This is a genomic window from Paenirhodobacter populi (genome assembly GCF_004022215.1).
GTDB classification, from domain to species: domain Bacteria; phylum Pseudomonadota; class Alphaproteobacteria; order Rhodobacterales; family Rhodobacteraceae; genus Rhodobacter; species Rhodobacter populi.
The window spans coordinates 115,344-173,014 of record NZ_SAUZ01000009.1; the positions used below are offsets into that span (position 1 = coordinate 115,344).

The 57,671-nt window shown below is 64.8% G+C and carries 47 protein-coding genes and 6 pseudogenes; 28 read left to right on the plus strand and 25 right to left on the minus strand.

Going from position 1 to position 57,671, the window contains the following annotated elements:
- Positions 1–43: 43 nt before the first annotated feature.
- From D2T30_RS08990 to D2T30_RS09000, 3 genes are all read right to left on the minus strand, one after another.
- Positions 44–1,138: an Acg family FMN-binding oxidoreductase gene (locus D2T30_RS08990; protein ID WP_128208596.1), complete on the minus strand. Its 1,095-nt coding sequence runs from the start codon at positions 1,136–1,138 to the stop codon at positions 44–46.
- Positions 1,139–2,040: 902 nt separating this feature from the next.
- On the minus strand, positions 2,041–3,483 hold the full coding sequence (locus D2T30_RS08995; RefSeq protein WP_128208597.1) for a GntP family permease: 1,443 nt from the start codon (positions 3,481–3,483) through the stop codon (positions 2,041–2,043).
- Position 3,484: 1 nt separating this feature from the next.
- A complete protein-coding gene (locus D2T30_RS09000) occupies positions 3,485–4,528 on the minus strand; it encodes a patatin-like phospholipase family protein (protein WP_128208598.1) in 1,044 nt (347 codons plus the stop codon).
- A gap of 115 nt (positions 4,529–4,643) precedes the next feature.
- Here D2T30_RS09000 and D2T30_RS09005 point away from each other — a divergent pair.
- Together D2T30_RS09005 and D2T30_RS09010 are read left to right on the plus strand one after the other, a co-directional pair.
- A pseudogene (locus tag D2T30_RS09005) lies at positions 4,644–4,793 on the plus strand (IS256 family transposase); the annotation flags it as partial.
- 960 nt (positions 4,794–5,753) lie between these two features.
- Positions 5,754–6,418: pseudogene (locus D2T30_RS09010) on the plus strand (transposase); the annotation flags it as partial.
- A gap of 164 nt (positions 6,419–6,582) precedes the next feature.
- On the opposite strand, the pseudogene D2T30_RS09015 reads toward D2T30_RS09010, so the two are convergent.
- A pseudogene (locus D2T30_RS09015) lies at positions 6,583–7,587 on the minus strand (IS5 family transposase).
- Positions 7,588–8,023: 436 nt separating this feature from the next.
- Here D2T30_RS09015 and D2T30_RS09020 point away from each other — a divergent pair.
- Genes D2T30_RS09020 through D2T30_RS09035 form a run of 4 tightly spaced genes read left to right on the plus strand, consistent with a single transcriptional unit; the run spans position 8,024 to position 10,843 of the window.
- Positions 8,024–8,539 carry a hypothetical protein gene (locus D2T30_RS09020; RefSeq protein ID WP_241649164.1) on the plus strand — a complete coding sequence of 172 codons (516 nt, stop codon included), beginning with the start codon at positions 8,024–8,026 and terminating at the stop codon, positions 8,537–8,539.
- A 30-nt stretch (positions 8,540–8,569) separates the two neighbouring features.
- The gene (locus D2T30_RS09025) at positions 8,570–9,337 is read left to right on the plus strand and encodes an ATP-binding cassette domain-containing protein (protein WP_128208599.1); all 768 of its coding nucleotides are present in this window, start codon (positions 8,570–8,572) and stop codon (positions 9,335–9,337) included.
- The gene (locus D2T30_RS09030) at positions 9,330–10,022 is read left to right on the plus strand and encodes a methionine ABC transporter permease (protein WP_128208600.1); all 693 of its coding nucleotides are present in this window, start codon (positions 9,330–9,332) and stop codon (positions 10,020–10,022) included. Before D2T30_RS09025 ends, D2T30_RS09030 begins: the two co-directional genes overlap by 8 nt.
- Positions 10,019–10,843 (plus strand): MetQ/NlpA family ABC transporter substrate-binding protein, encoded by an 825-nt coding sequence (locus D2T30_RS09035; protein ID WP_128208601.1) that lies wholly within the window; start codon positions 10,019–10,021, stop codon positions 10,841–10,843. Before D2T30_RS09030 ends, D2T30_RS09035 begins: the two co-directional genes overlap by 4 nt.
- A gap of 627 nt (positions 10,844–11,470) precedes the next feature.
- On the opposite strand, the gene D2T30_RS09040 is transcribed toward D2T30_RS09035, so the two are convergent.
- From D2T30_RS09040 to D2T30_RS09055, 4 genes are read right to left on the minus strand one after another with little or no spacing between them, the layout of a single operon-like run.
- Positions 11,471–12,952: an ABC transporter ATP-binding protein gene (locus D2T30_RS09040; protein ID WP_128208602.1), complete on the minus strand. Its 1,482-nt coding sequence runs from the start codon at positions 12,950–12,952 to the stop codon at positions 11,471–11,473.
- The gene (locus D2T30_RS09045; protein ID WP_128208603.1) at positions 12,949–13,773 is read right to left on the minus strand and encodes an ABC transporter permease; all 825 of its coding nucleotides are present in this window, start codon (positions 13,771–13,773) and stop codon (positions 12,949–12,951) included. The genes D2T30_RS09040 and D2T30_RS09045 overlap by 4 nt, the downstream gene beginning before the upstream one ends.
- Positions 13,770–14,720 (minus strand): ABC transporter permease, encoded by a 951-nt coding sequence (locus D2T30_RS09050; protein ID WP_128208604.1) that lies wholly within the window; start codon positions 14,718–14,720, stop codon positions 13,770–13,772. Before D2T30_RS09050 ends, D2T30_RS09045 begins: the two co-directional genes overlap by 4 nt.
- A complete protein-coding gene (locus D2T30_RS09055; protein WP_128208605.1) occupies positions 14,717–16,219 on the minus strand; it encodes an ABC transporter substrate-binding protein in 1,503 nt (500 codons plus the stop codon). Before D2T30_RS09055 ends, D2T30_RS09050 begins: the two co-directional genes overlap by 4 nt.
- Positions 16,220–16,516: 297 nt before the next feature.
- Here D2T30_RS09055 and D2T30_RS24315 point away from each other — a divergent pair.
- Positions 16,517–16,694 (plus strand): annotated as a pseudogene (locus D2T30_RS24315) (transposase domain-containing protein); the annotation flags it as partial.
- 325 nt (positions 16,695–17,019) lie between these two features.
- On the opposite strand, the gene D2T30_RS09065 reads toward D2T30_RS24315, so the two are convergent.
- Positions 17,020–17,727 carry a GntR family transcriptional regulator gene (locus tag D2T30_RS09065; protein WP_206612896.1) on the minus strand — a complete coding sequence of 236 codons (708 nt, stop codon included), beginning with the start codon at positions 17,725–17,727 and terminating at the stop codon, positions 17,020–17,022.
- A gap of 25 nt (positions 17,728–17,752) precedes the next feature.
- Here D2T30_RS09065 and D2T30_RS09070 point away from each other — a divergent pair, with 25 nt between their 5' ends.
- Entirely contained in the window at positions 17,753–18,415 is a 663-nt protein-coding gene (locus tag D2T30_RS09070; RefSeq protein ID WP_164884261.1) for a GntR family transcriptional regulator, read from the plus strand.
- A gap of 3 nt (positions 18,416–18,418) precedes the next feature.
- Here D2T30_RS09070 and D2T30_RS09075 read toward each other — a convergent pair whose 3' ends face one another.
- From D2T30_RS09075 to D2T30_RS09105, 7 genes are all read right to left on the minus strand, one after another.
- On the minus strand, positions 18,419–18,829 hold the full coding sequence (locus D2T30_RS09075; protein ID WP_128186004.1) for a DUF3830 family protein: 411 nt from the start codon (positions 18,827–18,829) through the stop codon (positions 18,419–18,421).
- A gap of 45 nt (positions 18,830–18,874) precedes the next feature.
- Positions 18,875–20,272, minus strand: coding sequence for a dihydropyrimidinase (hydA, locus tag D2T30_RS09080; RefSeq protein ID WP_128208607.1), 1,398 nt, complete (start codon positions 20,270–20,272; stop codon positions 18,875–18,877).
- Positions 20,273–20,283: 11 nt separating this feature from the next.
- Positions 20,284–21,012: an amino acid ABC transporter ATP-binding protein gene (locus D2T30_RS09085; protein WP_128208608.1), complete on the minus strand. Its 729-nt coding sequence runs from the start codon at positions 21,010–21,012 to the stop codon at positions 20,284–20,286.
- A gap of 2 nt (positions 21,013–21,014) precedes the next feature.
- A complete protein-coding gene (locus D2T30_RS09090) occupies positions 21,015–23,894 on the minus strand; it encodes an FAD-dependent oxidoreductase (RefSeq protein WP_128208609.1) in 2,880 nt (959 codons plus the stop codon).
- Complete coding sequence (dapA, locus tag D2T30_RS09095) at positions 23,887–24,777, minus strand: 4-hydroxy-tetrahydrodipicolinate synthase (RefSeq protein WP_128208610.1); 891 nt, start codon at positions 24,775–24,777, stop codon at positions 23,887–23,889. Before dapA ends, D2T30_RS09090 begins: the two co-directional genes overlap by 8 nt.
- Positions 24,778–24,788: 11 nt before the next feature.
- Positions 24,789–25,475, minus strand: coding sequence for an amino acid ABC transporter permease (locus D2T30_RS09100; RefSeq protein ID WP_128185994.1), 687 nt, complete (start codon positions 25,473–25,475; stop codon positions 24,789–24,791).
- A gap of 67 nt (positions 25,476–25,542) precedes the next feature.
- Positions 25,543–26,247, minus strand: a complete 705-nt coding sequence (locus tag D2T30_RS09105) for an ABC transporter substrate-binding protein (RefSeq protein WP_241560773.1) — start codon at positions 26,245–26,247, stop codon at positions 25,543–25,545.
- On the opposite strand from D2T30_RS09105, the gene D2T30_RS23585 reads away from it, so the two are divergent.
- Positions 26,246–26,503 (plus strand): hypothetical protein, encoded by a 258-nt coding sequence (locus D2T30_RS23585; protein WP_241651228.1) that lies wholly within the window; start codon positions 26,246–26,248, stop codon positions 26,501–26,503. The genes D2T30_RS09105 and D2T30_RS23585 overlap by 2 nt on opposite strands.
- A 282-nt stretch (positions 26,504–26,785) precedes the next feature.
- On the opposite strand, the gene D2T30_RS09110 is transcribed toward D2T30_RS23585, so the two are convergent.
- The 4 genes from D2T30_RS09110 to D2T30_RS09125 form a co-directional block, all read right to left on the minus strand.
- Positions 26,786–27,826, minus strand: a complete 1,041-nt coding sequence (locus D2T30_RS09110) for a FecCD family ABC transporter permease (protein ID WP_241651229.1) — start codon at positions 27,824–27,826, stop codon at positions 26,786–26,788.
- Positions 27,823–28,794 carry a FecCD family ABC transporter permease gene (locus D2T30_RS09115; protein ID WP_241651230.1) on the minus strand — a complete coding sequence of 324 codons (972 nt, stop codon included), beginning with the start codon at positions 28,792–28,794 and terminating at the stop codon, positions 27,823–27,825. Before D2T30_RS09115 ends, D2T30_RS09110 begins: the two co-directional genes overlap by 4 nt.
- A gap of 62 nt (positions 28,795–28,856) precedes the next feature.
- Positions 28,857–29,798, minus strand: coding sequence for a Fe2+-enterobactin ABC transporter substrate-binding protein (fepB, locus tag D2T30_RS09120; RefSeq protein ID WP_128208612.1), 942 nt, complete (start codon positions 29,796–29,798; stop codon positions 28,857–28,859).
- Positions 29,799–29,812: 14 nt separating this feature from the next.
- On the minus strand, positions 29,813–30,706 hold the full coding sequence (locus tag D2T30_RS09125; RefSeq protein ID WP_206612897.1) for a siderophore-interacting protein: 894 nt from the start codon (positions 30,704–30,706) through the stop codon (positions 29,813–29,815).
- Positions 30,707–30,877: 171 nt separating this feature from the next.
- Between D2T30_RS09125 and D2T30_RS09130 the strand changes: the two genes are divergently transcribed.
- A complete protein-coding gene (locus tag D2T30_RS09130; protein WP_128208613.1) occupies positions 30,878–31,693 on the plus strand; it encodes an ABC transporter ATP-binding protein in 816 nt (271 codons plus the stop codon).
- Here D2T30_RS09130 and D2T30_RS09135 read toward each other — a convergent pair.
- Positions 31,675–32,472 (minus strand): IclR family transcriptional regulator, encoded by a 798-nt coding sequence (locus tag D2T30_RS09135; protein WP_128185986.1) that lies wholly within the window; start codon positions 32,470–32,472, stop codon positions 31,675–31,677. The genes D2T30_RS09130 and D2T30_RS09135 overlap by 19 nt on opposite strands.
- A gap of 194 nt (positions 32,473–32,666) precedes the next feature.
- Between D2T30_RS09135 and D2T30_RS09140 the strand changes: the two genes are divergently transcribed.
- From D2T30_RS09140 to D2T30_RS09195, 12 genes and pseudogenes are all read left to right on the plus strand, one after another.
- Entirely contained in the window at positions 32,667–34,754 is a 2,088-nt protein-coding gene (locus D2T30_RS09140) for a TonB-dependent receptor (protein WP_128208614.1), read from the plus strand.
- A gap of 119 nt (positions 34,755–34,873) precedes the next feature.
- Positions 34,874–36,190, plus strand: coding sequence for an NtaA/DmoA family FMN-dependent monooxygenase (locus tag D2T30_RS09145; RefSeq protein ID WP_241651231.1), 1,317 nt, complete (start codon positions 34,874–34,876; stop codon positions 36,188–36,190).
- A gap of 96 nt (positions 36,191–36,286) precedes the next feature.
- Positions 36,287–36,994, plus strand: coding sequence for a hypothetical protein (locus tag D2T30_RS09150; RefSeq protein WP_128208616.1), 708 nt, complete (start codon positions 36,287–36,289; stop codon positions 36,992–36,994).
- A 573-nt stretch (positions 36,995–37,567) separates the two neighbouring features.
- Positions 37,568–39,289, plus strand: a complete 1,722-nt coding sequence (locus D2T30_RS09155) for a SulP family inorganic anion transporter (RefSeq protein ID WP_128208617.1) — start codon at positions 37,568–37,570, stop codon at positions 39,287–39,289.
- Between the two features lie 771 nt (positions 39,290–40,060).
- Positions 40,061–40,603 (plus strand): annotated as a pseudogene (locus tag D2T30_RS09160) (integrase core domain-containing protein); the annotation flags it as partial.
- Positions 40,604–40,932: 329 nt separating this feature from the next.
- Positions 40,933–41,172: pseudogene (locus tag D2T30_RS09165) on the plus strand (integrase core domain-containing protein); the annotation flags it as partial.
- A gap of 323 nt (positions 41,173–41,495) precedes the next feature.
- The gene (locus D2T30_RS09170) at positions 41,496–42,473 is read left to right on the plus strand and encodes an ABC transporter permease (protein WP_164884263.1); all 978 of its coding nucleotides are present in this window, start codon (positions 41,496–41,498) and stop codon (positions 42,471–42,473) included.
- Positions 42,474–42,548: 75 nt separating this feature from the next.
- Positions 42,549–43,610 (plus strand): ABC transporter substrate-binding protein, encoded by a 1,062-nt coding sequence (locus D2T30_RS09175; protein ID WP_128185972.1) that lies wholly within the window; start codon positions 42,549–42,551, stop codon positions 43,608–43,610.
- Positions 43,611–43,625: 15 nt separating this feature from the next.
- Entirely contained in the window at positions 43,626–45,110 is a 1,485-nt protein-coding gene (locus D2T30_RS09180) for a sugar ABC transporter ATP-binding protein (RefSeq protein WP_128208620.1), read from the plus strand.
- On the plus strand, positions 45,107–46,042 hold the full coding sequence (locus tag D2T30_RS09185; RefSeq protein WP_206612898.1) for an ABC transporter permease: 936 nt from the start codon (positions 45,107–45,109) through the stop codon (positions 46,040–46,042). The genes D2T30_RS09180 and D2T30_RS09185 overlap by 4 nt, the downstream gene beginning before the upstream one ends.
- 32 nt (positions 46,043–46,074) lie before the next feature.
- Complete coding sequence (locus D2T30_RS09190) at positions 46,075–46,947, plus strand: SMP-30/gluconolactonase/LRE family protein (RefSeq protein WP_128208621.1); 873 nt, start codon at positions 46,075–46,077, stop codon at positions 46,945–46,947.
- 90 nt (positions 46,948–47,037) lie between these two features.
- Entirely contained in the window at positions 47,038–47,724 is a 687-nt protein-coding gene (locus D2T30_RS09195) for a GntR family transcriptional regulator (RefSeq protein ID WP_128185966.1), read from the plus strand.
- 47 nt (positions 47,725–47,771) lie between these two features.
- Here D2T30_RS09195 and D2T30_RS09200 read toward each other — a convergent pair whose 3' ends face one another.
- From D2T30_RS09200 to D2T30_RS09215, 4 genes are read right to left on the minus strand one after another with little or no spacing between them, the layout of a single operon-like run.
- Positions 47,772–48,461, minus strand: a complete 690-nt coding sequence (locus D2T30_RS09200; protein WP_128208622.1) for an SDR family NAD(P)-dependent oxidoreductase — start codon at positions 48,459–48,461, stop codon at positions 47,772–47,774.
- A gap of 14 nt (positions 48,462–48,475) precedes the next feature.
- The gene (locus D2T30_RS09205; protein ID WP_128208623.1) at positions 48,476–49,462 is read right to left on the minus strand and encodes a transketolase family protein; all 987 of its coding nucleotides are present in this window, start codon (positions 49,460–49,462) and stop codon (positions 48,476–48,478) included.
- A gap of 1 nt (position 49,463) precedes the next feature.
- The gene (locus tag D2T30_RS09210) at positions 49,464–50,351 is read right to left on the minus strand and encodes a transketolase (RefSeq protein WP_128185960.1); all 888 of its coding nucleotides are present in this window, start codon (positions 50,349–50,351) and stop codon (positions 49,464–49,466) included.
- A gap of 56 nt (positions 50,352–50,407) precedes the next feature.
- Positions 50,408–50,629 carry a hypothetical protein gene (locus D2T30_RS09215; RefSeq protein ID WP_128208624.1) on the minus strand — a complete coding sequence of 74 codons (222 nt, stop codon included), beginning with the start codon at positions 50,627–50,629 and terminating at the stop codon, positions 50,408–50,410.
- A gap of 197 nt (positions 50,630–50,826) precedes the next feature.
- Here D2T30_RS09215 and D2T30_RS09220 point away from each other — a divergent pair, with 197 nt between their 5' ends.
- The 6 genes from D2T30_RS09220 (at position 50,827) to D2T30_RS09245 (ending at position 57,627) form a co-directional block, all read left to right on the plus strand.
- Positions 50,827–51,909 carry a glycerol dehydrogenase gene (locus tag D2T30_RS09220; RefSeq protein ID WP_206612899.1) on the plus strand — a complete coding sequence of 361 codons (1,083 nt, stop codon included), beginning with the start codon at positions 50,827–50,829 and terminating at the stop codon, positions 51,907–51,909.
- Positions 51,910–51,993: 84 nt separating this feature from the next.
- Positions 51,994–53,121 (plus strand): ABC transporter substrate-binding protein, encoded by a 1,128-nt coding sequence (locus D2T30_RS09225; protein WP_128208625.1) that lies wholly within the window; start codon positions 51,994–51,996, stop codon positions 53,119–53,121.
- Positions 53,122–53,199: 78 nt separating this feature from the next.
- Positions 53,200–54,684, plus strand: coding sequence for an ATP-binding cassette domain-containing protein (locus D2T30_RS09230; RefSeq protein ID WP_128208626.1), 1,485 nt, complete (start codon positions 53,200–53,202; stop codon positions 54,682–54,684).
- Positions 54,681–55,670, plus strand: coding sequence for an ABC transporter permease (locus D2T30_RS09235; protein ID WP_128208627.1), 990 nt, complete (start codon positions 54,681–54,683; stop codon positions 55,668–55,670). Before D2T30_RS09230 ends, D2T30_RS09235 begins: the two co-directional genes overlap by 4 nt.
- A complete protein-coding gene (locus D2T30_RS09240) occupies positions 55,667–56,635 on the plus strand; it encodes an ABC transporter permease (protein ID WP_128208628.1) in 969 nt (322 codons plus the stop codon). The genes D2T30_RS09235 and D2T30_RS09240 overlap by 4 nt, the downstream gene beginning before the upstream one ends.
- A 17-nt stretch (positions 56,636–56,652) precedes the next feature.
- The gene (locus tag D2T30_RS09245; protein WP_128186026.1) at positions 56,653–57,627 is read left to right on the plus strand and encodes a cyclase family protein; all 975 of its coding nucleotides are present in this window, start codon (positions 56,653–56,655) and stop codon (positions 57,625–57,627) included.
- Positions 57,628–57,671 lie beyond the last annotated feature (44 nt).

A 57,671-nucleotide genomic window follows, 5' to 3' on the forward strand; every position in this document is an offset into this window, starting at 1 on the left:
CGCCACGTCGCGGCGCGCGACCACCTCGGGGCGAAAGCGCGGATCAGCGGAGGATCATCGCCTCTGTCGGCCGGCGTGGCGAGAAGGGCAGCGTCGGCCCGTAGCCGAAGCGCATCACGATATCGGGCCGCATGCCGGCCTCGCCGATCAGCGCGGCAAGCTCCGGGCGCAGATGCGCCACCTCGACGGGCTGGTTGACGAAGGCGTGTTTCAGCCCGAGCGCGGTCGCGGTCAGGGCGAACCGTTGGCAGGCGCGGCCGACCGCGATCCAATGCGCCCTGTCCTCGCGCTCGGCGGTGAAAACGACGATCCCGGCCGAGGAGGCGATCTGGCGCGCGACTTTCCCGTTCTCTCCCGCGGCCGTGACGAACAGATCGAACACCGGGCCGCCGAGAAACCCGGGCAGCGCCGGGTTGCCGGTCGCCGCGGAGAGCAGCCCGTCGCCAGACGTCATGGCCTGACGCGGATTGAACCGGATCCAATGCTTCAGCTCGGCCCTGAAGGCGGGATCGGTCATCTGTGCCTCGTTGCCCGTGACAACCAGATCGCGCAGCCGGCCCATCTGCGCCCTGTCGGTGACGACCACCATCCGGACGCCCGGCAGTTCCGCCGCCTGCCGCAGGGCCTCGATCCCGGCGGCGGGCACGGGGCGCCCGTCATAATCGGCGCGCGTCGATTGCCGCAGCGCGATGGCCGCAAGCAGCGGATGCGGACGGGCCGTGCCCGCCGAGAAGGCATAGCGCACGCGCTCACCCCCGGGGTCGATCTCCACCTCCCCCGGCCGTCCCGTCGCCATCGCGGCGACAGACAGATTTTCGGCCGCGCAGCCGAGGCTGATGAAGAGGTGGTGATCGTCGGGGTCAACGGCAGGCGTCGCGCGCGCGAGATCGGGCAGGATGTCGATCATGCCGTCCCCGATCCGGAACCGCCACGGCTGGGTGTTGTGGCTGTTGGCGGCAAGCGTCGCAAAGCGGATCAGATCGGCGGTGCCCGGATCGACAGGCAGTGGCGCACGCAGCCGGGTCGCATAGCGGTCGTAACCCGCCATCGAGCCGACCGATGCCCGCCAGCCAAGAACGCCGGCCCCCGCCAGCAGCAGCGCACCACCCGCACCGAAGATCATGTGACACCTGTTCATGCGATCTCCTTACCTGGTCCTTATACACCGATGGCGGCGGGCCTGTATCTGATCGAGGTCAAGGGCCACCCGGTTGCGAATATCCCCGGCCCTATGTTGCGGAGGCCGTCCGCGATGCTCCCGTCGCTGTCGTGGATCAGGACGGCTCATCGGCCAGCCGGGACCTGATCCGTCGCATCGATGCGACGGACAGCGCGGCCGTCGTTGCAGCGCTTCTGACGCTACCCGATGCACAGGCCCTCTTTTCGCGCTGTTGACCGGCGTGGAATAATGACCCCGCTTCTGGAGTGATCGGCGTCCCAAAGGGACGCGACCGACCGGGGGTTGGGTCCATTGTGCTTCCGATGCTTATCGGAGGCCAGGCACAGGATGCTGATCGTGGAGAGTGAGCCAGTGAGGCGCCACTGGTTCGAGCCCACTGGCGAACGCAAAGTCAGACAGCTGCATTTTACCGATGGCAGGGGGATCAAGACGATCTGCCGTGACCTGATGCTGCCCAAGAGTGAGGCGTGCGCCGCCAAGGCCACGCCGAACCGTGCGCAAGGTGATCCGCACCGGGATGACGGAGTTCACCTACAGCCGCGCCCGAGGCTGGGTGCGTGACTGGGAGACCTCCCCCGGCTGCTTGAGGTCAACGCCGCGCGGGCCAGCCGGGAACGGCAGTCCCCCAACCATTGCGACATCGTCGAAACCGGCAACGACAGCTGGCGCATCAAAACCCGCGCCTGAACGCGATCCGAAACGCAGGCCCGCGCCGGCTGCGCCAGCTGGAAAGCTACGCCGCCACGGGCCTGCTCACCCTATCGCCAGAGGGTTCACTTTTGGACACCGATCGACAGTTTGTCGGTTGCGCGCTCTGAGCTTCCAGCATCCCGTGAAAACCGCCGCTTGAATGCCCCCGGCTAGAAGCTCCCCACCAGCACTCCGAGCGCAATCACCACCACGAGGGCCAGCAGCGCCCCCACGATCGCCACCATCACGATGTCGAGGTAACTCTGTCGCGCCGATACGCCGCAAACCGACAGCAGCGTCACCACCGCGCCGCTGTGGGGCAGGCTGTCCAGCGTGCCCGCGCTCATCACCGCGACGCGATGCAGCAGTTGCGGGTCAATTCCCACCTCGGTCGCGCGCTGAAGATAGGTCGCGCCAAGCGCATCGAGCGCGATGGTCAGCCCGCCGGAGGCCGAGCCGGTCAGCGCCGCGAGAATGTTGGTTGCGACCGCCAGGGAAACCAGCGGCCCGCCTCCGATCGAAAGCACCCAGTCCCGCACGACTGCGAACGCAGGCAGGGCCGCGACCACAGCGCCGAAGCCCACAAGGCTGGCGACGGCAAAGATCGGCAGGACCGAGGCATTGGCCCCTGCATCCAGCGTTTCGCGCAACCGCGGCAGGCGCGAACGGTTCAGCACCACGGCCGTCACGATGGCCGCGGTCAGCGCCACGGCGACAGACCAGACCCCGCTGACCGAGCCGATGCCCGCCACGCCCCAGCGGGGTTCGGCCAGCCATGCGAAATCCAGCCGCGGCAGGATCACCAGCGACATCGCCAGATTGACCGCGATCACCACGAACAGCGGCAACGCCGCAATCGCCAGCGGCGGCAGTTCCGCGCTCTGGTGCCCGTGGGCCGTCTCGGCCGGATCGAATTCCCGCGCCGTCACCGCACGTTCGCGCAGGATCGTGTCGTCGACGCCCTGTATGCGGTCGTCCGAGAACCTCTCGTTCCGCGCGCGGGCGATCCGGCTCGCGCGGCCCAGCCACCACAGGCCGAAGCCCAGCATGATGACCGAGGCGATGATCCCCAGACCCGGCGCGGCAAAAGGCGTGGTGCCGAAGAAGGGCATCGGGATCGCGTTCTGGATTGCCGGGGTGCCGGGCAGCGCCATCATGGTGAAGGTGAAGGTGCCAAGCGCGATGGCGGGCGGCATCAGGCGGCGCGGAATGTCAGCGCGCTGAAACAGCGCCTCGGCCATCGGGGCCAGCACGAAAAGCGCGACGAACAGGCTCACCCCGCCATAGGTCAGCGCCGCTCCCGCAAGGACCACGGCCAGTATCGCATGTCCGGCTCCCAGCCGCCGGGTCAGCCATTCGGCAATGGCGCGGACGGATCCGCTGTCCTCCATCACCTTGCCGAAAACCGCGCCAAGCAGAAACAGCGGGAAGAACTGACCGATGAAATCCGCCCCGGCCCCCATGAACGTTTGCGTCCAATGGGCCAGCAGCGGCTCGCCCGAGATCAGCGCGGCGAGCAAGGCGGCGACGGGCGCCAGCAGCAGGACACTCCAGCCGCGATAAGCCAGCCAGATCAGGAACGCCAGCGCCAGAAGAATGCCGAGCAGCCCCATTTCAGACCCCGTCAAGCAATGTGTCGATGTCCACCGAGGACCGGTGGCCGATGTTTCCCCCGTTGTCGCGCAGGAAGCTCTCGGCGGCGCGGCGGCCTTCGTCGCGCAGCCAGTGCAGGAAAGTCCGGTCCGCATTCATCTTGGACGAATGGTCGAGCCCGGTCATGACGCCGTTGCCCACCATATGCACCCGCATCCGGGCCCATCGCGCCCCCTCGCCATTGCCGGGGTCGGCGACCTGTCTGAGCAGCGCCATCATCCGCAGCTCCTTCAGCGTGGCCGCATTGAAGGAGACTTCATTCAACCGGTTCAGGATCGCTGCGGCCGTCCGCGGCACGCCGGGGCGTTCGATCGGGTTGATCGGGATCAGGATGGTGTCGTCGCTGTCCACCTCGCGCACGAGGGGCGTGAGCGTCGGGTTTCCGGTATAGCCGCCGTCCCAATAGCTCTCGCCGTCGATCTCGACCGCCTGGAAAAGCGTCGGCAGGCAGGCCGAGGCCAGCAGCACCTCGGGCGAAATCTCGGCATTGCGAAATACCCGGCCGCGGCCGGTGCGGACGTTGGTCGCGGTGATGAACAGCTTGATCGGTGCGGCGCGCAGCCGGTCGAAGTCGATCACCTGATCCAGCACACGGGTCAGCGGATTGAGCCCTGTCGGGTTCAGCACATAGGGCGAGGTCAGCCGTGACAGCATGTCCATGGCAACGAAGGCCGGGGAATGGGCCAACGACCAGTTCCCCAGAGCCATATCGACGGGGCTGGGCTGGAACGGGCTGAAGCGGGCGGCATCGGCGACAAAGTCCCAGAAGGCGGTCAGCGCCTTGCGCGCGCCCTCGGCCCCGCCTGCCGCAAAGCCATCGACCAGAACGGCGGCGTTCATGGCCCCCGCCGAGGTTCCCGAAACCCCGACGATCCTGAGCCGGTCTTCCTCCAGCAGGCGATCCAGAACGCCCCAGGTGAAGGCGCCATGCGAACCTCCGCCCTGCAAGGCCAGATCGATCGGCACCTGCGCGGGTCCGCCGCGACTGGAAGAGGATTCTGCCATGGTCCACCGACTTCCTGTTTCGGAGGATGCTAGCACGGGGTGGACGGTTCTCAATCACCTGTTATGGCGCAACCGGTTCCCGCCTTTATCGGTCCCCTTCAGGCCCGCGGAAACCAACCGCAAGGCCAGCTTCCGCCTCGTCGGCGCACTGCTTCCGGCACGGAACGACGAATAAGCCGTCCAGCGCGCTCGTTACATGACACCGGAAACCATCGCACCGGTGGGCGAAGATGCCGTTGTCAGCCTTCCCGCCGTGGCATCCTGATCACGCAGGCCCGCGCATCACGGTGGAGATCAGCGCCAGCTATACCACTCCACGGGACAGCATCCCGCCCCATGCGGCTTCTTTCCATTCTATCGAAAGGATCACACCATCAAACCGGGGATCAAACACCTTATGTGTCTCAGCCCCGTTATAGATACCCCGCCACCGATCCCGGCCAGGACCGACGACGGGGTGGGATACAGCGCTGAACAGCTTGTGGCCTGACCACGATCGCCCGCAGGCTGATCCCGCCTCTCTTCACCGTCTCGAACAGTTGACGGCGGCCCGTTTTGCGGAACCGCGCAACATAAGGAAGAGAGGGTGATATGAGACCAGCGACCACCGTGATCGGTATGGATGTTTCCCGTGATTGGCTCGACGGTTTTGTGCGTCGAGCGGTCGGCATTTCCGCCTGCCCAACACCGCTGCAGGCGATGCCCAACTTCTCGCGCAGATCCGGAATTTGCCGGGGCCGGTGCGGATCGGGTTCGAGGCGACAGGTGGCCAGCAATGGGGGCGGCCAGGAATGGGTGCTCTGGGCCACGCTCGTCACGGCAGAGATTGAGGCCGTGCAACTGCCCCCGGCACAGATCAAACCCTTTGCCCTTTCCCGGGGCACGCGGGCAAAGACAGACTAGATCGATGCCGGGCGCATCGCCCGGTTCATGCTGTTCACGCCAGAGGCCGGACGGAGGTTGCGGAGCGAGAGCCCGCGTATTCTCAGAACTTTGACAACACGGAGGGCCCAGATCGCCGACATGCGCAAACGGCTTTTGGCGCGAAGCGCACACGCAGGAAGCAAGACGTCCCCGCCGGGATCGAGGGCATGGATGATGATCCGAAGGCCATGCTGGACACCCAGGTCGGTGACGTCGAACGACGGGTCAAAAACGTCATCGCACAGTGAACTTGCCCCCGTTTCGAGCGGACACTTGGGCATAACGATGGAGGCTCAGGCATATGCCTGAGCATGTGCTTATGTCCGAGATAGAGATCATCACCGATGGTGGGCTTCGCCGCCGTTGGACCGCTGCCAAGAAGCTGCGGATCGTAGAGGAGGCGCTGGACGACCGCGCCAGCATCTCGGTCGTTGCGCGCCGGAATGGTGTCGCGCCGAACCTGTTGTATCGTTGGCGACGGCTCATGCGCGAGGGGGGAGTGTCGCCGTGTCCGAGGATGATGACGTCACCAGCAACAAGGTCGTCCCGCAGGTGAAGGATCGCACCCGCGAACTCGGACGCAAGACGCTGGAATGAGCATGGCTGCGCCATGGGTTCGAGCGGCCAAGCGAATGAGATCCTGCGCGAGGCGCTGGACAAGTCACGGTCAAAAAAACCGACCTTGCTCGCGCGCTCGCCGTTGAAGGACGATTTCCGGTGCAGGCCGTGGCGGAAACCCTGTGCGTGGCCCGCTCCAACCTGATCGACCGGCGGGACGGCAGGACGGCAGGACGGCAGGACGAAGCTGCGGCGACGCTATCATAAAGCGCAAGACGCGGCGGTGATGCCGTTGATCACGACGCGCTGGCGGCGACGCGCCCGACCTATGGCTACCGACGGATCACGACGATCCTGAACCGCCAATTGCGCTCTGAAGGCCTGGCGCCGGTCAATCACAAGCGGGTTTAACGGATCATGCAGACCGGCTTTGTTGCGCTATTCTGGTTGAGGCCGCACGTCTCCCTTTCCCAGATATCTTCAGCGCATGCGAACGGTCTCGGGCGTGCCGAGTGATGTGAAGCGGTTCATGACTGAGCAGGTGAACGGTTGCCCATCGAGGCGCCATCGGTTCAAGCCCGATGGGCGACGGTTCGAGAGAACCTGCGAAGGATGCGGATCTGGACCTCTGCATCCTGCCTGTCGAAGTCTCTGGCCACGATGGGTTCGCCCAGGAGCTTGAGGCGTCTCATCTTGGCTTCCACACGACTTCGTCGGTGATATCCAGACCATTTCTTCCATTTGACCCGGCCAAAGCGTTTGCAGGCGCGCAGCGCCTCGTCTCGCGCCTGCAGACCAGGATCGTGCCCCTTCCAGTCCGGGCATTCCGGCGGGGTGGGATGATCGCATCGGCGCCTCGGGCCGCGATGGCGGCATGGCAGCCCTTGGTGTCGTAGAACCCATCGGCGGTGACACTGCCGATGGGTTCTTCAGCAGGGATCTGGGCCAACAGATCGGGCAATACCGGCGCATCGCCGATGCGGTTGCTGGTCATCTCTACAGCCCGCACCTCCAGCGTTTCAGCATCGATACCGATATGGATCTTGCGTCGCACGCTATGGTTGCTCGAACCAGTGGCGCAACCTGGCGCGCCCTGCGGCGGCTGGCCCCATGCTTACGAACTTGCCACTCGCCTTCGCCCGAGAACTTGATGCCCCCTCGCCGGTTCTCTCGAACCGGTGGCGTTCACCGGCTCGATGTCCACCAACAGATGCAGCGGGCCGGACACCGCACGATACGCGATCTGAACCTTCAGGTTCTGCTGCCTGCGGCAGAGCGTTGTGTACTGAGAAGGATCGCCCGACGAAGGGCACCGGCCAGCCGAGCCCGGACAGGGCCAGAAGGCTCTCCACAAACCCCGTCGTTTGACGGAGCGGCAGCCCGAACAGCACCTTGATTGAGAGGCAGAATTGGATGGCCGCTGCCGAAAACCTCTCGGAATGACCCACCTTGCCGCTTGGGGCTACGAACCACGACATCTGCGGGTCAAACCACACCATCAAAGAACCACGGCGCTTCAGGGCCTGATTGTAGCTGGACCAGTTCGTCGTTCGGAAAACCGGGACAGGCTTGCTCATGGGGATAACCTAACCCGCTGACTCAAAAACATGAATCCGTGAACCGACGGGGTAGTGCAACAAAACCTTACAGATGTGTCGTGTGCCTGCATCGGGCAATGACTTCATGCAATATCCGCTCGGTTCCCGTCATCGCGGATATGCCGGTCATGACCAATCTCGTTGACGAATGACTGACGGTTGACAGATCATTTCGGACCTTTGTTCGGCCGCCATTGTGAGTGCCTGCCCCCGTTGCGCCATGCTTCCGAATGCCGGAACGCCCCCTTTTCCACTGGCGCGATGGTAACCGGTCAAAGCCTGCCATGATCCATTGATGCCGCACCCGGTTTCGGGCTAGAAAACACCTGACGCAGTACAGATGCCAAGCTTTCGTGTCTGCGGCGGTGGCCGCTTCGTTCGCCAGGTCAGGAGATCCCCGAAACCGGAGCCAACCATGCAGCGAGACCACGGCCCCCATCCTGATCCCGACCATGCCGAACTGCTGCCCCTGCATGTCATCGGCTGCGATGCCTTTGAACGTGCCCTTCTGCCCCTTTTGCGGGACCTGATGGAGACCTGTCGCAATCCAGACGGACGGTCATGGAATGCGGTCTACGGCGCCGCCGCTTCCCGTTGGGGTGCGCGAACGGGCCTGCCGCTGGCCTATGGCCTTGCCCGGATTTCCGAGGCGCTTTTGCGGGTGAAAGGCGAAAGGCTCCAGATGCTGGACGCGGCCGACACCGCGCACGCCGCCGAGGTGACGCGGGACGAAAGGCTGCTGTTGCTCCTCCTGCACCTGTTGCGCCGGAACCATGTTCTGGCCGGGCAGGATTTCCTCTTCGATCTGACCGAGGGCAAGATGGACAAGGAGCTGATGGCACTTGCACTGGATTTCGCCCGGCGGCATTCCTGCGGCACCCCGCGCGAGGTCCGGCACGATACGACCGGCCCGCATCTGCGTATCGTCTGACGGACGCCGCGCGTGTCCGAAACAGGCAAGATGTCGAAAGAATACCCGGTGATCGAAGTCGAAAACATCAGCAAGACATTCCGCGCCCCCGACGGGGGCGGCCGGATCGCCGCGCTCAGGGACATCAGTTTCAAGGTTGCCCCGCGTGAAGTTCTGGGTGTCGTCGGCAAAAGCGGCGCGGGGAAAACGACGCTCCTGCGCGTGCTCAGCCTGCAGATGCCGCCGGACAGCGGCAGGCTGAATTTCGGCACGACCCGGATCGATGAAGGCACACCCGGCTCCGTCGTGCGTGACGTGATGCGCCGGACCTCGACCGTCTTTCAGGGGTTCAGCCTGCTCTACAACCGCTCCGTTCTTGAAAACGTCGCCCTGCCGCTGAAACTGCGCAATGTGGCGCGGGCGGAACGCACAGGCAGGGCACGCGAGATGCTGGATTTCGTCGGTCTCGGGACCCATGCGGATGTCTACCCCATCACCCTGTCCGGGGGCGAGGCGCAGCGTGTCGCCATTGCCCGCGCCCTCGTCACCGACCCGGAGGTGCTGTTTCTGGATGAGCCGACCTCGGCCCTCGATGCCCGGACCAGCGGGGAGATTCTGGATCTCCTGAAGAAGGTGCAGGGCCGCTATCCCATGGCGATGATCCTTGTGGCCCATCACATGGACGTCGTGCGCTACATGTGCGACCGGGTGTTGCACCTCGACGGCGGCACGGTCCGGCGGCTGGGGCCGATCAGGAATACCGCGCAGTTCCGCGTGGATCCGATAGAGGCGCTCTGGGACGCACCGCAAGATGTTTGACTGGTTCACGCAGACATGGACCCGGTTCGGCGGTCAGATCGTCACGGGGTTCCTTGAGACCTGCTACATGGTCGCGGTGTCCTTCGGGATTTCGGCGGTGATCGGCACGGCCGCGGGCATCGCCCTGTCGCTGTGCCGGCGTGGCGGCGTCTGGGAAAGCCCGCTCCTTGCGGCGCCATTGTCCGTCGCGGTCAACCTGATCCGCTCGGTCCCGTTCATCCTGTTGCTGATCATCGTGGCGCCGCTGGCCCGGATGCTGGTCGGCACGGCTTATGGGATCTATGCGTCGATGGTGTCGCTCTCGATCGTGGGGGTCGCCATCGTCACCCGGCTGGTCGAGCAGGCCATCGCCGATATCAACCCGCAGCTTTTCCAGACCGCGCATTCCCTTTCCGCCAGCCGCAGGCAGGTGATCACCGAGTTCATCCTCGTCGAGGCGCGCGGTGCCCTGATCCTCGGCTACACCTCCGCGATCATCAGCCTGATCGCCTATTCGACGGTGGTCGGCGTCATCGCCGGCGGCGGAATCGGCTATCTTGCGCTGCAGGAAGGGTTCTACATGTGGAACCAGCCGCTGATGTGGGTCATCATCATCCTGATGACCATCTTCGTGCAACTCATCCAGCTTGCGGGCTCCGCCCTTGCCAGAACATTCGACAGAAAAGGGAAAGGCCGTAATTCATGAAAAACATGGCAAAACTCGCGGCGGTGCTGGCCACGGCGTTCCTCTTTGCCGGCGCCGCCGAGGCGCAGGAGACGATCCGGCTGGGCGTGTCCTTCTACCCGTTCCATTCGGCCGACGACACGAAGCCCGACATTCTGGACACGATCGCCCCGGAACTCTCCGCAGAGGGCTACAGGGTCGAGAAGACCGTCTTCCTCAACTACGCCGAGGCCAACCCGGCGCTGGCACATGGCGAGATCGACGGGAACCTGATCCAGCACGAACTCTACATGGACATCTTCAACGACCGCGCAGGCGCGGAGCTGGCGATTGCCCAGCCGGTCTATCACGCGACCTTCGCGCTCTATTCCGGCACCTATTCCGATCTGAACGCCATCCCGGACGGCGAGACGGTCTTCATCCCCAATGACGGGGTGAACACGGCCCGGGCCCTGCTTTTGCTGCAAAGCGCGGGTCTTGTCACGCTGCGCGAGGGCGCGACCTATAGGGCCTCTCTCGCCGATATCACCGGCAATCCCCGGAACCTGAAATTCGTGCAGTTGCCCCTGACCGCAACCGCCGGCGCCTATGACGAGGCGGGGCGGACGCTCGCAGTCATGTATCCGACCTTTGCCCGTTCGCTTGAACTGGAAGGCGATGCCGAACGCCTTTATGTCGAGGAGCGCAACGACATCACCGATCGCTATGCGATCAGCTTTGTGGTGAATGCGAAGGATCTGGACGATCCGAAGACCAAGGCCGTGGCGCAGGCGCTGCGCTCGGACGCGGTCGCCGAGTTCCTGAAGGAAGACTACGGCTGGGCTTCGACGCCGGCGCGGTAAATTCCGCCACCTCAGGAGAAACCTCCGAACTGCCCGGGCCCAGGGCCCGGGCGGCCTTCTGGCAATCGGCCCTTCAATTGCGCAGTCGGGTCAAGCCTGTTTCCGTCCGCGCCGGGGTCATGGTCCCTTTCGAAGTCATGGCCTCATGACGATGTTCGGGCTGGGTGCCTCAACATGCGCAACGACGGTCCCGTCGACGTCAGCCGATTGAACGAGGTCACCGCAACCATCGTCCCGACGGGACATCACAGGTCTGGTTTCAGCCCTGCAATCTCGGGGTTGGACTTTTGTCGATCACGCCGCGGTCTCTCTCCCCATTCAGCCTGTGTTCGATCCCGTTTGCTTCGCAGATCATGCCGAAGCGCATCGGCCGGGAGTAGTGTCGCAGGCACCGTCGGCGGTAACGGGAATGCCCTGAAGTCTGTGTATCTGTCCCGGCCCATGCAGTTTCAGATACTCAAGCGGATGGGCATCTCCCCGCGCTGCCCCGAAGCTCAGGGGCACGATCAAAGCGGTAAGCAAATGCCGCGGCGCATGACGGGAAGATAACCAACCTTCCGCCGGGCGGCCAGAGCGCCGGCGCGGCGCCCGACGCAAAGGCGGACCGCGCCATCCGTTCCGGCAAGATCATACCAATGCCACCCGGTCGCGGAGGCGTTCACCCCCGCCAGCCCGCGGCACGCCCCGAGGCGTGCCCGCGTCGCCTTCCGGCGCGGTGCCCAGAGAGATGACCCGATCCGCGGTCCTGTCCAGCAGATCGGGATCGTGGCTGACGATCAGCAGGGCCATGCCGGTTTCACGCGCGGCCTCGGAGAGCAGTTCCGTCACCTCGGCCTGGGTGATGAGGTCCAGCCGCGAGGTGGGTTCGTCCGCGAACAGGAACACCGGGTCCAGCAACAGCACGCGCAGCAGCGCAAGGCGCTGCAGCTCGCCGCCCGAAACCCCGGTGGGGCGACGCGACAGCAGGATGGGCGACAGGCGCAGTCGCTCCATCAGGCCGGGAATGCGGGCGGCGTTCAGCCCGTGCAGCCGCACCAGATCATCGAGGGCCTGCCCGAGCCGGATATGGCGGGGGAAGGCGCTCGGCGGATCCTGATAGAGCTTCTGGAACCTGACCGGCGCAATGCCCGCGCATCGCGTGACGGTCCCGCGATCGGGATGCGCAAGGCCCAGAAGGATATCGCCCAGAGTGGACTTGCCGCATCCGCTCGGCCCCCAGATGCCGACGATCTCACCGGGATGCAGATCGATGTCCAGCCCCTCGAACAGGCGTTTGCCGCCGCGCGTGACCGACAGGTCCCTTGCGCTCAGCACCGGGGCGCCCTTCGGCGGGCGGCGGAGGCCCTGCGGCCAGCTCGACGGATCGGCGGCGATCAGGCGCCGGGTATAGTCGTGCTGCGGATTCGTCAGGACCTGATCGGCGGGGCCGCGCTCGACCACCCTGCCCTTCAGCACCACGGCCAGATCGCCGCCCATGCGCCGCGCCAGCGCGAGATCATGGGTGATGGTCAGGAGCGCGCCGCCTTCCCGCACCTCGCGCATCAGCAGTTCGATCACATCGTCACGCCGCGCGACGTCAAGGCCCTTGGTCGGCTCGTCCGCCACCACGATCCGCGCCCCGGCGGCGCGGGCGGCGGCAAAGGCCACGCGCTGCGCCATGCCGCCCGAAAGCTGATCGGGGCGGCGGTCCCCCGCGCCGTCCAGCCCCAGTTCGGCCAGATCGCGGTCGGCGGCCGTCCCGGCATCCTCCCATGACAGGCCGCGAACCAGCGCATGGCCCTCGGCCACCTGCGCCCGGGCCTTCATCAGCGGATCGAGCGACAGCCACGGTTCCTGCGGCAGCACCCCGATCACCCGCCCCCACAGCGCCCGGTGTCCGCCGGGGCGCGCAAGGTCGAGCGCATGACCGTCCAGCGTCACCTGCCCGGATGCCCGCAACCCGTCGGGCAGCGTGCCGACGATCGCCTGCGCGAGCAGGCTTTTGCCAGATCCCGTCTCGCCCAGAATGGTGAAGGGCCGACCGGCCCGCAATGCAAGCGAGACGGGTTCGACCAGTTGCTCCGCCCCGGCATGGACCGAGACGTTCTCGGCGTTCAGCAGAATGGTCATGCGCGACGGCCTCCGGCGATCAGGTTCAGCCCAAGCAGGGTCAGGAAGGTGGCAAGCACCGGGGTCAGCAGCGCCATCGGCGCCTCGCGGTAATAGGGCAGCATCTCGACCATCATCAGGCCCAGCTCCGGCGTCGGCGGGCGCATGCCCACGCTGACGAAGCCGAGCGCTGCGATCGTCATGATCGCCGTCGCCGCGCCGAAGGCCGCGACCGTGAGCAGCATCGGCGCGAGTTCCGGCCACAGATGGCGGCGGAAGATATAGACCGGCCCGAAGCCCAGCAGGCGCGAGGCCTGCACCCCCGGCGCCACGATCAGGCGGCTGACGGTGGCGCGGGTCAGGCGGAAATACTCGATCCACAGCACCAGCGTCAGCCCGATCCAGAAGGCGAGCGGCGTGCTCGGCACGATGGCCGAGACGATCAGCACCATCAGCAGCCCCGGCAGCGCAAGGAAGCTGTCGGCCAGCAGCGCCGCCAGCCGGTCCACCCAGCCACCGCGCCACGCCGCCAGCACCCCCACCGCCATGCCCAGAACGGCCGAGGTCACGACCGCCGCCGCCGCGATCCACAGCGACAGCCGCAGCGCCGCCGCCAGCCGCGCCGTCAGCGAGCGGCCCAGATGATCGTAGCCAAGCGGCGATGCCGCATCCGGCCCGCCAAGGATGTTGCGCAGGCTTTGCCGCAACGGGTCCGCCGGAAACAGGATCGGCGCGAGCAGCGCGAAAGCCACGATCAGCATCAGGATCGCCGTGCCCGCCCATTGCGTCCTCGTCCAGCCGCTTCTGGCGGTGACGGGAATATCGGTGGTGATCGCGCTCATGCCTTTGCTCCCGCCTTTTCCGTGCCCCGGGGGTCGATCCAGTGCGCGGCCAGATCCACCGCCGCGTTCAGCGCGACGAAGCCCAGCCCCAGCAGCAACGCCGTGCCCTGCACCATCGGCACGTCACGGCCGAAGATCGCATGGACCAGCGCATGGCCGATGCCCGGCCAGCCGAAGATCGCCTCGATCACCACCACGCCCTCGACCAGCATGGCGAATTGCAGGCCAAGAAAGGTGACCAGCGCCACGCCGATGTTGCGCAGCCCGTGGCGGCGGAAAAGCTGGCCCTCGCCCAACCCCTTCCAGCGCCCGAAGGCATAAAAGGGCGTTCCCGCCACCCCCGCCATCGCATCGCGCGTGATCCGGGCGGAGGCCGCCGCAAGCCCGAGCGCCAGCGTCAGCGCAGGCAGGATGAAATGCGCGGGCCGCCCGTAGCCCGCCGCCGGCAGCCAGCCGAGCTGGATGGAAAACAGCACGATCAGGATCAGCCCCATCAGGAACTGCGGCACCGAGCGCAGCGCGGTCGAGACCACCAAGAGCCCCCGGTCGAGCCAGCCACCCGCCCGCAATCCCGCCATCACTCCAACGGGCGGGCCGATCAGCAGCGACAGCGCCAGCGCCGCGCCCGCGAGTTGCAGGCTCGCACCAAGCTGGTGTCGGATCTCCTCGATCACCGGCGCGCCCGAGATCACCGAGGTGCCGAAGTCGAGCCGGAGCAGATCCATGAACCAGCGGCCGAATGCCTCGATCGCCGGACGGTCGAGGCCGAGTTCCTGCCGCACGGCCTCGGCCGCGGCGGCGTTCACCGAATCGTAGCCATAGCGCCCGGCGGCGATGCGAAAGGCCATGTCGCCCGGCAGGGCCTGCATCATCAGGAAGGTCAGCACACCGACCAGAAGCGCCACCATCACCGCCTGCGCCAGACGGTATCCAACGGCCCGGATCATTCCGCCCACCGGATGTCTTTCAGCCCGATGGTGCGTTCGTAGGGGTCGATCACCGCGCCGGTGATGCCTTTGGAAACCGCCGCCGATTGCTGATACCAGGCGATCGGGATGACCGGGAGATCGTCTTGCAGGATGGCGACGGCGCGGTCTCGTTCGGCCTGCCCTCCTTCGCCCCGTGCCAGCGCGCGGATCAGCGCGGTGAAGGCGGGATTATCCCAATTCATCGCGCCCCAGTCGCCGCCCGGCGCGTAATCCGTCAGAAGCGTGCCGACCGGATCCGGAACCAGCGCGAAGTTGCGGTTCAGCAGCGCCAGATCAAGTGTGCCATCGGCATGGCGCACCGGGATCTCGGACGAGTTGGTGGAATCGATCGTCATTTCCACCCCGATATCGGCGAACATCTGTTGCAGCACCGCCGCCGACAGCGGCAATTCCGGCCGGTCCGGGAAGGTCGTCAGCGTCAAACTGAAACGCTCGCCGTTCCGGACCAGAATGCCATCCGGCCCCGGTTGCCAGCCCAGCTCGGCCAGCAGCGCCCTCGCCTTTTCAGGGTCATAGGCCAGCGGCGCGACACCTTCGGCATGCCATTCGCCGAGCGAGGGCGGGAAAAGCTGCGTACCGCCCGCAGGGAAGCGCAGGATCGCCTCGGCCAGACCCTCGCGGTCGATCGCCATGCTCAGCGCCTGACGGGCGCGCGGATCGGACAGGGCCGGATGCCCCGCATTGACTTTGAGCAGCAGCGTGCGCGGCACCGAGACCGTCAGGATGTCCACACTGTCCACCGACGACAGCCGCGTGGTCGAGGCCGGGTCGAGGTTGAACACATAATCCGCATCGCCGCTTTCGGCCAGCAGGGCGCGGGTCTCGGCCCGGCCCACGGCCTGATAGCTCGCCCGGCCGATCGCCGGGGCCGCGCCCCAGTAATCCGCGAAGGCCTCGGCCTCCAGCCGCAGGGGCGCCTCCAGCTTCGTCACGCGATAGGCCCCGGTGCCGATCACCTGCGTCACGCTGCCGTCGGCGGCATAGGCCGAGGGCGCGTAGATCAGCGAGCGGTATTCCGAGAAGAAGGCCGGCAGCGGCGCGAAAGGCTCCGTGAGGCGCACGACGACTTCGCCGCCCTCCGCCGAGATCCCTGCAATCGGCGCGGTTTCCAGCAGGCCGGGTTTCGCCCGCGCGATGTTCAGCGCATTGGCGGCGGCCTCGGCCGTGAAGGGGCTGCCGTCATGGAACAGCACGCCGTCGCGCAGGTGGAAGCGCCATTCGAGCCCATCCCCCGACACCTGCCATTCCGTCGCCAGACCCGGTGTCAGATGCCCCTCGGCATCGGCATTCAGCAGCGTTTCCGCCACATCCATCTTGATGAAGACATTGCCCGAGGTGGTGGGATCCGGGCTCTTGATCTCAAACGGCGCGACGACATCGATCACCCCGTCATTGGCAAGGGCTGCGGAAGACAGGGCCGAAATCATGGCCGCGGAGGCAAGCAGTCTGAAAATCATGAGTCATATCCTCGGGAATTACGCGTTATGTTATTCTATATCAAATCCGGAAACGCAAGAGGCCGGTCTTCCATCAGGACAGGTCTGGCAGGACGTCCGGCTCCCTCCCCACCCGTTGCCCCGCCCGCCTTGTTGCGATCCTCATGGCTGCGCGACATGCCGAGGTCCATGCCCGCGCAGGACGAACTGTCCGGACTTGCGTCGGTCAACGCGCTCGACCCGAAAAGCGCATGACGGCGATGATGCACCTCAACAAATTGCCCAGCATGGGCAGAATGAACGGGTGATTGGCCTGAACAGGAAAACGCATTGTTCGCCGGCCACGACGAAGACGGCCGCGCCCAGGGCCGCGTTGCATCGCTTATAGAGACCGCAAAGATCAACGGCGTCAAAGCCTTCGCCTATCTCGAGGCCACCCGCGAAGTCATCTCCGCCGGTCACCCACAAAGCAGGATCGACGATCCTCCTGCCCTGAAACTTCAAGCCGTCAAGCCAAACCCTCAAGGGGCGCAGCCGTCGCTTACAACGCGATCCATGCGTCGAACACAGATCAGGATGTGCAGCTCCGCAGGTAACCCCATGGGGCCGGCGCGATGCTGTGCTTCATTGAGTGCTGACGGGAATGGCCTGATCCTACGGAGCGATCTGCCCCGGACCGATGGCCGGGCCGCTCTCGATATGATCCACCGGCATTGGCCTGACGGCTGATGCCGGTGGCCGACAGGGGGGGACGACGCGGGGGAGTGTTGGCGATCGCGGGCAGGCATGCGTCTCCCTTGGTCATCCCCGGAAGGCAGATCTCAGGAAGGGAACAAAGTGAAGACGAAGTTGATCAGACTTCCAAGGTGGCGCTTCATCTCCTCGCTGGCGCGTTCCGCGTCTCCGGCGCGAAGTGCCTCGACAATCGCCAGATGTTCGCTGCAATCATTGCTGAGACGACTGCGCAACATCTCGACCTCGAAAAGACGTGTGGTCGAACGCAGTTGCTGAATGACTCTGGCCGTCACCTCATTCCCGCAATATTCCAGTATCGTGCCATGCAACCGGTCGTCTGACAGCCAGTGCGCCTCGGTATGATGTGCGGTTCCGGTCTGCAACGAGACAAGCTCGCTGTGGATTTCTTCCAACCGTTCAGGCGGAATGACCGGGGCTGCGTTCCGGGTGGCATCCGGTTCGATCAGCATGCGCAGCCGTAGCGATTGCAGATATTCGCGGATCTCGACACGCCGGACCATGAAATTGCGGCTGTCGCGTTTGGTCAGCAACCCCTCGCCTTCGAGCCGTTGCAGGGCCTCGCGCAGCGGCGTGCGCGAAATACCAAGCTCGGCGGCCAGCGGCGCCTCGACGATGACTTCGCCGCTGCGCAGCCTGTGGCTGAGGATCATGTAACTGATCGCGCCATGAGCCTGATCCACCAGAGATCGTGTCGCCAGTGGGGAGCCATTGCCGCCGGAAAAGGTCTGGCTTCCGGGAGCGGCTTTCAATTTCGGCTGTTTCAACATAAGCATGCCCTTATTCTTTGGGGATTTTCACGTGACTCTGGCACAAGATCAAACGAAACCGGCAGGGACGGGTACCGAAAGGCTTGCCGACAAGGCCTATGCCGAAATCCTGGGACGCATCCTTTCCGGTGTGCTGCCCGCGGGCATGGTCGTGCCGGAACGGCGCCTGACCGAGGATGTCGGCCTCTCCCGCTCGCGGATCCGCGAGGCCCTTGCGCGCCTTGAGGGAGAGGGCCTGCTCCGCCGTGACCGGACCGGCGCCCTGTCGATACGGAATGTGACGCTCAGCGATGCGCTCCACGCGGCACAGCTTGCCCAGATGCTTGAGCCCCCCCTCGCCTGTGTCGCCACCGATCCCGACAGCATTGCCGCGCTTGACGCGCTTGAGGCCCGGATCGCGCAGACAGGGCCCTACGGCACGGTCGCCGAGAACGGCTTTCTGCGCGCCGTGCTCGAACTGCATGGCGTCCTCGCATCCGGCATCCGCAATCCTTTCGCCGAGCCCTTCGTCACCATGCTCTGGCGCGGCATCGCCATCTATCAGGTGACAGTCGGCCACCGCGCGTCACGCGCCGAGCTCGACGCGGCGATCGCCCTGACGCGGGCGCTGCGCGGATTGCCCGGCGCGACGCCCGAACAGGCAACCGCCGCGCATCTGTCGCAGGTGCGCGCAGGCCTTCTGGCGGGGATCTGAGCCTCAGACCTTCTCGATCCGCAGCGGCGTCGCGCCGTTCCACAGCACATGGTTGCCCATCTTCGGAAGGCTTTCGAGGTTCGAGGTGATCGTCAGGAAATGATTGCCCGCAAGCTGGCCGAGCTTCGACGAAAAATCCACCCCGCCATAGGCAAGCAGCACTTCGGTTTCACTATAGCCGCCGGGATAGAAGATCATATGGCCGGGCGCCGGATGCGAGGTGTGATTTTCATAGCCAAGACCGAATTCCTGATCGCCAAGCGGAATCCAGACGCCTTCGCCCGACCAGCGGACATGCACCACCTGGCTGTCGTAGGGCAGGAGCTTTTCGAAGGCGGCGACGGTCATCGGCGCCTTTTCCGTTTCGAAAACCGCGTCGAAGATATGTTCGCCGATAGTGACCCTGAGTTTCATATGGGATTCCTGATTGATGTGGATGTCAGTCGTGATGGGTGGGGATCAGCGCGCCGGATGCGGGATCGCGGGCTGATAGTGGCCGTCGCCCCTGTCTCCGACAAGCGCGCCGCGTTCGATCATCACCTTGCCGCGCAGGACGACGGTCTCGGGCCGCCCCTTCAGCCGAAGTCCCTCATAGGGGGTGTAGTCGGCATTGTCGTGCAGGTCGGCATGGGTGACGGTATATTCCGCCTCGGGATCCCAGATCGTTATATCGGCATCCGAGCCGATCGCGATCGTGCCCTTGCGCGGGTAAAGACCGAAGGCGCGGGCATGGTTCGTCGCCGTCAGGGCAACAAATCGCGGAAGATCGATCCTGCCCTTCAGCACCCCTTCCGAGAACAGGATCGGCATCCGCAATTCGACCCCTGGAATTCCGTTGGGAATATGGCGGAAGCTCGTCTTCGCCTTCGGGGCCTGCTTGCCGCTGACGTCATTGTAGCGGAAGGGGCAGTGATCCGAGGAAAACAGATCGAAGGTGCCATTCTCGATCCCGCGCCAGCAGGCCTCCTGCGAGGCCTTGTCGCGCGGCGGCGGCGAACAGACGAGCTTCGCCCCTTCCCAATCCATGTCCCGCAGATCCTCGGCGGTCAGCAGCAGATATTGCGGGCAGGTCTCGCCGATGACCTTCACGCCCCGCGCGCGCGCGGCGCTGATCTCGCCGATCGCCTCGGCGTTCGAGACATGGACGATGACGATGGGCGACTCGCTGACCTCGGCGAGGGTCAGCGCGCGATGGGTCGCCTCGCGCTCGGCGGCGATGGGGCGGACCTGGGTGTGGAAGAAGGGGGTGATGTTGCCCTCGCGCTCGGCGCGTTCGATCAGATATTTGATCGCGTCCTCGTTTTCGCAATGAACCTGCACGGTGCCGCCATGCGCCCGCGCGGTATCGAGCGTCCTCAGGATATCGCCGTCCGAGATCTTCAGGTCGTCATAGGTCATGAAGACCTTGACCGAAGTATAGCCCTTGGCGATCAGCGCGGGCAGGTCCTGACCGAAAAGCTGCGGCGTCGGATCGTTGAGGATGATGTGGAAGCTGACATCGGTGTAGCAGTTGCCCTCGGCAAGGGCGTGGTAATCGGCCAGAGCCTCGCGCAGCGGTGCGCCCTTTTCCGGCAGGCAGAAGGGCATCACGGTGGTGTTGCCGCCAAAAAGCGCGGAACGGGTGCCGCTTTCGAAATCATCCGCCATGGTGATTCCCGCGCCCGAGGGCTGGGAAATATGGACATGGCTGTCGATGCCGCCGGGCAGGACGTATTTGCCCGCCGCGTCGATTTCGCGCCGCGCGGGGCCGAGATCGCGGCCGATCTGCGCGATGCGCCCGTCGATGATGCCGATGTCGGCTTCGAACACGTCCGCCGCGGTGGCGACGGTGCCGTTGCGTATGATCAGGTCGAACATGGGTCGTCCTCTCAGTGGTTCAGGATCTTGCCGAGAAAGGCCTCGGTGCGGGGATTGCGGGTGCCGCCGAAGAATTCCTCGGTCGGGCAGTTCTCGATGATCTCGCCGCGATCGATGAACACCATCCGCGTCGCCACCCGGCGCGCAAAGCCCATCTCGTGCGTCACGACCATCATCGTCATGCCCTCTTTCGCCAGCGAGGTCATGACATCAAGAACCTCGGACACCATTTCGGGATCAAGCGCCGAGGTCGGTTCATCGAACAGAATCGCCATCGGGTCCATCGCAAGGGCGCGGGCGATAGCCACGCGCTGCTGTTGCCCGCCCGACAGCTGCGCGGGATATTTGTGCGCGTGATCGGCCATGCCGACACGGTCGAGCAGCCGGCGCGCCTGTGCCTCGGCATCCGAGGAAGAGCGCGACAGCACGACCCGCTGGCCGATCATCACATTCTGCAGGATCGTCATATGCGGGAACAACTCGAAGCTCTGGAACACCATGCCGACCCGCGCACGAAGCGCGGGCAGATCGGTATCGGGGGCGCCCACCTCCATTCCGTGAACGCGGATAGAGCCTTCCTGAAAAGGTTCGAGCGCGTTCACCGTCTTGATCAGCGTCGATTTTCCCGATCCCGAAGGACCGCAGATCACCACGATTTCGCCGCGTTCGACGGTCAGGGTGCAGTCCTTCAGCACCTGATAATCGTTATACCACTTGGAGACGTTGTTCAGTTCGATCATGGTCAGGCTTTCCCGAAACGGTCGATGGAGAATGGGGAGATCCCCGGCACGTCGCGCCCCGATACGAGGGCGGCGGTGATCCGGCCCACGATCGGGCCGAGCGTGTAACCGTTCGAGGTCACCGCGTTGAAGAAACCGGGCATCGCAGGATGGGCACCCAGGATCGGCGCGCCGTCGATGTTGATGTTCATGGCGGCCCAGGTGCGGATCACTTTCAGCCGGCGCAGGGCGGGCACCACATGCTGGGCGACCCAGAGGTTCCCCTCGATGCTGGCGAGCAACGGGCGGGGATGCTGCCTCACCGGGTCAAGCCCCGCCGTCCAGCCGCCGCCGATCAGCAGATTGCCGTTCGACGCCTGCTTGAGCGTCAGATGACGGTCGGCATGGGCAAGCAGGTGGCTGACCACCGGTGCCACCGGCTCGGTCACGATCATCTGGAGCGGGGCGCCGAAGACGGGCACGTCAAGGCCAAGCATCGCCCCCACGCGCGAGGCGAACGCCCCGGCCGCATTGACCACGGCACGGGCGCGGATCTCTCCGCGGGTCGTGATGACAACGAAACCGGTGCCCTCACGCCGTATCGCGACAACCGCCGTCCGGGTCAGGATCGTGGCGCCCTTCGCTTCGGCTTCGCGCCGCACCGCCTGCGTCGCGATAAGGGGATTGATCTTGCCCTCCTGCGGGCACCATGCCGCCCCGATAAACCCCTGCCCCAGCTTGGGCTCCAGCCGGTAGAGACAATCGCGGGAGATCACCTCGCAGTCGATCCCCATCTGCCGCTCGAGTGCGCTTTTGCGTTCCATGGCGGCAAGATGGGCTTCGGTTTCTGCGACCATCAGGCCGCCGGTGATCCGGGCGTCGAAATCCGTGCCGAGTTCGTCCTGCAATGCGCGCCACAGCGCGATCGAATCGCGTTGCAGCGGCAATGTCTGAAGCGCGGCGGAGCCATCGCCTTCGGCTTTTGCCCCGTGATCGAAAGACAGAAGCTGGGCATGCAGGCTGCCCGCGTTGCCGCCCGAGGCCAGCGCGTTCGGTTCGCCGCGATCCACGACGGCGACCTCGCGCCCGTCGCGGGCAAGGAACATCGCCGTCGAGAGACCGGCGATCCCCGCGCCGATCACCAGACAGTCCGTCTCGGTCAGCGGCAGGGGACGGGCATCCTGCGGCGGCTGGCTGTCGGGCAGAAGGGTTTTGCGGTGGCCGCCCCACTCCGGCTTTTCAACCGCCAGCGCCGCAAGCGGCACCGGGCGCAGCGGCATCTGCGGCGCCAAGGGCGAGGCGGTTTCCACACCGGTCGCCCCCGCAAGACGCAGAAGCTGGGACTGGCAGTAGCGCCCCTGACAGCGCCCCATCGAGGCTCTCGTGAGCCGCTTCAATGTCGGAATGTCCCTGACCCCGCCTGAAACGAGGGCGCGGATCCGGCCTGCGGTCACGCTTTCGCAGCGGCAGATGAGCGTGTCGTCCGAGGGCGCTTCTTCGGTGCCGACGGGGGCATAGAGCTGCCAGAGGGCCTGCTGGAACGCGTCATGGCGTGCGGATCCGCCGGAGGAACGCGGAGGTGCGGCAAGGCCGAGGTCGCCGATGATTCCGCGGGCCGCCGCCTCGCCCCGCGCAAGGGCGAGATGCGCCCCGCCGAAGCCCGCGCTTTCGCCGATCGTGAAGATTTCGGCGATACTGGTGCGGCCGTCCGCATCCGTGTCGATGCCGCTGCCCACGATACCCGGCCGGGGACGGCACCCCAGAAGCAGCGCCAGCTCGCCCGAAGCGGCGAAATTGCCGCCCAGCAGGACCGCATCTGCCTCATGCCGGCTGCCGTCCGTCAGCGTGATCTCCTTCGCGCCGGAGGACAGTTCGCTTACCCGTGCGATGCGCCGTCCCCAGTGGAGCGGGACACCCGCGCGCCGCAGCCGTGCCAGAAGGGCGATCCCCTTGCCGGCGAGCGTGGGATCGGCCCGGAACAACCGCAACGCCGCGGCGGGACGGGCGAACGGAGCGGGCGCGGCCTCGGCCAGACCGGTTATCCGCGCCCCCGCCGCCAGCAATTCAGCCGCGACCTGGAAATTCAGCGGGCCGTTCCCGCCGATAAAGATGCGGCGCGCCACCGCGACCCCCGATTTTCTCAGCAGGGTCTGCGCCGCGCCGGTGGTCATCACGCCGGGCAGGGTCCAGCCCTCGAACGGAGCGGGCCGTTCATAGGCGCCGGTCGCGACCACAAGACGCCGCGCCAGAACGTAGGATGCGCCGGAGGGGCCGGACAGGCCGATTTTCAGGCGGCCGTCGGCATCGCGTTCGCCGCCCCAGACAAGGGTCTCCGCCAGTATCGCCGCCCCGGCCTGTCGGGCGTCACGCGCCAGCGCGGCGCCATCCGCCATCTGCGCGTCATGCGCATACAATGCCCGCGCCTGCGCGCTTTCGGCCTGTTTGTAGAATTGCCCGCCAGCATGCGGAAATTCGTCGGCGAGACACACCGTGCCGCCCGCGCGGGCGATATCGCGCGCGCAGGCAAGCCCTGCGGGACCAGCGCCCACAACCAGCACATCGGCTTCGCGCAGGGGCAATGGCCCATCGGGCAAGGAGACAAGGTCGCATCCCTGCGCTGTCAGATCGTATCTTGAGGGCTGTCGGGCAATCACCTGGCCTTCGCGCACCGGGGTCATGCAGGCGCGCTGCCCGGATTTGCCATCGACCGTCACCAGACAGTCGTTACACACCCCCATGCCGCAGAACACGCTGCGCGCGGCCCCCGAAGGCGCCTGCGACAGCGCAAGAATACCTTCTTGCGCCAGCGCGGCCGCGATGGTCTGTCCGGCGCAGGCCGTGAGTGCCCGGCCCTCGAACCGGAACGTCACAGCCTCGCGCGAGAGGGGCGGTGTCTCAGGCATCGCAATGCAGGTCCAGATCGCGCACGATCCCGGCCATCAGCGCGTCTCGATCGGCAGGAAGGGGCAGACGGGGTGGGCGCGGGATGCCAACTTCGAACCCCATATGACGCAGGAGGGTCTTGGTCCCGGCGACATAATACTGACCGCCTACCGCCTCGATCAGCGGCAGATACTGCAGATAAAGGGCGCGCGCCTCGTCGATTTTGCCTTCATCCGCGACCAGTTCGAAAATCCGCGACATCGCATGCGGGGCGACGTTCGAGGCGACCGCAACCCAGCCTTGCGCCCCCATCACGAAGCTCTCGAAGCCGAGGATGCCGCCGAACGGCGTCAGCCTGTCGCCGCACAGCCGGATGATATCGCGGATCCGAGTCACCTCCAGCGTCGATTCCTTGATGTAGTCGCAACCGTCGATCTCGGCCAGCCGGGCGATCAGCGCGGGCTTGAGATCGACATTGGCGGTCGCCGGATTGTTGTAGACCATCACCGGAATCTCGATCGCGGCCGCGATCTGTGCGTAATGATGGACGATCTCGTCATCTGTGGGAGTCGAGTAGAAAGGCGGGATCACCATCACCCCGTCCGCACCCATGTCCTGCGCCTTGCGGCTGAGGCGTACGGCTTCGCGCGTGTCCTCGGCCCCGGTGCCGATCAGCACCGGAACCCGCCCCGCAGCGGTTGCGATCACGGTGCGGATCACGTCGTCGCGTTCCTCTTCCGACAGGGACAGGAATTCCCCGGTCGAGCCAAGCGGGATCAGGCCGTGGATCCCCTCGCGGATCTGCCAGTCGGTGAAACGGGCCAGTGCGGCCAGGTCTACATCGCCCTGTTGCGTCATGGGCGTGATCATGACGGTGTAGACGCCACGGAAGGTCTTGGTCATTGCAGTCTCTTTCAACGTTTCTCAGCGGCGCCGATGGCCGATGATTTTCCAAAATGCGCTTCGATACGGCGCTGCACGAGATCCCACAGCGTGGTCATCGCGAGGTAGTAGATCGCAGCCACGGCGAACAGCTCGAGAACCATGAACTTCTCCTGGATCAGGACCTGGGTGCGGCGCAGCAATTCCTCCATCGAGATGACCGACGTGACCGATGTGGTCTTGAGCAGGCCGTTCACCGAATTTCCAAGCGGCGGGATGATGATCTTGAACGCCTGCGGCATCACGATGTGGCGCATGATGTCGCGTTCCTTCATGCCGATCGCGCGCCCGGCACGGACCTGCCCCTGCGGGACGGCCTCGATCCCGGCGCGGATGATTTCGGCAAGATAGGCCGCCTCGTTCAGCGCAAGGCCGATCAGCGCGGATTCGACCACCGAAAGCCGGATCCCCAACACGGGAAGCGCGGTATAGATGATGATGAGCTGGACAAGCAGCGGTGTGCCGCGGAACAGCCACACATAGAACCCGGCCAGCATCGCCACCGGCCGGCTGGAGGACCGCCGCATCAGCGCGATGACGAAGCCAAGCGCCAGTCCCGCGACAAGCGAAACGACCGTCAGCCAGATCGTCGTCCATACCCCGCCCAGAATGAAGGGATTCACCAGATATCCGAAGAATCCCGACCAGCTCCAGTTCATGCTTTCTCACCTTTCCTGTTGGGGTAGCGGTCTCCGAAGGGCGAAGGGCGCCCTTCGGACATCGCCTTCAGCGGCCGGGGCCTTTCACGACATAGGCTCCGTCGGGCAACGGGATGCCATAGTTTGCGAACAGCGTTTCCATGGTTCCGTCCGCACGCATCTCGGTCATCGTCTTCTGCACCGCATCGGCGAGTTCGGGCGATTTGAACGCGACCGAAACCGGCGCCGGGTAAAGCCCGTGCAGAACCTGTTTGAAGTCGCCGCGCTTGTCATAGGCGGCGGCGACCGCATCGATCGACACGACGCCATCGACCTGACCGGCACGCAGCGCCTGAAAGGCCATCGCGAAATTGTCGAAGGTGCGGATCTCGATGCCCTTCAGCCCCTTCGCAACCAGTTCGTCGTTCAGGGCGCGGGTCTTGCTTTCCTCGAAACCGCCGACCTCGACGCCGATCGACTTGCCGACGATGTCATCGATGCCCGTGACCGTGCCGTCGAAGGAGGGTGCGAAGGAAACGGAAATCGCCTGATCCTCGTAGGGGATCATCTGCATCATCTTCGCGCGTTCTTCGGTAAAGAAGATGCCGGTATTGATCATGTCCCAGCGACCGGACTGCAAGCCGGGAACCATCGCCGAGAACTCGATACGGACATATTCCGGTTTCAGGCAAAGGCGCTTCGCGATCTCCTCCCCCATTTCGATGCGCATGCCCTTCAGATCGCCGTTGCTGTCGACGAATTGCAGGGGCGGCAGCGTCGGGTTGGTCGACATGGTCAAGGTGCCGGGCTTTACGAGTTGCGAATCCGCAACGGCGGGTGTGCAGGTCTCGGACATGGCCGCAGAGGAGAGCAATGCAATCGCACAGGGCGCGAGCGCGGATAGGCGGATAACATTCATCATGATCGGTTCCGTGTTGGGCGAGTTTTTGAATTTTAGTGGTATACCGATAAAACGCATTCTTGGACGGAAAAAGTCAGATGGCCTCGAAAATGCATGGGACAATGAAAATGGTGCCATTATTGGCTGATTATCCACACGAATGATCACAAATTAAGCGTATCATGTTCATCTGGAGTGGCCGCGCACAGCCAAGGCATCTCACTCCCCGCCTCCGCAATCCGAGCGTGGGCGGCAGATTGATCCGTGCGCGGACTGATGGCCGAAGGCGCTGGCCCGTCTGCCGGTGAGGATGCTCAGCATCGGCACATGGATGCCGTTGTTGTCACCGGAAGCTCATCGATACCCATCATCAGGCCGGTGCAGTGGAGGAACCCTGCGACGCGGCAGGATACATCCCGGCATGACCCTCTCAGCGCCGCGACAGGCCGAGCACCACAAGCAGGTAAAGTCCCCCGAGGAATCCCGTCGTCAGCCCGATCGGCATCACCAGTCGCAGCGGCGCATTCTGCCCGATGAGATCCGCGAGGATCATCAGGAGCGCCCCCATCATGGCCCCGGTCAGCAGCGGTGCCCCGGGCGCGCGGGTCAGCCTTCGGGCAAGCTGCGGCCCCGCAAGCGCGACAAAGGCGATCGGACCGGTGCAGGCCGTCGCGATAGACGTCAACCCGACCGACGCAACGACCAGCAGGATCCGCGTCGCGCCGACTGGCACGCCAAGCTGGCTGGCCATGTCATCGCCCATCTCCATCATCGACAGCCGGCGGATGCACAGCACCACCACGGGCGCAAAGATCGCCAGCCCCGCCGCCCCGGTCGCAACATGGGCGAAGGTCCGCCCCTCCAACGAACCGGCAAGCCAGATCTGCGCCGACATGGCACGCTCGAGATCGCCCATCGTCAGCAGCAGGGTGTTCAGCCCCGACAGAACCGCGCCGACACCAACGCCGACAAGAATCAGCCGGTAGCCGCCTGTCGTGCCACCTCTCCGGCCGCGCGCAAGGATCAGCACCGTCGCCGCCGTCGCCACTCCGCTGGCCACCGCGGCGATCGCGATTGTGACAGGACCTGCCGTGAACAGGATGATCGCGGTGATCGCCCCGCTCGCGGCGCCGGTGGTGAATCCGATCACGTCGGGCGAGCCGAGCGGGTTGCGCGACAGCGACTGGAACACCGCCCCCGCCAGACCAAGCGCCGCCCCCGTCAGCGCCGCGGTCAGCACCCGCGGCAACCGGATCCGCCAGACCAGCCGGTTCGCCACGGGATTGTCGGAGCTTCCCATCAGCCCTGCCAAAATCTCGCCCGGCGGCAACCGGGACGAGCCGCTGCCAAGCAGCAACACACCGCAGGTCAGGCACAGCGCCATGAGAACCAGCCCCACCGCCACCGCACGTGGGTGCCACAAAAGCGCGACCGGCCCGACCCGCAGGATCCTGTGTCCAACAATGCTCACAGCCGCGCGAGCCTGAAACGACGCACAACATAGATGAAGAAAGGCCCGCCAAGCAGTGTCGCCACGATACCCGCCGCAATCTCATCCGGGCGGGCAATGATCCGGCCGATGATATCCGCCATGAGCAGGATCGCCGCCCCAAAGATCGCCGACAGCGGAAGGATCAACCGATTGTCCGGCCCCGAGATGGCGCGCGCGACATGTGGCGCGACAAGCCCGACGAAACCGATCGGCCCTGCCGCGGCGGTTGCTACCCCGCACAGCACCATGACCGCAGCACAGGCGAAAGCCCATGTGCGGCGGGGGCTCATGCCAAGCGCGGCCCCCGTCTCATGACCGAGCGCCAGCGCGTTCAGGTCCGGCGCCAGCATCAGCGACAGTCCGCCCCCGGCAATCAGCGCAATCGCCATCACCTGCACGACGGTCATCCCCCGTCCCTCCAATGCGCCGGCGCTCCAGGCACGAAAGCTGTCAAGAATATCCAGCCCGGCGTTCAGGATGACAAAGGCGGTCGCCGCCCCAAGCAGCACCGAAAGCCCCGCCCCGGCCAGAACCAGCCGAACCGGATCGGTGCCGCTGACATGCGCGCGCCCCAGGACAAAGACAGCAGCCCCTGCAAACCCGGCGCCCAGAATCCCGAACCACATGTAATCGGTCATCGACGTCAGCCCGAGGGCCGAGGCGCTCAGCACCACCGCCACCGCCGCCCCCGCATTGACGCCGAGCAGGCCGGGTTCGGCCAATGGATTGCGCGTGACCGCCTGCATCACCGCCCCGGCAAGCCCAAGCGCCGCCCCCGCCGTTACGCCCAGAAGGCTGCGCGGCACACGCAGGGTCCGCACCACCAGATGCAGGTCGTTGCCTGGATCATAGGCGATCAGCGCTTGCGCAACCTCAGCAAGCGGCACCGGGCGCGAACCGATCGCAAGGCTTGCCGCCATCAGCACCGCCAGAACCGGCAGCGCCACCGCGAAAACCGAGAGGGCCCGCCGGGGCAGGCCGTAACGATGACGAGGGACGGAACAGCGGATCATTTCGGGAAGTAAGGCGCCACCGTCTCAACCATCTGCAGCCCGGAATAATAATCGACCCGGAACGAGGTCGGCCCCAGCGGCCAGACATGCCCGTTCCTGACCGCCGGGAGATTGGCGAGCACCGGATCGTCCATGAAGGCCTTCACGCTCTCCTCGGTCCCGTTCAGCAGGAAAACACCATCCCCCGCAATGGCGGCGGCCAGATTTTCACGCGAGATGAAATCGAAATCCTGCGATCGGGTGACGTCGCCCCGCATCGCTTCGGGCAGGCCGGTGACCGTGAAGCCGAGCGCGGCGAGGACCCCGGCCTGCGGGCTTGTCGGCCGCGAAACGGAATAGGTTCCGCTGAAGTTGTAGGACACGATGCTGACCTTGCCCGCGGGGATGGTCATATCGTCGCGGGCCGCTCTGGTTCGGGCATCGAAATCGGCAATGATACGCTCCGCATCCGCCTCGTGCCCCGTCGCGCGGCCAAGCTGACGGGCGAGAGTCTGCCAGTTCGCACTGAAATAATCGAGCACCATAACCGGCATGCCTTGCGCCCGAAGTTCAGGCACGAAAGGCAGGATTGCATCTCCCCCGGTGGCCGATGCGACGACAAGATCGGGATCTGAGACAATCAGAGCCTCGATGTCAAAGGCGAGGTTTGGATAGAGTATCTCCACCCCGCGCTCCCGCGCAATATCGGCCCATTGCAGGAAAAATCCCTGCTCATCGGTCAGCGGGCCGACCACGGCGGTCGCGGTCGAAACGACAGGCGCGTCGATCGCAAGCAGGATCCCGGTCAGGCTCGGCGTTGTCGAGACCACCCGTGTCGGCGGCGCCGCCAAGGTCAGATCGCCATCAGGCTGTGCGATTGTGCGCGGCCAATCCGCCTCGGCATGCGCCTGAAGCGGCAACACAAATGCGCAGGCGGTGAGGAAAGCAAAACGGAACATGGCGGCCTCCTGCATCAGATCGGCAACTCGTCATCGCTCAGATCGGCGAGTGTCCTGCCTTTGGCCAATAGCGCCGCATATTCCGCAAGGCGCACCCGGTCGAGCTCCGTGCCGCTGATGCCGAGCTTCCAGTAGCCCACAACCTGCAACTGATCGCGCGGTACGCCGGCGGCACGGAAATGCTCTCGTATCCGGCGCATCTCCTGCCGTTCGCCGGCGGCCCATATGACACAGGCTCCCGGATCGGAAATCGTGCGGGCAGCGGCGGCCAGATGCCCCGTCGCGCCCGCAGGCTCCCCCTCCACACGCAACAGCAGATGCAGGTTTAATCCCTCGGGGCGGGGAAGTTCATCAAAGGCGGCAGGGTCGGCGGTCTCGATCCAGACATCGCTTTCAAGGCCCTGCGTCCAGGCCGCGGGCGTCCAGGCGTTCAGGATCGCCCAGACCGCGGGAATGGCGGTTTCGTCGGCAAAGATCGCCGCGCGTTTCCCCTCCACCGGCAGAGGCACCACATGCTGGCGTGGCCCGATCATCGGCAGCAAGGTTCCTGGCCTTGCGTCGTGCAGCCAGCGCATCGCAGGGCTGTCATCGCCATGCAGGATGAAATCGATCTCCAGAAGACCAGTCGCGGGATCGAACCGGCGCACCGTATACACCCGCATCACCGGACGCTGCCCTTCTGGTTGCGCCACGGCGATGCGGATGGCCTGGTTCGGCGGCGTCCATGCCGCGGGATCCTGCGGAGCGATATGCCCGATCACCCGCGCGACCGAAGGCACGGGGCGATCTATGCGGACAACCCGCATCTCGATCCGCTCCATGCCCTGCATGTGATCTTCGCGTTCCAGAAGCCCCTCGGGATCCTCGACGGATCCGGTTTCGGGCGTGTGTTTGCCGCTTTCAGCCATGGCATCCCCCTTCGGCGGATTAGACCGCGCATGCAGGTGTTGAGATCCGGGCAGATGGCTTGCGGCGCTGGCGGGCGTAGCCGGGAATATGCGTATCCGTATTGCAGATCACATACCGCAATGCAATATGATACCACACGAATGGAACGACGAAAAAGTCAGGAAACGGTCATGTCGCATCGCCTGATGGCGGATACGGTGACGCTTCGCTATGAGGCCCGCGTCATAGCGAAGGATCTGTCGCTTGGTATCCGCGATGGCGCCTTCACGGCCATCGTCGGCCCGAACGCCTGCGGCAAGTCAACGCTGCTGCGCGCCCTGTCCCGGCTCCTGCCGCCTGAGAGCGGGCGCATCATCCTAGACGGCAAGGCGATTTCCGACCTGCCGACGCGCGAGGTGGCGCGCCGGGTCGGGCTTTTGCCGCAATCGCCTGCGGCACCCGATGGGGTTGCCGTCGCCGATCTCGTCGCCCGCGGCCGGTTCCCGCACCAGAGCCTGCTGCGCCAGTGGTCTCCCGCGGATGAAGCCGCCGTCGGTTCGGCGATGGAGGCAACGGGGATCGCCGATCTGGCCTCGCGTCCGGTGGCGGAGCTTTCGGGTGGGCAGCGACAGCGGGTCTGGATCGCCATGGCGCTGGCGCAGGAAACGCCGATTCTGCTGCTCGACGAACCGACGACGTGGCTCGACATCGTGCATCAGGTCGAACTGCTGGAGCTTTTGTCCGAGCTGAACCGCCAAGGCCGGACAATTGTCACTGTCCTGCACGAACTGAATCTCGCCTTTCGCTACGCCTCGCATCTAGTGGCGATGCGTGACGGAGCGATCGTGGCCGAAGGCAAGCCAGAACAGATCGTCACCGAGGATCTGGTCCGCGAGGTTTTTGGCCTGTCGGCGCTGGTGATGCCCGATCCATTGACCGGGCGGCCGTTGGTGATCCCGCGCGGAGGCGCGATGGATCAGCCGCGGGGTCAGTCGAAACAGACCTGACCGCCCGTTGCGCGGTTGATCAGCCGCGCCACATCCTGCAGAGCCAGCCGATCCTCGGGCCGATTCAGCTTGCCAAGGTCGGTGACGGTCGTGACCACGCAGGTCAATTCCCCCTGTGCATCGAGAATCGGTGCCGCCTGCCCCGTGACGTTCGAAAGCAGATGGCTGGTCAGTTCGGCCCAGCCTTCGCGACGGACACGGTCAATCACCGGTTTGCCCGGCAAGGTGCCAACGAAATGCGCAGGCTGCACGCGCCGTGCGGCCTCGATGGTCGCCCGCGGCAGAAAAGCCTGAAACACCAGTCCGCAGGCCGTATTGTCCACCGGCAGCGTATCGCCCAGTCCAAGTGGCGTGATCGAGAAATACGCGCTGCGATACCACCGCACCAGTGTCGGCCCGCGGTCCGTCCAGATCGCGACACCGCCGCTCATTGCATGGTTCGCGGCCAGTTGCTTCATCTGGACGCCAGCCATTTCAACCGCATCCACACGGCGCAAGGCGGCGATCCCGATGGACAGCGCCCCCGCCCCCAGGTCGTAATGACCGCTTACCGGGTCTTGTGAGGCCAGCCCTTCCTTCACCAGGCTCTGCATGTAGCGATGCGCGGTCGAGCGTCCGGTGCGGGTCTGCCGGGCCAGATCCACCAGTGGCAGGGCCTGCCCGGCCAGCGCCAGAACATTGAGAAAGCGCATCGCGATCGTGATCGACTGGATCGTGGCCGACCGCTTCTGCCCCTGCGCTTCCGCATCTTCATCGGGAAAAGGCTCGAATTCTATCATGCCTGGGCCTCCTTGCCCTTCGGTATGCCCGACGGGCGAGAGTGTGACATTAAAGCCCGATGGCGCGGAAGGTAAAGATGGCGCGCATCGGCTGAAATTGACATGCGGTATGCATTCTGCAATTCAGAACGAACCATATGATGCCAGCCCGCGCCAGCCCGAGTATGTGATCCTTCAAACCTCGGGGTGATACCATGCCAAGAAGATGTCGCGGCAAACTGGCGCTGAGTGCCAGCCTGCTTTCCATCGTCGCCGCAATGTCGGCGCCGTCCGCCCACGCACAAGAGTCCTCGCCGGAAAACGTCATCGTGCTGGATACGATCTCCGTAACCGGCGAAAAGGTGACACGGGACCTGAAAGAAACGGCGTCATCGGTTACCGTAATCTCGGCGGAAGAGATCGAAAATCAGCGCGCCGGCAAGGACGACGTGCGGGGCGTCATCGCGGGGACACCCAACGTGATCTATGCCGACAGCGTCAGCACGCCCATTATCCGCGGCCAGAATACCGAAGGGCCGCATACCGGCGCCAATGCCTTCTTCGCCGGATCGGTCCCGCGTGCGACGATCAACCTCGACGGTCATTATCTCAGCTACAACGAATTCTACTTCGGCGCGACCTCGACCTGGGATGTCGAGAACATCGAAGTCTTCCGCGGCCCGCAGACCACGACACAGGGCGCAAACGCCATTGCCGGCGCGATCGTCGTCAACACCAAGGACCCGACCTTCACGCCCGAAGGCGCCTATCGTTTCGAAGCAGGGAACTACAATCAGCGCCGCGCCTCGCTGGCATGGTCGGGGCCGATCAACGATCAGCTCGCGGCGCGCATCTCGCTCGATTACAGCGGCCGGGACACCTTCATCGATTACGTCGGCAGCAGCTTCATCCAGAACAGCATCGGGCAGGATTTCAAATCCACCAACGCCCGGGCGAAGCTGCTCTGGGTGCCGACCGAAATCGATGGTCTTGAGGCGAAACTGACCCTCAGCCACAGCGAAATGACCCGTCCGAGCGCCGAAGGTTCGGGCCCGCCCTATGACAGGCTGGAATCCATCACCACCTGGATGCCGGGGTGGGAACAAACCACCGATACGGCAATCCTCGATGTGGATTACAACCTCGGCAACGGGCTCATCCTGTCCAACCAGGGGCAGTTCTCGACCTCGGATGTCGAGCGGCGCGTCGGCACCCCGACGGCTGGCGACGCGGACGTCGATCAGGACAACTACACCAACGAGACGAAGCTGACCTACGGCACGCCAACGGATACGCTCAGCGGTGTTGCAGGCGTCTATATGGCCTACACGACCCAGAACGAGACACTCAACCAAGGTGGGATCTCGACCTTCAAGGATCAAAAGCACAATCTGGGCATCTATGGCGAACTCGGCTGGCGGATCGATGAGCGCTGGACCCTGACAGGCGGGCTTCGATACCAACGGGACCAAATCCGCCGCACCGGCGACGTGGTGGCGAGCTTTGCAAATAGCGACGTCGATTACGACCACACGTTCGAGGAGGTCTTGCCAAAACTCACGCTGTCCTATGATGCGACGCCGCAGTGGACGGTCGGGGCGATGGTTTCCAAGGGGTACAACCCCGGCGGCGTCTCGCTCGACTTCTATTCTTCCAAGGAATGGGAGAAGTTCGACGCCGAGACAGTGTGGAATTACGAACTCTTTACGCGCGCAAATTTGCTGAATGACAAACTGTTCCTGACGGGCAACCTGTTCTACATGGATTACAGGAACGCCCAGCAGAACATCACCCAGACGATCGGCGGCACGACCTACGTTCATACGATCAATGCCGACAAGGCCGAGGCCTATGGCCTGGAAGTCGGCCTCGACTATCGACCGATCGAGTCGCTGACCCTGCGGACGAGCGCGGGTCTCCTGCACACCGACTTCACCCGTTTTTCCGATGCGACTGCCTATGAAGGCAACGAATTCGCCCGGGCCCCCGGAAAAACCCTCAGCCTCGGTGCCAGTTGGGACGTGAATGACCGGCTGAACATCGGCGGTCAGGTCCGTTATGTGGACGGATACTACTCCAACACCGCGAACACGCCAGCCTATGCCATCGACGGCTATACGCTCGTTGACGTGCAAGCGAGCTACAAGATCCGCGACGGCCTCGAGGTCTATGGCTATGCCAACAACATCTTCGACGAACGCACGCCCGTCCTTCTGGAATCGGCGCGCGGCGACGTGGTGTTCACGCAGGCCAGCATGACGACCCCGCGCATGGTCGGCATCGGAATCCGCGGCAGCTTCTGAAATCGCTCCGCCATCGCAAGGTGACGGCTGTGGCGGAACATGTCAAACGGGACAGACCCGCCCAAGGCGGGTCGCCATCCCTATTGAGAAAAGGCAGGGCAATGAAGCTCCGACCGAAAATGTGTATCGGCATCTCGCTCGCCCCGACATGGCTGAGCGGCGAAGGCTGGCGTCAGCCAGACAGTGGGATCGAGGGGCTCTATTCCAGCGATTTTGCCCTGGACACCGCGAAACAGGCCGAAGCGGCGCATCTGGATTTCGTCTTTCGCCCGGATGCCAATTACCTGCCTTTGCCGGTGCTGGAACAATCCTTTGGATTTTCCAGCCTCGACGCGACCCTGCTTATGGCCTCCATCGCGCGCGAGACCACGAGGATCGGGCTGGTCACCACGATATCCACCACCTTCGGCCACCCCTATCTGGTCGCGCGTCAACTGATGTCACTGCACTGGCTCAGCCACGGCCGCGCCGGGTGGAACATCGTCACGGCCTTGCAGGGACATGAGAATTTCGGACTGCCGGCGATGCCGCCCTCGGACGCGCGCTATACCCGCGCCACCGAGTTCGCCGAAGTGGTGCGCGCCCTGTGGTCGAGCTTCCCGTCCGAAGCCCTGCTGGTCGACCGCGTGTCGGGACGCTATGCGGATACAGCGCAGATCCTGCCGATCAAACATCACGGCGCGGAATTTGCCGTCGAGGGGCCGATGAATCTGCCCCGGTTTCCCGGGCCGCGGATACCGTTGATGCAGGCGGGAGGATCGGCCAAAGGCGTGGATTTCGCCGGTCAGGTGGCCGATCTGGTCTTCGGCATGACACCGGATATCGCTTCGGCCAAGGCAATGCGTGACCAGCTTTCGGCCCGGGCGCGCGCCCATGGCCGCGCGCCACGCGATATCCGCTTGCTGCCCGGGCTGAGCCTCTATCTTGGCGAGACCCGCAAAGAGGCGCGCGCGCTTTTTCTTGAGACCCACCGCCGGGTGGATCGCATGCAGCGTGTCGAACGTGTGCTTTCGGTGATCGGCCTCGACCTGAGCGAGTGGCCCGACGGCCGGCGTATCCTGCCGTCGGACCTGCCACAGCCCTCCACGTCGAACTGGGGCCGCACACATCGGGAGCGTCTGCGCCGGATCGTCGAGACGGAACAGCCCACGGTCGCAGAGCTTCTGGCCCGGCCGGAGATCCTCTCCTCGGTGCATTGGCAGGTGATCGGCACGGTTGACGACGCTTTCGCAGAAATCAGCAACTGGTTCGAGGCCGGGGCAATAGACGGGTTCATCGCGGTGCCGGGCGGTGCTCGTTCGTCACTGGATCTTACACTGAAAGCACTGGTTCCACGTCTGGCGGAGGCCGGTCTGTTTCGCAAAGCATACCGCAGTGCGACGTTCCTTGGCCATCTGCAGGATGAGGACGAGACCGCCAGGACCAATCCCGGCTAGCCCTGCCCCCGGTGGATCTTTCAGGGGCAGCCCGGTTCGAAGTCTCGGCGGCGGACATGCCGGGTGCAAGATCACCTTGACGGAAGAGAAAAGCCGATGGATCGAAAGCAGAACCTTCCGCTTCTGGCTGGCCTGCTCTGCGCGCTGTTCTGGATCGCCGCGGATATGCTTCTGGTCGGTTTTGTGCCCCGTCCGGAGGCCTGGCCGCTCTTTTCACAGACGCTGAGGAGTCGGCTTGACCCGAACATGGCGATGCTGATGCTGGACGGATCGGCGACGCGCCTGATCTGGGGAATCTGCCTCGCAACGCTCAGCGTGGTTCTGTATGTGTCGGCAGTGCCGGGCCTGCGCCGGCTGATGCCCGGGGGCTGGAGCGGTGCAATACCGACGGCCCTGCTGTTTTATGGCTATGTGACCTCGCCGGTGGGGCATGCAGGGTTCGGATATGTCGGGTTGCAGGCCCAAAGCATCGTCGCCTCCGGCCCTGAAGTGACGGATGCGCAGGTGCTGGCGTTCAATCAGTTCGTTTGGATCCTTCAGCTGCATTGGCTTGTGTCCGTCCTGGCAAGCGCCGCGGGGTGGTCGCTGCTCTTCGCGATGACCCTGGCTGGCCGGTCGGCGCTGGCGCGCTGGACCGCGACCACAAATCCGATCGTGCTGGCCCCTTTGACCGGAGCGCTCTGTGCGCAATTCCCGGAGAACCTGGCGGCGGCGCTGCTGGGCTGCGCAAGCCTGAACATCGCGCAGGCGATATTCTTCGCTGTCGCGCTGACAGCCCCGGGAAAACCCGAAACTGGCCTATAGAGCGTGTTTCAAAAACCTGCGTGTCGCAAAGGTACCGCCCACGACGCACCTAGACGCGTCATACTTATAACAATCACAGGCTCAAACACTCCGATACCGACAAGATCCGGGTCTTGGAGTCTTCTCTTGAATCGGCGTGGGGCCTGTCGATCCTCCATCCCCAACATTCCCCTGCATCGCGATATCATGGATGATGCTATTTGACCGACAATGCTGCCTGTGAGACCACAGATGCTTGCCGCTGGTGCCTTCGAACCTGACGTTGCAGCCGGTCGCTTGCGAGACCGCCTGTCCCGCATCGACATTGCCTGAAGGAGCGCAATAGCGGAAGCTGCGCCGCCTCGACCCGGCAGACCGGGGATATCCGTTCTGGCCGCGCCATGCACTCAGCATCTTGACGAAAGCATCCGCGGCGCGGGAGAGTGCTGGGAAAGCCGGGACAAGGGCAGCCCGCTCACAGGGGAACCGAGGTGAGACAGCCCGCTCCGAGCCCCTGAAGTTCTGACACGCGACGGCGACCGCCGAGCCCATGCCGACGATCCCGCCGCCCCGATGCGATGGTGCGGCTGACAGATGAATGCCTCGATTGCCCATGGAAGCCCTGCCCCGGGCTTCCTCGAACTCTACACACCGAAGCTGATCACGGTCCTGCGCGAAGGCTACCACCTGCGGAACCTGCGCGCCGATGCGCTGGCGGGGCTCACGGTGGCGATCGTCGCGCTGCCGCTGTCCATGGCGATCGCGATCGCCTCGGGCGCGACACCGGCGCAGGGGCTCTATACCTCGATCTTCGGCGGGTTCCTCGTTTCCGCGCTTGGCGGATCGCGGTTCCAGATCGGTGGCCCCGCCGGCGCGTTCATCGTTCTGGTCGCGGCCACGGTTGCCGAACATGGCATGAGCGGGCTGATCCTCGCCACGTTTCTGTCCGGGATCATGCTGGCGCTGATCGGTCTGTTGCGGCTCGGGACCTTCATCAAGTTCATCCCCTTCCCGGTCACGGTCGGCTTCACCGCCGGGATCGCGGTCATCATCTTCGCAAGCCAGCTCAGGGATCTTCTCGGGCTGTCGCTCGCGCATGAGCCGGGGGCTCTGGCGGCAAAGCTGCAGGCGCTCTGGTCGGTGCGCGGAACGCTGACACCCGCGGCGCTCGGGCTGGCCTGTGTCACGATCGCGGTCATCCTCGTGCTGAAGCGTTACCGGCCGCATTGGCCGGGGCTGCTGATCGCGGTCGTCACCGCCTCGCTGATCGCCTATGCGGCCCATCTGCCGGTGGAGACCATCGGCACGAAATTCGGCGGGATCCCCTCGTCGCTTCCCCTGCCCCACCTGCCGTACATCTCCATGAGCAAGATCATGGCGGTCATGCCCGCGGCGATCGCCTTCACGCTTCTGGGCGCGATAGAATCGCTGCTCTCCGCCGTGGTCGCCGACGGCATGACCGGACGCAGGCACCGCTCGAACTGCGAGCTGGTCGCGCAGGGCGTGGCCAATGTCGGCGCTTCGCTGTTCGGCGGCTTTTGCGTCACCGGCACCATCGCGCGGACGGCGACCAATGTCCGGTCCGGCGCGCATGGCCCGGTCGCGGGGATGTTGCATTCGGTCTTCCTGCTGCTCTTCGTGTTGATCGCGGCGCCGCTGGCCTCCTTCATTCCGCTGGCGGCTCTGGCGGGGGTTCTGGCGATCGTCGCGTGGAACATGATCGATCGCAGCGCGGTCGGCGTGCTGCTGCGCTCCGGCTGGGGCGAGAGCGTCGTCCTTGCCGTGACCTTCCTGCTGACGATCTTCCGCGATCTGACCGAGGCGATCGTCGTGGGTTTCGCGCTTGGCGCCGTCGTCTTCATCCAGCGGATGAGCCGGATGACCACGGTCGAGACTCAGGCCCCGCTGGTCGCCTCCGATATCGGCGACGATACCTATCCGCGCAGGCCTTATGACGAAAGCCGCGCCACAGATCCCGAAATCGTCGTCTATCGGGTCAGCGGGGCGCTGTTCTTCGGCGCGGCGGCCTCTATCGGGGCGATCCTCGACCGGATACAGGACAGACACCGGGCCTTCGTGCTCGATCTTTCGTCGGTGCCGTTTCTGGATTCGACCGGGGCGAACATGATCGAGGGGCTGGCGCAGAAGGCGCGGCAGAAAGGTGTGGCGTTCTGGATCAGCGGAGCCCGCCCCACAGCGCGCCGGACCCTGCTGATCCACGGCCTGCGCCCGCCGCACTGCCGCTACGCGACCAGCATCGCCGCCGCCTGTCAGAGGCAGCGCCGTTCGGACAGGGCATCAGGCACAGCCACCTAGGGGAACAGACCGTCCACGCGGCCTGATCCGCAAGCGCAGGACTGGCCCTGTACCGAACAACCCATTCGATACGACGCCGAACACCCGTCTGCCACTCCCTGATGTTCGGTGCGCCGAAAAGCGGACAGACCGCGGCGAAGGCACGCCCCCCGACAATCTTCGGGATGAAAACGTCAAGAACGAAGGCGACATGCCCAAGGCTTTCCGCGTTCCAGCATCACCAGTTTGGCGATACCGAAGCCCGTTCCTCCAGATCCCTCAGCCGGGCCTTCGCCATGAGGTTCACGATCGGCGCGATCCAGACGATATCCCCGCGCAATCAGCATCGCATGTCGAGTGAAACCCCCGCAGCCGGGATAAGGGGAGATTGGTCACGATCCAGTTCACGGAGCGCTGCCAGTGGAATAATCATGCCCACCGGTGACCCCGCACCAATGCCGCTCCAAACGCCGCGGAAACCGGTCGTAAAAAGCACCATTTCCCCATGCCGCATCGAGCAGGCCTCCCCGACATACGATCCGCGAAATACCAACGACGGCGGTGGCCAGAGCGGGTGTACGAATTTGACAAGGCGGGGGAGACTGTCTGGATACAGGCGCTGGCCCATGCGGCCCGGCAATGGCCCCCGGTCTGGGATTGAACAAGGCCACCTACAACCTGTTATTCTTCGCGCCCTCCCGCGGCCGGGGGTGCGATGTCCTCGGGGATTTCTCGCAGAAAGCTCTCGCCGGCCTGCAGTCTGCGGCCAAGCATCTAGATGAACCCTCGAACCGCTCGCACCCCTTGGAGACACGTCGCCCGATCGCGGTGCCGGAAGCCGAAAATGAGCGCAGGAGCCTCGATTTCATCAGCGATGCCCTTACCGACAATCGCCGTTTTCGGGTTCTGGCGGTCGTGGATGATTTCACGCATGAATGCCTGACGCTGGTCGCCGACACGTCGTTGTCTGGCGCAAGGGTCGTGCGGGAGCTGGACGCAGTCATCGCTCGAAGGGGATGCCCCGGCACCATCGTCAGCGACAATGGAACGGAGTTCACATCGATGGCGATCCTGTCATGGTGTCAGCGGACCGAGATCGCCTGGCACCACATCGCACCCGGAAAGCCCATGCAAAATGGATTCATCGAGAGCCTCAACGGGCGGTTCCGCGACGAATTCCTGAACGAGGTGCTGTCCTCAACCCTCGCCGACGCTCGCACCCAGATCGCCAGCTGGAAGGAGGACTACAACCGACACAGACCTCATTCCGCCTTGGGAAATGTCCCACCGACGGAATTTGCCATGAAGATCCGATTGGAAAAGCGGGCCGCTTAGGACCAGAAATCAACCCAAGGACTCTCCCAAATCCCGGAGGGAAACTGGGGCTCAGGTCACGGACCATGCGTACCTCCTGCGGATTTCGGAGAACCGGACAGCTGTTTCAGTAAGTTCAGGACAGTCATTCGACTGCTGGTCCTTGGGCTGCCGCTGTTCGTCCTGGATGATGACTTCGGGGTTTCCGGTCTGGGTCAATCCGGACCTGGCCCTTTCTCGGCGTATGCCGTCTCCCTTCAGATCGATGCGATGGGCATTGTGAATACGGCCGAGCAGAGACCCGGCCATTCATCGCGGCAGGGCTTCACCGGGATCCTGATCGGCCAATCGGCCACAGGCGGAACAACGTTTTCGTCGAGCGCCTGTGGCGGACGGTCAAATACGAAGAGGTCTACCTGCGGGCCTATGCCAGCGCCTCAAAGGCCCGCGCCGGGGTCGGTCGGCATCTGAATGTCTATAACACCCGCCGCCCGCATTCATCGCTTGACGGGAAAACGCCAGATCGGGCTTGTTTAACCAGCCCGATGCCCAAAGCGGACGCGGCCCAACCAGGACGAAAAGCCATATAGGAAACGCCCGGAACCGGTTCAGATCAGCCGAACTTCCATTGAGATCAATACAGGCCGGATCTCTCCACAGATCACCCCTTGCAATGTAATGCATGATGCATGATGCTTGACTAATGCCTCCCGGTAAGGCAGCACCGGAAACCAGTCTGATCGCAACTGGCCTCGGGGCCAAACCGGGAGACGGAAGGCGACCGTCGTGGAGGAGGGGCGCCGGAGAAGGGGGGAAGCATCGCATCACTGGCCGGACGAGTGAGGGCGTCGGGCGAGGAATTCCCCTGCATGACCGCAGCGGGGATGCGACGCGACAAGGGGGGAGAGGACTTATGCCGAAAACGGCGACAGCGGGTTTCGGGCGCATGCTCGGGGCGCATGCTGCGGGTTTACTGCGCAAAGCGGTGGCGATTCCGGCCTGGCCTGCGCTGGCCTTGCTGATCGTGATCGCCGCAATCGAGCAGCCGAGACTGCTTTCCCTGCCTTTTCTGCTGATCATATTGCGGCAGTCGGTGCCGCTTGCGCTGACGGCGATCGGGCAAAGCCTGCCGATGATCGGCCGTTCGATAGATCTCTCGGTCGGCGGCGTGATTGCCGTGACCAATGTCACCCTGGCGCTGCCGGCCTTCGCCGCGGGGCCGGCGTGGATGTCGCTGGCCATTCCGCTCGTGCTCGGCGCGACGATCGGAATGTTCAACGCCGTGCTGATCGCCTTCGTGCGCGCCTCCGCAGTGGTGGTGACGCTGGGTGTCTCGGTCATGCTCGTGGGAACGAGCTATCTGATCTCGGGCGGCGCCCCCGGAGGAGCGGTGCATCCACTGATCCGCTGGATCGCAACGGGCCGATGGGGCACCTTCCCCATCGCGGGGATCGTTCTGCTCGTCATCGCCATCGTCGCGGCGGTGATGTTGCGCCGTTCAGTCTTTGGCCATGCCCTGAGCGCCACCGGCGCGAGCTATGGCGCAGCGTGGCTCGGCGGGATCTCGGTGCGCAAGGAGTTGGTGGTCGCCCATGTCCTGTGCGGGATCTGCGCCGGGATCGCGGGCATCATGCTCACGGGCTATATCGGCACCGGCACGCTCAACCTCGGGGCCGATCTGGTCATGGCCTCGGTCGCGGCAGTGGTGCTCGGCGGCACGACGTTCGGCGCCAGCGCGGGCGGTGTGGGCGGCGTCTTCGCCGGGGCTATCGCTCTGACGTTCCTGGCCAATCTCATGACCGGGATGGGCGTGGGCAAGCCCGCGCAGCTCATCGTGCAGGGCCTGATCATCGCCGGGGCCGCGGCCCTCGCCCGCCTGCGCGCCAGATGAGGAGTTCTGCCGCTGCCTGACGGGGGAGCGGATACGGGCGATGCCCGAAGACATGTATCTCAGGGAGGAGAAACCATGATGCTGAAAAAGATCCTGCTGACCGGCACAATGCTTGCCGGATTCGCCATCGGCCCCGCTTTCGCGGATGCGCCCGAGCTCAACCCCGCGCTCTCGCCGGTCGCCGGCGCACCAATGGTCGATCTGCCGGCCTCGACGAAACAGTCCTTCGTCCTCGGCTTCTCGAACATCTCGGTGGTCAACACCTGGCGGGTGCAGATGGTCGAGGAACTGAAGAACGAGGCCGCCCTTCACCCCGAGATCAGCCAGCTGATCATTTCAGACGCGGGCGGCGACGTGAACCGGCAGGTCGCGGATATCGAAAGCCTGATCGCCCGCGGCGTCGATGCGATCCTGGTTTCGCCGGGTTCGGAGGTGGCGCTCAACGGCGCGCTGGAAAAGGCCCATGCGGCGGGCATTCCGACGATCATCTTTTCATCCAACGCCACGCCCGAGCACTACACCGTCAAACTTCTGGCCGATGACGCGCAGTTCGGGCGCGACGGCGCGAAATTCCTGGCCGAGGCGCTCGGCGGCAAGGGCAACGTGATCGCCCTACGCGGCATCTCGGGCAATTCCATCGACAACGACCGTTTCCGTGGCGTCACCGAGGTCTTTGCCGATTATCCGGACATCAGGATCATTGATCAGGGCTTCGGCGACTGGGCCTACGACAAGGGCAAGCAGGTCTGCGAGTCGCTGCTGATCGCACATCCCGATGTACAGGGCATCTGGTCTTCGGGCGGCGCGATGACGCAGGCCTGCGCCGAGGTGCTCGAGGAAAACGGCTTGCCGATGATCCCGATGACCGGCGAGGCCAACAACGGCTTTCTACGCACATGGAAGGAAAAGGGCCTGCAATCGGTGGCGCCGGTCAGCCCGACCTGGTTCGGCCAGCAGGGCGTCATCGCCGCGCTCAGGGTCCTGGAAGGGGCGCCGATCGCGCGCGACAACCTCGTCAATCCGCCGCCCATCCTCGGCGATCAGATCGACGGGTTCTATCGCGCCGATCTGGGCGATGCCTACTGGGTCGGCTCGCCGCTGCCGGACGAAAAGCTGAAAGAGCTATACGGCAAGTAACCGGGAGCGAAGGCGATGCTGCTTGAAGTCACCGACATCACCATGTCGTTCGGTCCGGTGCAGGCGCTGCGCGGGGTATCTCTGGCGCTTCGGCCGGGCAGCGTCCACGCCGTTCTGGGCGAGAACGGGGCGGGGAAATCCACGTTGATGAAGATCATCTCCGGGGTATTTCCGCCCAGTTCGGGCGAGATCCGGGTCGGCGGCGCGCCGGTCTCGTGGCATCAGGCCGAACAGGCCCGCGCCGCGGGCGTGTCAACGATCTTTCAGGAATTCATCCTGCTGCCCAACCTGTCGGTGGCCGAGAACCTGTTTCTCGGCCGCGAGCCGAGGAACCGGCTCGGCCTGATCGACCGGCCCCGCATGCGCGAGGAAAGCCGCCGGATCCTGGCGCGCGTCGGGCTGGATCTGAATCCGGACGTGCTGACCGGCAGCCTGCGGGTCGCCGAACAGCAGATGGTAGAGATCGCCAAGGGCGTGATGCGGGACGCGCGGATCTTCGTCTTCGACGAACCGACGGCGGCGCTTGGCGACCGGGAAGCAGCGCAGCTTTTCGCACTGATCCGGCAGTTGCGGACCGAAGGCAAGGGAGTGCTCTATATCTCGCACCGGCTGCCCGAGCTCTTTGATCTCTGCGACGAGGTGACCGTGCTGAAGGACGGTCAATATGCCGGTCATTTCCTGATGAAGGATACCGGCCCCGAGGAACTGGTGACCACCATGGTGGGCCGGAGACTCGATCAGCTCTACCCGCCACGTCCCGCACCGGCGACAGGGGCACCCCTGCTCGAACTGCGGGCGGTGAAGGTCGAGGGGCTGGCCGGGCCCGTCAACCTGTCGGTCGGGCGCAACGAGATCGTCGGCCTTGCCGGGCTCGAGGGACAGGGCCAGATCGAGATTACCCGCGCGATCTACGAAGGTCACACGCTTGAGGCGGGCGAGATCCTGTTCGACGGCAAGGCTTTCGATCACTCGGGGCCGACGGGTGGCATCGCGGCGGGGATCGGGCTGATCCCCGAGGACCGCAAGGCCGACGGACTGTTCCTGCCGCTTTCCGTGGCGCGCAACATCTCGGCGGGCCTGCTGCCGGGTCTGGGCCTGGGCCGATCGGCCCCGCAGCCGAAGGCGGAGATCGAGGCACAGGTCCGGCGTCTCCGGATCCGGCTGCGCGATACCGGGCAGACCATCGGCGAACTGTCGGGCGGCAACCAGCAAAAGGCGCTGCTGGCGCGCTGGCTGGTCCGGGGCGTGCGGCTGCTGATCTGCGAGGAACCGACGCGCGGCGTCGACATCGGCGCCAAATCCGAGATCTACGCCATTCTGCGCGAGCTGGCCGACCGCGGCGTGCCGGTGCTCGTCACGTCGCGCGAACTGCCCGAACTGATCGGCCTTTGCGACCGGATCGTCGTCGTGCGCGACGGCGCCACAGTCGCGGAAATACCGGGCGCCGAGGCGACCGAGGAACGGATCATGGCCGCGGCCATCAGGGGAGGACAGCGATGAAACTTGCCAGAGCGACCACGGCCGCGCGGCTTCGCCGTCTCTCGGCCCTGCCGGTAATGGTATTGCTTGCGATCCTCGCCATCGGGCTGGGCATCGCCTCGCCGCATGCACTCTCGGCCCAGAACCTGATCAACATCCTGAATCAGCAGGCCAGCCTGATCTTGGTGACGGTGGGGCAGACCATCGTGGTCCTGACGGCGGGGCTCGATCTTTCGGTCGGCTCGGTCGTTTCGCTGACCACGGCCATCGCCAGCCACGACATTCCCTTCGCGGTGCCACTCGCGGTGCTCGCCGCGCTCGCCGTCGGACTGGTCAATGCCACCGGCATTCTGAAATTCGGCATCCATCCGATCCTGATGACGCTCTCGACCATGACGGCGGTTCAGGGCCTTGCGCTCCTGATACGGCCGATCCCCGGGGGCACGGTGCCGGACTGGATGAGATCCTACGCCGGGGCCGAACTGTTTGGCCTGCCGCTTCCGGTGATCCTCACCGCGCTGGCGGTGCTCATCGCCGGCATGGCGATCTCTCACAGCCGCTTCGGGCTGCACCTGATGGCGACCGGCGCCTCGCCGCAGAGTGCGCTTCTGGGCGGGGTCAATACCGGGCGGATCATTCTCGTGGCCTATCTGCTGTCTTCCCTGTTCGCCTGCCTCGGCGGCCTCAACCTCGCGGCGCGGCTGGCGAGCGGCGATCCTCTCGTGGGGGCACCGTTCGGGATCGACTCCATCGCGGCCACCGCACTCGGCGGCACGCAGCTTTCGGGCGGCCTCGGCGGTGTGGCTGGACCGGCGGCAGGGGTGCTGTTCCTCGCGCTTCTGGGGAACGGGCTGAACCTGCTGAACATCTCGACCTACTACCAGATGATCATAAAAGGCGCGCTGCTGATCCTCGCCGTCAGCGCCCACCGTCGCAACCAACCCGGGCTGTAAGCAGCAAACTACCCGTATCAAAAGGATCCATCATGGACATCAAGGCTATCGTCGATTGCAAAACGCTGTTGGGCGAAGGTCCTCTATGGGACGTGGAAGAGCAGAAGCTCTACTGGATAGACAGTCTCGGCAATCGCATCTTTCGTGCGGACCAGAACGGCAATGGAGTGGAAAGCTGGCCGGTTCCGGCAAACATCGGCTCCCTCGCGCTGAGGAAGAACGGCGGCGCCCTCCTGTCGCTTGCCGACGGGATCTATGGCTTCGACTTCGCGACCGGCGAAGCGGAGCTCATCCACAGGGTCTCACACAAGGGCGATACGGTGCGGCTCAACGATGGCAAGGTCGACCGGCGCGGCCGTTTCGTCACCGGCAGCCTCGAGACGACCGAGACGGCGCCCCTCGGCCTGCTCTACAGCGTCGACACCGACCTGCGGGTAAGCCAGATCGATGACGGCATCACCGTTTCGAACGGCCCGTGCTGGAGCCCGGACCACTCGATCTTCTATTTCGCCGACAGCCGGTCAAAGGCGATCTGGGCCTATGACTACGACATCGACACCGGCAAACTGTCCAACAAGCGCAGGTTCGTCGCGTTCGGGCCCGAGGACGGCCTCCCGGATGGCGCCACCGTCGATGCCGAGGGATGCGTCTGGTCTGCCGGTGTCTACAAGAGCAAGATCCATCGCTTCTCCCCCGAAGGCAGGCGGCTTATGACCATCGACATGCCGGTGGTCTGCGTGACCTCGGTGATGTTCGGGGGACCGCAGCTCGACCGACTGTATGTCACCTCGATGCTGCGCGCCCCGGTGCCGGGCATAGAGGAGACGGGGCCGCTCGCCGGTTCGCTCTTCGTGATCGACGGGCTGGGGATCCGCGGATTGCCGGAATATCGCTTCGGAGGCTGATGCCCCCGCGCCCGCGGACAAATCCTCTCCGGCTGGCGCAGCATCCGTGCTTCGTCTATGAGAAGAGAAAATCATTTCGGATATCTCGGCATGCCACCAAGAGCGGTTATCAAGGAAAACCTCTCGGAGCAAATCTACAGATCGCTCCGTCTGTCGTTGATGGACGGTGAATACCGCCCGGGTGAGCGGCTGACGATCAGCGCGGTGGCCGAGCATTACGGCACCTCGATCACGCCGGTGCGCGAGGCGATCTTCCGCCTCGCGTCCGAACGGGCGCTCGAGGTCAAGGCCGCGACCTCGGTGATCGTGCCGAACCTGACCACGCGGGACCTGCGCGAGATCGTGGCGATCCGCAAGGATCTCGAAGGGATGGCCGCCTACCGGACCGGCCAGATCGCGACGGCCCGGATGATCGAGGAACTCGAAGCGCAGAACGCCCTTTTCTCGAAGGCGGCGGCGCAGAGCCCGCGTGAGGCGGCCCAGGCCAACCGGGATTTCCATTTCATGATCCTGCGCTTTTCGGAAATGCCCTATGTCGAAGCGATCTGCGAAAACATGTGGACGTTGATGGGCCCGTTCCTGCGCACCTTTCACGAAGAGATCCCGATCCGTCGGCTGACCGCCGACAACCATCAGCATTTCCGGTTTCTGTCGGCGGTGCATGCGGGCGACCCGGTCGGGGCCCGCGAGGCGATGCAGGCGGATATCGCCTGGAGCGAGGAGCTGATTCTGCGCAGGGAAGAACTGGCCGAGCGCGAGGCCAAGAAACCGCGCTGATGGTCATTGGGACGGGGTGGAAGGCAGGCCCTTCACCCCGTTCCGGTTCAGGCGACGGAATATCCCCCGTCGATCGGAAGCAGCGCCCCGTGGACATAACTCGCCGCATCCGAGACGAGGAAGCCGATCACCGAGGCGACCTCGGCCGGTTCGGCCCAACGGCCGAGCGGAATGCGCCCGGTGATCTTCGGTTCACGCAACGGATCGTTCTTCGCGCCAAGACCCATGCGCGTCATGATCCAACCCGGCGCGACGGCATTGACGCGCACCCCGCGCCCGCCCCAGGCCACCGCCATCGACCGTGTCAGCGCCACGATTCCACCTTTCGACGCCGCATAGGCGGGCGATTTCGGCGAGCCGAAATAGCTCCACATCGAGGCGATGTTCACCACCGATCCCCGCGCCGCTTCGAGCTTCTCCAGCGCGGCGGTGGCGGCGGCAAGGCTCGCCGTCAGGTTCACGTCGAGAACGAAGCGGAAATCCTCGACCTGCCATTCGCGTTCCTGACGCAACACGCCCGCGCAATTGACCAGCGCGTCGACCCGGTCGGCCCGGCCCACCAGCGCGGCCAGATCGGCGGCGCTGGTCACGTCGGTTCTCACGAATTCGGCGCCCTCGGGAAGGTCATCCTCCTGATCCAGACCGCCGGCGATGACGTGCCATCCGGCTCCGGCAAGGTGGCGACAGGTGGCAAGCCCGATACCGGTGCCGCCGCCCGTCACGATTGCTGTCTTCATCCCGCTTCCCCCCGTCAGCTGCGCAGGAATTCTTCGGCGACGGCGCGTATGCCGGCCCCGTCGAGCTTGTAATGCGCGTAAAGATGCGTCGGCGGCGCGATCAGGCTGTATTCGTCCTGGATGCCATGCCGCTTGAGCCGGATGCCCTTGCCTTCGTCGGTCAGCACTTCGGCCACGGCGGCACCGAGACCACCCAGCACATTGTGTTCTTCGACCGTCATCAGCCGGCCGCTCTTTGAACGGTCCGCCGCCTCGATGATGGCGTCGCGGTCGAGCGGCTTGATCGAGGCCATGTCGATCACCCCGACCGAGCGACCAGCCGCATTCATCGCCGCCGCCGCCTCGAGCGCTGCATGGACGGTGATGCCGCAGGCGATGATGGTCAGATCCTCGCCGAAACCGTGGACATGCGCCTTGCCGAATTCGAAGGTGGTGCCGCCGTCGTAGACCACAGGATCCCGGCCGCGGCCGATGCGGAAGTAGATCGGCTGATCCCAGTTGGCCGAGGCGCGGATCGCGGCCTCGAGTTGCGCACCGTCAGAGGGCGAGACCACGGTCAGGTCGGCGATCGAGCGCATCGTGCCGATGTCTTCCGTGGCATGGTGCGAGGTCCCGTAGAACCCGAGCGAGATGCCGGTGTGGTGGCCGACGAGCCGCACCGGCTGCGCGGAATAGGCCACGTCCATGCGGATCTGCTCGCAGGTGAGCAGCCCAAGGAACGAGGCGAAGGTCGCCACGAAGGGCACGACGCCCGTCGTCGCGATCCCGGCCGCGGTCGAAACCATGTTCTGTTCCGAGATGCCGAAAGAGATATAGCGGTCGGGATAGGCCTCGGCGAACCGGTTCAGCCCGTTTGAATATTGCAGGTCGGCGGAACCCGCGACGACATTGTGCCCGGTTTTCACCAGATCGATCAGCCCGTTCGACAGGTGGTCGAGCCCGGGGTTGACCATGTTCAGCCCGCGATATTGCCAGGAATTGGGGGATTTCGGTCCATTCATTTCAGATCACCTGCGCCTTGATTTCGGCAATCGCCTCTTGGGCGTCCGTCGGATCGAGCCAGCCGAGATGCCAGCCCGGTTCAGTTTCCATGTAGGAGACGCCCCTGCCCTTGACGGTTTTCGAGATGACCAGCGCCGGTTTCTCGCGCGCTCCGTCAGCGCGCAGGCGGCGCAGCAGCGTCGTGACGGCGGCGATGTCGTGGCCGTCGACGGTATGGACCTCCCAGCCGAAGGCCCGCCATTTCTGGTCGAGCGGCTCGATCCCCATCACCTCGTCGACACGACCGTCAAGCTGGAAGCCGTTGCGGTCAACGATGGCGATCAGGTTCTTCATCCTGTTCTGCGCGGCGAACAGGGCCGCTTCCCAGACCTGGCCCTCCTGCATCTCGCCGTCGCCCATCATGCAGAAAACCTTGTAGTCTTGGCCCGTCCAGCGCTGCGCCAGCGCGATGCCGATGGCGTTCGACAGCGCATGCCCGATGGACCCCGAGGAGAAGTCCACCCCCGGCACCTTGCGCATGTCGGGGTGATCGCCCAAGGGGCTGCCCAGCCGGGTGTAGCTGTCGAGCCATTCCTTCGGGAAGAAGCCAAGATCGGCGTAGATCGGGAACAGACCCACCGCCGCATGGCCCTTGCCGATGGTGAAGCGGTCGCGCCCTTCCCAGCCGGGCTCACCCCGGCGCAGGTTCATCACATCATAGTAGAGCGCCGAGAACACCTCGGCCGCGGAAAAGACCGAAGTGTAGTGGCCGGTCTTGGCGATATCGATCAGGCGGATCGTCTCGAGCCGGATGAACTGCGCGCGTTCCCGCAGATGTTCTATGGTCGTCGCATCGGGCTGATGGCTGTTGTGGCCCGCAGACGTGCTGACGTCCGGTTGCAAGGTCATGTCGGTCTCCTCTTGTTGGATGTTCTTCGCCGTTCCGCAGGGGCGGCGCAGGGCGATCAGGCGATGAAGCGCGAAATGCTCGCGCCGTCCGGACTGGGCGCCGGATGACGAAAGGGACCCGCCCGCCGGGCACCGTCCGACTGCCGGAATGAGTGAGCGAACGGGAACTGCATTTCCGCCGCCATCCGGATCGCCGCAGACGGCGGTGCCGGCTCCGGGTGCGCTGCCCAAAGACGCAACGCGCCATCGCGGCCTCCGGCCGCGTCGATCAGATGCAAGATCAATCTCTCCTCCCCCGTCATTCGCGCACCCGCATTTTCATACGGGCCGCGCTCCTCCCATCATGACCATAGAGGGATCTTTCAGCCGAAACAAGCATGATCCATGATGCATCATTTCGATTTTAAGATTGACCCGGCACGCGTGACATGATGCATCATGCATTAATATCGACAGGAGCGGTATGAGGGAGGACATGATGATCGTTTTTGGTTCACCGTCCCGGTATGTGCAGGGACCGGGAGCATTGCGGCAGTTGGGAACGGAACTGGCGCGAATCGCCGATACAGCGATTCTGGTGCTCGATCCGCTGATTCAGGACAAGCATGGCGAAAGCATCGATGCGTCCTGCCGCGCGGCTGGCGTGGCAGCCCGGCAGCTTCGCTTTTCGGGGGAATGCACCCCGGCGGAGGTCGAGCGTCTCGCGGCGGAAGCGGGCGAACCCGCGGTCGTGGCGGCGGCGGGCGGCGGCAAGTGCATCGATGTCGGCAAGGCGCTGGCCAACCGCAACGGCGCAATCGTCGTCACGATCCCGACCATCGCCTCGACCGATGCGCCGACGAGCCACAACTACGTGATGTATGACGAAAACCACCGGATGATCGCGGTGGAGAAACTGAAGAACAATCCGGCGCTGGTCGTTGTCGATACCGCGGTGATCGCGCAGGCACCAAAGAAGCTCTTCGTCGCGGGCATCGGCGATGCGATCGGCAAGATCTATGAAACGGAGGCCTGCTATGCCGCAGGCGGGATCAATGTCTTTGGCGCCGGATCATCCTTCTCCGCAGTTGAGCTGGGCCGGGCTTGCCACCGGCTGCTTCTGGCAGAGGCCGTTGCCGCGTTGACCGCAATCGACGCAGGTGTCCCCAGTGCGGCGCTGGAGCGGGTCGTGGAAGCAACCGTGCTGATGAGCGGCCTTGCGTTTGAAAGCGGCGGGCTCTCGATCTCGCATTCAATGACCCGCGGCCTGACGGCGCTCAAGCCCTATGCCGATGCCCTGCATGGATTCCAGGTCGCCTATGCCAATCTGGTCCAGATCCGCCTTGAAGGCCGACCGGAGGCCGAGATCCGCGCGCTGGCCACCTTTTATGGCGACGTCGGCCTGCCCCGCAGCCTGACCGAATTGGCCAGCCCGCCGGACGCGGACGCGATGGAACATATCGCGCAACGCACGATGACTGCACCGCACATCCGCCATTTCCCGCGTGACCTGACGGCTGCAGAGATTCGCGAAGCGATGCAATGGGTCGAGGCGGCATTCGCCGAACAGGCGACATAATAAAGAACCCGCTACATAATATATGATATATTAAAAGTATGGATCGAATCGGGAGGACGATTCGATCTCGGAGGAGGAACAACAATGAAGCTGACTGCTCTGCTGGCCGGTGCCGGCATGTTTGTGTGTGCCGTTTCGGCGGCCACCGCCCAGGATCTGCCTTTCCTGAAGAACGCCGATCATGGAAAAGGTCCGTTCAAGATCGGCTTTTCGAACGGATTCATCGGCAACGCCTGGCGTGCCCAGCATGTTGACGGCGTCGAAAAGACGGCGGCCGAGCTGAAAGCTGCCGGTGTCCTGTCCGATGTCATCGTCGTCAATTCCACATCGGGCGCCTCGGGCCAGATCTCGCAGATCAATGCGCTGCTGGCACAGGGGATCGACGCACTGGTCATCAACCCGGTCTCGGCCGAACCGTTGATGCCCATCGTCCAGCGCGCCATCGACAGCGGCGTGCTGGTGGTGGTGGCCGACAACCCGCTGCCGATGGACAATGTGCTGAACGTCTCGCTCGACCATTCGCAATACTGGGGGATCTCGACCGAATGGCTGGTCGACGCCATCGGCGGCAAGGGCGACATCGTCGCGATCGAGGGGCTTGCAGGCAATACGGCCAACGACTGGCGGGTCCGGGCGCGTGACGAGGTTCTGGCACGTCACCCCGATGTCAGGCTGCTCGCCTCGGTGACCGGCGGATGGGATCAGGCCCAGGCCCGCGAGGCCATGTCGGGGCTTCTCGCCGCCCATGGCGACAAGATCGACGGGGTGCTGATCCAGGAAGTGATGAACGAGGGCGTGATCCGCGCCTACAGGGCTGCGGGTGTATCCCGGCCACCGCTGACGGGCGATTACGTGCTGTCCTACCTCAAGCTCTGGAAGAACGATCCCGATCTGCGGACTGTCGCCGTCGCCAACCCGCCCGGTGTCGGATCGGACGCCGTGCGCATCGCCGCCGAGATTCTTTCGGGCAGCAAGCTCGACACGGACAAGCTGGTGCCCAATCCGCTGAACCCGTCGTTCAATAACACGATCCTGATCCCCGAACCCTATGTGGTCGAGCGTGAGGCCAACACCTCGCGGCCCTGGTGCAGCGAACAGGTCCAATGCATCTCGCTCGACGAAGCCATCGCGCTGCTCGATGGCCGGTCGGATGCCGACTCGCTCGACAAAACGCTCACTCAGGATGAAGTGCGCACGCTCTATTTCCGCTGAGCCCCTGCCCTGCACTTTCTTCCGCGCCCGATCCCTCGGAAGGGGCGCAGATCTGTCCGTGACGGAGGATATGACCGGATGACGCTGGTCCTTGATGGAATAACACGGGTCTTCGGCCCGGTCCGGGCGCTTGACGATGTCTCGCTGACCGTCGGACCGGGCGAATGCCGGGCGCTCTATGGCGGCAATGGCTCGGGCAAGAGCACGTTGGCGAAAATCGCCAGCGGAACATTGGCGCCGGATACCGGGCGTGTCCTTGTCGATGATCGCCCGCTCGGACGCGCCGATCCGGCACGCGCCCGGTCGCTCGGCGTCGGCATGACCTTTCAGGAACTCAGCCTGATCCCCCTGCTGACGGCAGGGGAGAATGTGGTTCTGACCGACATGCCGGGGCGCGCCGGTCTACTGCGCGACACCGCCCGCGCCGACCAGATGGCGCAGGCTGCCCTTGCGCCGGTGGGTCTCGCAGGGCGGCGTGACCTGCCGGTCAGCATATTGCAGACCGGCGAAAAATATCTCATCGAGCTCGCCAAGGCGCTTCAGTCCCGGCCCCGCTGGCTCATCATCGATGAACTGACCGCGACCATGCATGCCTCCGAGGTCGATGTCTTCGCGGGGTTGCTGGCGGATCATCTCGCCCAAGGCGGCGGTGCGCTCTTCGTCAGTCATCGCCTGCCCGAACTGCGCCGCTTCTGCGACACGATCTCGGTCCTGCGCAACGGCAAACTGGTCTTCGATGGCGCGCTCGCCGGTGTCGGCGACGACGAGCTGGTGAAATGGGCCGGCGGCGGGCACCGGGATGCGCCGGCGCTGATGGCCCCGGCGCGGGACGGCGAAGTGCGGGTGAAGGCGAAGGCGATCCGCCCCCTTCCCCATGCTCAGCCGCTCGACCTCGACTTCCGGGCCGGCGAGATCACCGGCATCGGCGGCCTGCCCGATCAGGGGCAGAAACAGGTCCTGCGGCTTCTTGCGGGGCTTCGCGCGCCGTCACCCGGCGAAAGCGTCAGCCTCGACGGTGAGACGCTGCCTCTCGGCTCCGCCGCGGCGATGGCGGCGAAAGGTATCTCCTTCGTGTCGGGGGATCGCGACGAAATGGTGTTTGCGCCGCGCTCGATCCGCGAGAACATGCTCGCCCCCTTCGCCGCGATGCGCGGCCTGAAGATGCCTTCCGACGCGGAGATCACCGCCGCACTGGAACGTCTCTCGACCCGGCACGCAGGGATTTCACGTCCGATCGGGGGACTTTCGGGCGGCAACCAGCAAAAGATCCTGGTAGCGCGCTGCCTGCTCCTGAACCCGCGGCTGATCCTCGCCGAGGATTGCACCAAGGGGATCGACGTTGCCGCGCGCAACGACGTGCATCACCTGCTGCGTGAACTGGCGCATGTCCAGGGCACGACCGTGATCGTGACCTCCTCCGACGATCAGGAATTGGCCGAGCTGTGCGATCGGGTGCTGGTGCTCGATGGCGGCCGGATGATCGCCGAATTGGCCCGGGCGGAGGGCAGGCTCGACGCTCAGGCCATCGTCTCGGCCTATATGAAGCAGGAAAGGGCTGCATGATGCTGCGGCAAATCTGGTCTCACTCAAGCTTTCCCGCCGGAGTTCTGGCGGCGCTGGCACTGATCTTCGCGCTGAGCGTGAACCCCGGCCTGTTGACCACCGGTTCGATGATCGGCTGGTCGACCTCGCAGCTCGGGCTGTGGACGGCTGTGCTCGGGCAGACGCTGGCGCTGATGGGACGCGGGATCGATCTGTCGATCGGATCAGCGGTCAGTCTGGTCAATGTCTCGGCCATTGCGCTTTTCGAGGCAGGCTGGCCACTGACCGCCGTGGTCCCCGCGACGCTTGTCCTCGGTCTCGCGATCGGTGCACTGAATGGCGCACTGGTGGGCGGGCTTCGGCTCAATCCGCTGCTCGCGACCTTCGCTACCTCATTCGTTCTTCTGGGACTCGCGCTGCAGATCCGTCCCGCGCCGGGCGGCATGGCGCCGATGCCGGCGGTCATGTTCCTCAACGGCGCGAGCTGGGGGATCCCGAACGCCATGCTGCTGTTCGTTCTGGTGCTGTTGCTGTGGGCGCTGATCGCGGCCAGCCTGTTCTGGATTCGGCTGCGCGCGGTCGGAACAGATCCGGTCAGGGCATGGAATTCCGGCTTGCCGGTGCAATGGCTGAAATTCGGCAGTTACACGCTGGCCGGCCTGTTCACCGGCCTTTCCGGCCTGTTCGTGACGCTCTGCGTCGGCGCGGGCGATCCGCTTTTCGCTCAGCCTTACACGCTCCTGACCATCGCCGGTGCGGTGATCGGCGGCGTCGCCCTGAATGGCGGCAGCGGCAGCGGTTACGGCGCGGTTCTGGGCGCGGTCTTCGTCGGACTGACAAGCGACATCGCGCTTGGAATCGGCATCTCGCCCTTCTTCCAGCAACTGATCGTCGGCTGTGTGTTGCTCGTCGGGCTCGCCATTGTGGTGCTTTCGGGCCGCTGGCTTCAGCAAAAGAGCAACGCGGCCCTCATCACCGCCTCGGCCCACAGGGGAGAAAGAGCATGAGTGCGCGCCTCGCAAATATTTCCCTCGGCCGGACATCCCTTGGCCGGATCCCGCATGTCGGTAGTCTGGGAATCATCCTCGCCCTGCTGATCCTCGGGCAGCTCGTCAATCCGTCCTTCCTTTCGCCGATGAACCTGTGGGCGGTGCTGTCGGTCTCTGCCTTGCTCGCCGTGGCGAGCGCCGGCCAGACACTGGTGATCATCTCGGGCAATCAGGGCATCGATCTCTCGGTCGGCTCGGTCATGACGCTGACGGCGCTGATCGTCTCGGGCATGGCCGGCAGTTCGGATGCCGCGGTGCCGATGGCGCTTGCGGTGGTGCTGGGGCTCGGCACGCTGATCGGGCTCGCGAACGGGATCGGGGCGCGCTTCCTCGGCCTCTATCCGCTGGTGGTGACGCTCGGGGGCTCCTTCGTGGTCGAGGGGCTTGGCCTCGTCTATGCCCGTTCCCGCCCGCCGCAGATGCCCGGCCCGATGATCGAGAACATTGGCATCGGCCGTTTCCTCGGCATTCCGTGGCTCGTGCTGATCGGCGCGGTGGTGACGGTCGCGATGACCCTGCTTCTGCGCAAAAGCCGCTACGGTCGGCAACTCTATCTGGTCGGCTCGAACATCCGCGCCGCCAGCGCGGCGGGCATTCCGGTCACCCGGGTGCTTCTGACGACATGGGCCGCAAGCGGCTTTCTCGCGGCCTTCGCCGGCGTGCTGCTCTATGGCTATGTCGCCTCGGCCAATCTCTCGGTGGGCGCGCCCTACACGATGATGTCCATCGCCGCGGCGGTGATCGGCGGCACCGCGCTGTCGGGCGGCGCGGGATCCTTCGTGGGCACCGTGCTCGGCGCGGTGATCTTCAGCCTGATCACCAATCTTCTGATCATGCTCGGACTGGGACCGGCGCTGCGCTATGCGATCAGCGGCCTCGTCCTGATCCTTGTTCTCTTCGCCACCTCGCGCGACGCGCGCTGATCCAAGGAGGAATGACCATGTGTGACGCCCATGCCGGAAAGCCGGTCCCCCATATGCGCGAACTGCTCGAAGGCTTGCCGAAGAACTGGGGCCGCTGGGGCGAGAACGATGAGGTCGGCGCCCTGAACTTCCTCGACGCGGCCGAGGTCCTGCGCGGCGTCGCCTCGGTGAAAAGCGGCAAGACCTTCACGCTGCAGGTGCAGATGGGTCACCCGAAGGGCGATCCGGTCTGGCCGGGTCGCACCGGCGCGCAGCGGTTCAACATCATGGACAAGGGCGATTTCCTCTGCGGCGCGGGCAAGGAATCGCCAGGCAACCACGAATTCGCCGATGACGTGATGATCATGTACCTGCAGGGCTCAACGCAATACGACGCGCTCGGCCATGTCTGGTACGACGATCACATCTACAACGGCTATGACGCGAAGACCACGGCGGGCAGTCTGAAGAAGGCCAGCGTCCTGCCCATCGCCGAGCGCGGTATCGTCGGCCGCGGCATCCTGATCGACATGGCCCGCCATCGCGGCAAGGAGGTGCTCGACAAGGGCGAGACCTTCGACCACCGCGACCTGATGGAGGCCGCGCGCGCCCAGGGCTGCGAGATCGCCAAGCACGACATTCTGCTGATCCGCACCGGCTGGATCGGGTCCTACTACCGCCGCGAGAAGGAGGAATTCTACGCCGATTTCATCGAACCGGGCCTGACATTCTCGCGCGAGCTGGTCGAATGGTTCCACGAGATGGAACTGGTCAATCTCGTCACCGACACGATCGCCAACGAGGTGACGGCCGATCCCGAGACCGGCGTGGTGATCCCGCTCCACTGCGCATTGATGCGCAATCTGGGGGTGACCTTCACCGAGATCACCGCGCTCGATACACTGGCGCAGGATTGCGCGGCGGACGGACAGTGGACGTTCCTCTACACCGCCGCGCCGCTGAAGGTGGTCGGCGGCTCCGGGGCGCCCGTCAATCCGGTGGTGATCAAGTAACGGGTGCAGATTGCGCCGGGGGCATCCGGCAGCGGATGGCTCCC

Coding starts and splice junctions, on each gene's coding strand:
- D2T30_RS08990 (WP_128208596.1), bottom strand. CDS start 1,138: ATGAACAGGTGTCACATGATCTTCGGTGCGGGTGGTGCGCTGCTGCTG.
- D2T30_RS08995 (WP_128208597.1), bottom strand. CDS start 3,483: ATGGGGCTGCTCGGCATTCTTCTGGCGCTGGCGTTCCTGATCTGGCTG.
- D2T30_RS09000 (WP_128208598.1), bottom strand. CDS start 4,528: ATGGCAGAATCCTCTTCCAGTCGCGGCGGACCCGCGCAGGTGCCGATC.
- D2T30_RS09020 (WP_241649164.1), top strand. CDS start 8,024: ATGCAGCGAGACCACGGCCCCCATCCTGATCCCGACCATGCCGAACTG.
- D2T30_RS09025 (WP_128208599.1), top strand. CDS start 8,570: ATGTCGAAAGAATACCCGGTGATCGAAGTCGAAAACATCAGCAAGACA.
- D2T30_RS09030 (WP_128208600.1), top strand. CDS start 9,330: ATGTTTGACTGGTTCACGCAGACATGGACCCGGTTCGGCGGTCAGATC.
- D2T30_RS09035 (WP_128208601.1), top strand. CDS start 10,019: ATGAAAAACATGGCAAAACTCGCGGCGGTGCTGGCCACGGCGTTCCTC.
- D2T30_RS09040 (WP_128208602.1), bottom strand. CDS start 12,952: ATGACCATTCTGCTGAACGCCGAGAACGTCTCGGTCCATGCCGGGGCG.
- D2T30_RS09045 (WP_128208603.1), bottom strand. CDS start 13,773: ATGAGCGCGATCACCACCGATATTCCCGTCACCGCCAGAAGCGGCTGG.
- D2T30_RS09050 (WP_128208604.1), bottom strand. CDS start 14,720: ATGATCCGGGCCGTTGGATACCGTCTGGCGCAGGCGGTGATGGTGGCG.
- D2T30_RS09055 (WP_128208605.1), bottom strand. CDS start 16,219: ATGATTTTCAGACTGCTTGCCTCCGCGGCCATGATTTCGGCCCTGTCT.
- D2T30_RS09065 (WP_206612896.1), bottom strand. CDS start 17,727: ATGCTTATGTTGAAACAGCCGAAATTGAAAGCCGCTCCCGGAAGCCAG.
- D2T30_RS09075 (WP_128186004.1), bottom strand. CDS start 18,829: ATGAAACTCAGGGTCACTATCGGCGAACATATCTTCGACGCGGTTTTC.
- hydA (WP_128208607.1), bottom strand. CDS start 20,272: ATGTTCGACCTGATCATACGCAACGGCACCGTCGCCACCGCGGCGGAC.
- D2T30_RS09085 (WP_128208608.1), bottom strand. CDS start 21,012: ATGATCGAACTGAACAACGTCTCCAAGTGGTATAACGATTATCAGGTG.
- D2T30_RS09090 (WP_128208609.1), bottom strand. CDS start 23,894: ATGCCTGAGACACCGCCCCTCTCGCGCGAGGCTGTGACGTTCCGGTTC.
- dapA (WP_128208610.1), bottom strand. CDS start 24,777: ATGACCAAGACCTTCCGTGGCGTCTACACCGTCATGATCACGCCCATG.
- D2T30_RS09100 (WP_128185994.1), bottom strand. CDS start 25,475: ATGAACTGGAGCTGGTCGGGATTCTTCGGATATCTGGTGAATCCCTTC.
- D2T30_RS23585 (WP_241651228.1), top strand. CDS start 26,246: ATGGTCAAGGTGCCGGGCTTTACGAGTTGCGAATCCGCAACGGCGGGT.
- D2T30_RS09105 (WP_241560773.1), bottom strand. CDS start 26,247: ATGTCGACCAACCCGACGCTGCCGCCCCTGCAATTCGTCGACAGCAAC.
- fepB (WP_128208612.1), bottom strand. CDS start 29,798: ATGTTCCGTTTTGCTTTCCTCACCGCCTGCGCATTTGTGTTGCCGCTT.
- D2T30_RS09125 (WP_206612897.1), bottom strand. CDS start 30,706: ATGGCTGAAAGCGGCAAACACACGCCCGAAACCGGATCCGTCGAGGAT.
- D2T30_RS09130 (WP_128208613.1), top strand. CDS start 30,878: ATGTCGCATCGCCTGATGGCGGATACGGTGACGCTTCGCTATGAGGCC.
- D2T30_RS09135 (WP_128185986.1), bottom strand. CDS start 32,472: ATGATAGAATTCGAGCCTTTTCCCGATGAAGATGCGGAAGCGCAGGGG.
- D2T30_RS09140 (WP_128208614.1), top strand. CDS start 32,667: ATGCCAAGAAGATGTCGCGGCAAACTGGCGCTGAGTGCCAGCCTGCTT.
- D2T30_RS09145 (WP_241651231.1), top strand. CDS start 34,874: ATGTGTATCGGCATCTCGCTCGCCCCGACATGGCTGAGCGGCGAAGGC.
- D2T30_RS09150 (WP_128208616.1), top strand. CDS start 36,287: ATGGATCGAAAGCAGAACCTTCCGCTTCTGGCTGGCCTGCTCTGCGCG.
- D2T30_RS09155 (WP_128208617.1), top strand. CDS start 37,568: ATGAATGCCTCGATTGCCCATGGAAGCCCTGCCCCGGGCTTCCTCGAA.
- D2T30_RS09170 (WP_164884263.1), top strand. CDS start 41,496: ATGCCGAAAACGGCGACAGCGGGTTTCGGGCGCATGCTCGGGGCGCAT.
- D2T30_RS09175 (WP_128185972.1), top strand. CDS start 42,549: ATGATGCTGAAAAAGATCCTGCTGACCGGCACAATGCTTGCCGGATTC.
- D2T30_RS09180 (WP_128208620.1), top strand. CDS start 43,626: ATGCTGCTTGAAGTCACCGACATCACCATGTCGTTCGGTCCGGTGCAG.
- D2T30_RS09185 (WP_206612898.1), top strand. CDS start 45,107: ATGAAACTTGCCAGAGCGACCACGGCCGCGCGGCTTCGCCGTCTCTCG.
- D2T30_RS09190 (WP_128208621.1), top strand. CDS start 46,075: ATGGACATCAAGGCTATCGTCGATTGCAAAACGCTGTTGGGCGAAGGT.
- D2T30_RS09195 (WP_128185966.1), top strand. CDS start 47,038: ATGCCACCAAGAGCGGTTATCAAGGAAAACCTCTCGGAGCAAATCTAC.
- D2T30_RS09200 (WP_128208622.1), bottom strand. CDS start 48,461: ATGAAGACAGCAATCGTGACGGGCGGCGGCACCGGTATCGGGCTTGCC.
- D2T30_RS09205 (WP_128208623.1), bottom strand. CDS start 49,462: ATGAATGGACCGAAATCCCCCAATTCCTGGCAATATCGCGGGCTGAAC.
- D2T30_RS09210 (WP_128185960.1), bottom strand. CDS start 50,351: ATGACCTTGCAACCGGACGTCAGCACGTCTGCGGGCCACAACAGCCAT.
- D2T30_RS09220 (WP_206612899.1), top strand. CDS start 50,827: ATGATGATCGTTTTTGGTTCACCGTCCCGGTATGTGCAGGGACCGGGA.
- D2T30_RS09225 (WP_128208625.1), top strand. CDS start 51,994: ATGAAGCTGACTGCTCTGCTGGCCGGTGCCGGCATGTTTGTGTGTGCC.
- D2T30_RS09230 (WP_128208626.1), top strand. CDS start 53,200: ATGACGCTGGTCCTTGATGGAATAACACGGGTCTTCGGCCCGGTCCGG.
- D2T30_RS09235 (WP_128208627.1), top strand. CDS start 54,681: ATGATGCTGCGGCAAATCTGGTCTCACTCAAGCTTTCCCGCCGGAGTT.
- D2T30_RS09240 (WP_128208628.1), top strand. CDS start 55,667: ATGAGTGCGCGCCTCGCAAATATTTCCCTCGGCCGGACATCCCTTGGC.
- D2T30_RS09245 (WP_128186026.1), top strand. CDS start 56,653: ATGTGTGACGCCCATGCCGGAAAGCCGGTCCCCCATATGCGCGAACTG.